Genomic DNA, 57,040 nt, shown 5'->3' on the forward strand with positions numbered 1-57,040 from the left:
TTGCCTTCGAAAAGGACACCGAACATGTCGAACACCTCGCGCTCGAGCCAGCCCGCATTCGGCCACAGCGTCGTGACGGTCGGAACCGGCGTCGCTTCGTCGGTCGAGCACTTGACCATGATACGGTGGTTCTTGGTCAAGCTCAGCAGCATGTAGACGACTTCGAACCGCTCGGGACGCGACGGGTAGTCGACGCCGGCGATCTCCATCAGCTGCTGGTATTCGTGTTCGTCACGCAGCAGGCGCAGCGCATCCTCGATGCTCTCGCGCTTCACGCGGAAGAGGATTTCGCCATGCTCTTCATGAGCGTCGACGAGCATACCGCCGAGCGCCTTGGAAAGAGCCTCACTTACGCCTTCGTTCGAAGCGATCTTCGGTGCGGAGTGAAGGACAGCCATCAGCGTTCGATCGTCCCTGCACGGCGGATTTTCCGCTGCAGCTGCATGACGCCGTAAAGCAGCGCCTCGGCAGTCGGCGGGCAACCCGGGATGTAGATGTCGACCGGCACGATGCGATCACAGCCGCGCACGACCGAATAGCTGTAGTGATAGTAGCCGCCGCCATTGGCGCAGCTGCCCATCGAAATGACGTATTTCGGGTCCGACATCTGGTCGTAGACCTTGCGCAGGGCCGGAGCCATCTTGTTGCACAGCGTGCCTGCGACGATCATCACGTCCGACTGGCGCGGCGAGGCGCGCGGGGCGACGCCGAAACGCTCCATGTCGTAGCGCGGCATGTTCACGTGGATCATCTCGACCGCGCAGCACGCAAGGCCGAAGGTCATCCACCAGAGCGAACCGGTACGCGCCCACTGGAACAGGTCCTCGGTCGAAGTGACGAGGAAGCCCTTGTCGTTCACCTCGGCCTGGAGGGCGTTGAAATAATCCTGGTCGGGCTGGCGGATTTCACCACCCTGCGCCGCCGGAGGAAGGGTTTCGTTCACTCCCATTCGAGAGCTCCCACTTTCCACGCGTAGGCAAAGCCCACGATCAATTCGGTAAGGAAGATCATCATCGTGAACCAAGCCGGCCAGCCCGTCACGTCGAGGCTCACAGCCCACGGGAAGAGGAATGCCGCTTCGAGGTCGAAGATGATGAAGAGGATCGCCACGAGATAGAAGCGCACGTCGAACTGGCTGCGGGGCTCTTCGAACGCGGGGAAGCCGCATTCATATTCGCTGAGCTTTTCCGCATCGGGATTGTGCGTTCCGGTCAGGCGGGAGACGCCCATTGGCAGGAACACGAATGCTGCCGAAAGACCTACCGCAACGAGCAGGAACAGCAGGATCGGGAGATATTGGCTGAGATCGACCACGCGTTAATCCATCAGGGCTCAAAACTGCGCCCGCCTCTAGGCCCCTCGGCTTGCGGGTGCAAGGGGACGAATCGTGTAATCCCTGCGCCGGATGTTGCGAAAGGCGGAACCTGCCCTTTTCAGTCGGTCGCCAGCTTGCGAATCTGCGTCGGAGCCAGCGTCTTGCCATCAGCCAGCTCGCCCTCGACGAAGCTGCCCCACTGGCCGTTCCCGACATAGTAGAGCGCACCGCGCCCCAGATACCCCGAAAGCGGTTCGATCCATTCGGGATTCGCCTGCTCGAGCACGCGATGTCCGACGATCGAGCGACCATCACTGCCGAGCGTCAGGCCGACTATGCGCATCGGATTGATGCCGTTCTGGACCGCGATGAGTTCATTGCCCTGCCGCCAGAGTCCGTCGATCCCGTCGAGCAAGATCGGAAGCTCGGTCGAGACGCGGCTCACTCGCCCGCTTTCGATGTCGATGGCGGCGAGGCCATAGCTGTAGTCGCTCACATAGAGCGTGCGTCCGTCCTCGCTGGTGACCAGTCCCTGCGGTGAGCGGAGAATCTTCGGGGGAACGAGCGTCCGCATCGCATCCGCGCCGATACGGTAGCTGTAGACCCCTCCGCCGATCGGGTCGCTTGCGTAGAGCACTCCGTCGCGGCGGTGGAGATCGGACAGGTTTGCCCCTTCCGGCGCGGCAATACGGATTTCAGCGCCGCCTGCCGCATCCAACCCGATCAGTCCGGTGAAGCGAGGCTCCGGGTCTTTCGCACCGTCGATCGCACCGGCAGCAACCCAGATGCGGCCCGAGCTAGGCTCGAAAACGATCCCGCTGAGATTTGCTACGCTTTCCGGCCTGATTTCCTGCCATGGGCCGCTTGCCGATCCGGCCCAGACGCTGCCCCCGGAAACGGACGTTGCCGCCATCCTGCCTGTATCGAGGTCGAGCAACACGCTCTCGACCAGCCCCGCCTCGGCAGGGATCGTCGCGACGACCTCGCTGGTCGCGATAACCTCGCTATCGGCGCGCAGGCGCTCGGCAATCCGGCCGGGGTCGACACCGGCGAGCATCTGCGAGATCGCGGCCTTTCCGCGATCGCTGAAGATGTATCCCCGATCGTACAGCCATTCGAGCGATGCCATTGCATCCTCGACCCGGTCCTCTTCGATCTCCGCTGCGAGCAAACGCCGGCGGACCGAACTGCTGTCGGGGAAGTCCCGCGCAAGCTCTTTCAGGCCGTCGTAGTCGCGAATGAGGCCAATGTTCGGATGGACAGGGCTCCATTCATGCCCCGGGGCAGCTTCCTCGCTCGCGACCGCTGTATCGACCGCTGGCGTGGCGGCGCAGGCCCACAGCAAGCCTGCGCCCACGACTGCGAGCGCTGCCTTCACTTCTTGAGCTGGGTGCTGATCGCCTTCTTCGTGCGGTCCCCATAGGGCGGCTTGAACCCGGCGATACCCGCGATGTCCTTCTTCGACTGGGTGTAGACCGAACGTGCGTGGCTGAACTCGCGGAAACCCTCCGGCCCGTGGTACGAACCGATGCCCGAAGGCCCGACGCCGCCGAAGGGCAGGTCGTCCATCGAGACGTGGAAGATCACGTCGTTGACCGTCACGCCGCCGGAAATCGTACGCTGAAGCACTTCCTCGCGCTCGCCCGCATCGTCGCCGAAGTAGTAGAGGCCGAGCGGACGGTCCTTCTCGTTCACGTAGTCGATCGCCTCGCCCACACTCTTGTAGGTCTTCACCGGCAGGACCGGGCCGAAGATTTCCTCCTGCATCGCCTGCATGTCGTCATTGACGTTGCGCAGGATCGTCAGCGGCATCTTGCGCGAGTTGGTGTTGGAGAAATCCTCGTCCGCCGGGTTGATCTCGATCACCTCGGCGCCCTTCTCGCGTGCATCTTCGACGAGCCCCTGCAGGCGGTCGAAGTGACGGTCGGTCACGACCGAGGCATAGTCGTCATTGTCGAGCAGCGAGGGGTACATGTTGCGCACGCCAAGCTCGACGGCCGCAATCGCGCCCTCCTCGCGCTCTTCGGGCACATACATGTAGTCCGGTGCGAGACAGATCTGGCCGGCATTCATCATCTTGCCCATCGCGATGCGCTCGCCCGCCTGCTCGAAATTGGCGCTACGGCCGAGCACGACCGGCGACTTGCCGCCCAGTTCCAGCGTGACGGGAACGAGGTTGTGCGAAGCGGCTTCCATCACCTTGCGCCCGGTCGCGGTCGACCCGGTGAAGACGAGATGGTCGAATGGCAGCGAGGAAAACGCGTGTGCGACTTCCGGACCGCCGGTCACGACTGCGACCTCGTCTTCGGAGAAATACTTCTCGACCAGTTCTTTGGTGAGGTCCGACGTCTTTTCGGTGAACTCGCTCGGCTTGATCATCGAGCGGTTGCCGGCGGCGAGTACCTGCATCAGCGGGCCGAAGGACAGGTTCACCGGGAAGTTCCACGGGCTGAGAATGCCGATCACGCCCTTCGGTTCATAACGCAGCTGCGCCTTCGCGCCGAGCAGGCCGAGCGGGAACTGCAGCTTGCGCTTCTCCGGCTTGGACCACTTGTCCATGTGCTTGAGGCAGTATTTGCCGAAATTGATGGTCCCGACGATGTCGGTCATCATGCTCTGCGACTGGCTGCGGCTGCCGAAGTCCTCGCTCATCGCTTCGCACAGCGGTTCCGCATGATCGACCAGCAGCGCGATGGCGCGCTTGATGCGGTCCTTGCGCACATCGAGCCCCTCGGGCCTCGCGGCGGTGAAAGCCTTGCGCTGCTTGTCGAGGATCGCCTGCAGGTCGGCGGAGTGGTCGGTAGCCATGGGTGCTCTCCCTTATCGGTTTTTCTTTGCCACGGTTGTCGAGCAAGCGCGCGCGAAACACAAGCGTCAAGCGAGGCTGCGGCAATGCAACCGAATGCGGTTTGCCTTTGCCGCAGTGCAGCACTACATCGCCTGACAACCAATCAACTCACGCAAGGGGCGAGCTCATGCCGCAGTTTTCCGAAGCCGATCCGATCGTCATTCTCTCCTATGCCCGTACCCCTATGGGCGGGATGCAGGGCGTACTCGCAGACGTTGCAGCGACCGACCTCGGTGCCACAGCAGTCAAGGCTTCGGTCGAGCGTGCCGGTGTGAGCGGCGACAAGATCGACCGCATCTACATGGGCTGCGTCCTTCCTGCCGGTCTCGGCCAGGCCCCTGCCCGCCAGGCGGCCCTAAAGGCGGGCCTGCCGAAGTCGGTCCAGGCGACGACCGTCAACAAGGTCTGCGGCAGCGGCATGCAGACCGTGATCATGGGCGCAGAAGCGCTCGCGTCGGGCACGGTCGACACCGTCATCGCCGGCGGGATGGAGAGCATGACCAATGCGCCCTACCTGCTCAAGAAGCACCGTTCGGGCGCGCGGATCGGCCATGACACGGCTTACGACCACATGTTCCTCGACGGGCTCGAAGATGCCTATGAGGAAGGCCGCGCCATGGGCACCTTTGCGCAGGAAACCGCCAACGAATACCAGATGACCCGCGAAGAGATGGACGACTACTCCATCGAATCGCTGCGCCGTGCGAATGCGGCGATCGAAAGCGGCGCATTCGCCGACGAGGTGGTCCCGGTAACCATCGCGACCCGCGCGGGCGAAGTCGTCGTCGATACGGACGAACAGCCGGGCCGTGGCCGTCCGGACAAGATCCCGACCCTGCGCCCTGCCTTCGCCAAGGACGGCACGATCACCGCCGCAACCTCCAGCTCGATCTCGGACGGTGCCGCAGCAGTCGTGCTCACCCGCGAAAGCGTCGCCAGGGAAAATGGCCATCAGCCGGTTGCGAAGATCGTCTCCATGGCTGCGCACGCCCAGGAGCCGGCCAAGTTCACGACCGCCCCTATCGGCGCGATCGAGAAGGTGCTCGAGCGCGCGGGCTGGTCGGTCGACGATGTGGACCTGTGGGAAGTGAACGAGGCCTTCGCCTGCGTCGCGATGTTCGCCATGCGCGACATCGGCATCGACCATGCCAAGATCAACGTGAATGGCGGCGGCACGGCGCTTGGCCACCCCATCGGGGCCAGCGGCACGCGGATCATCGTGACGCTGCTCAACGCGCTGAAAAAGCAGGGCAAGAAGCGCGGCGTCGCATCGCTCTGCATCGGCGGTGGCGAAGCGACGGCGGTGGCTGTCGAACTCGTCTGACCCCAGCCCCGATCATTCCGATTTCCTGTCGGCCCGGTTGCGTGATACACACGCGCCCGGGCCGCAGTTTCATTGGGGGAGATTGGTAATGAAAAAAGCGGTATTCTTGATAACGGTCGGTGCTCTGGCGGCTTGCCAGCAGGAACCGGCAGAAGCGCCTGCAACCGAAGAAACGGTCGCAGCCGAACCGGCGGAAATGACCGTGGCGAACGGTTCCCCGCCCGGAACCTATACCGTCACCATGGCCGATGGTTCGACCGGCACTTCGACGATCAACGGCGACGGCACCTATGTCGACACCGGCGCGGACGGTACTGCCGAAGAAGGCACCTGGCAGGTGATCGACGGCAAGACGTGCTTCAAGCTGAACGCCGAAGGTTCGACCCAGATGTGCTGGACGGAAAGCGCTCCGGGCGAAGACGGTTCGTTCACCGCGACTTCGGACGCTGGTGAAGTCGTGACCGTCACTCCGGCTGCTGCTGCCGAGGGCGAAGCCGCGGCCGAGTAAAGCCGTTTCGGCATTGAATGAGAGAGGGCGGCCCGCGGGTCGCCCTTTTTCGTATCAGGGCTCTCCGGCTCCCCACAGGCGCTCCGCCCGTACCCAGCCTTCGCGACCGGCAACGTCGAATTCGCACCAGCCAGCTTCGCAATCGCCCAGGCGGCCGACCACGCCCGGCTCGGCGTTCCACTTGAGCTTCGCATTGGCGGACGGAGCTTCGCGCATGGCGGCAAGCCCCTCGCCAACCACGATCGCCCCGCGCGTTGCGCTGAGCAGGTTGGAGTTCACCCAGCCTTCGGCGCCCTCGTGATCGCGCACGAGACGCCACCCATCTACGACACGGATCACCTTCAGCGGCAGCCCGTCGCGGCGGTAGACCCACTCGATCTTGTATTCCTGGCTCGGCCCGACGCGCATGTAGAGCTCTTCGGTGTCGATCGTCGCCCAATAGGGTACGTCGCGGTCCTGCCCGGCAAGCGGAGCAGAGAGCGTCGCGAATACGGCAACGACGAGCAAGGTGAATCGCTTGAACATCCCGCGAAAATAGCCCGCGCGGGCGATCCTCTTCAAGCACGTAAAGCTCGATGCTTGACCCTTACCCCCAAGCGCGCCTAGCGCCTGTTGCATGACCGTAGTCACCGACAGCGCGACCCGCCGGGTCGAGGGAAAGCCCAGGGTTATCGTCACGCGCCATTTGATGCCCTCGGTCGAGACGCGCATGGCCGAACTTTACGACGCCTCGCTCAACCCGTCCGACGAGCCTTTCACCCGCGAACAGCTTGCTCAGGCGATGCAGGATTGCGACGTGCTGGTGCCGACGGTGACCGACCGGATCGATGCGGAACTTATCGCAGGGGCCGGCGACCGGCTCGGCCTGATTGCCAATTTCGGCGCCGGGACCGACCACATCGATCTCAAGGCAGCGCGCGACAAGGGCATCATGGTGACCAATACGCCGGGCGTGTTCACCGATGACACGGCGGATATCGCCATGCTCGGCATCATCGGGGTTCCGCGCCGCATTCGCGAAGGCGTCGAGCTCGTTCGCAGCGGCAAGTGGACCGGCTGGGCCCCGTCCGGGATGCTCGGCCGCAAGATCGGCGGCAAGGTGCTCGGCATCGTTGGCATGGGCCGGATCGGTCAGGCCGTCGCCCACCGTGCCCGCGCCTTCGGGCTCGAGATCGCCTATCACAATCGCAAGCCGCTGCCCGAAGCTGTCGAGCGCATGCTTGCGGCTCGCTATGTCGAGAATCTCGACGACCTGCTCGCCGAAGCGGACATAGTCAGCCTGCATTGCCCGGCGACCAAGGATACGGTCGGTATGCTCGATGCGCGCCGCATCGGGCTGATGAAGAAGGGCGCGTGCCTCATCAACACGGCTCGCGGCGAACTCGTCGACCAGGAAGCGTTGATTGCCGCGCTGGAGAGCGGCCATCTCGCCGGGGCGGGTCTCGACGTCTATCCGCAGGAGCCGAAGGTCGATCCGCGCCTTATTCGCTCGCCCAATGTCATGACCCTGCCGCACATCGGCAGCGCTACCGCCGAAGGGCGCGAGGCATCGGGCGAGAAGGTGATCGCGAACATCCGTTTCTGGGCCGACGGTCACCGCCCGCCCGACCAGGTGCTCGACGCGCTGGTCTGAGGCCAAAGAAAAAGGGCGGAGCTTTACGCCCCGCCCTTCCCCAAATCAGTCTCCGGTCAGGATCCTGTCGACCAGTTCCTTCACCGTCGGGGTGAAGTTGTTCGAGTAGAACGGGTCCTGCTTGAAGCGGTATGCCGCATGCCCGGCAAACGCGAGGTTCTCGTCCGGATCGCCGCCATGCGCGATGTCCTGCAGGGTCTTCTGGATGCAGAAGCTGCGCGGATCGGCGAGACGGCCGGTGGTGTGATCGTCGTGGTCCTTCCAGCTCGAGAACTGGCAGTGCGACAGGCAGCCCATGCAGCCCTGCTGGTCGGCGCGGATCTGCTCCGCGCTTTCCGGAGTGACAAAGACGACCGTGTTGTCCGGCGTCTTGAGCGCTTCGGTAAAGCCTTCGTGCATCCAGCTCTGCGCCTTGCGCTGGTCGCCCGGGTGGACGAAGAAATACTTCGCCTTGCCGTGGTCGGACAGAGGGACGGTGCCCTCTTCCTCGTCGCGCTTGAAAATCGGGATCTGGCGCTCGCTGCGATGCATCAGGTCATAGAGGAACGGGGTCTTCACCGCGCTCGAATAGAACCCCGTCGGGCTGAACTTGTGCAGCAGCACATCGCCCGGCTCGACCGTGCGCAGCATGTCCTTCCAGACCTGCGGGATCGGGCTCTCGTGCGTGAGCAGCGGGCGCGTGCCGAACTGGAAAGCGATCTTGCCGAGCTCGGGATTGTCGATCCAGTCGTTCCATTCGCGCAGGAACCACACGCCGCCGGCCATGACGATTGCGGTATCTTCCGACACGCCCTCGGCGCGCATAGTGTCGCGCAGCGCCTTCACGCGGGGATAGGGATCCTCCGGCTTGCGGGGGTCTTCGGCATTGGACAGGCCGTTGTGCCCGCCGGCGAGCCACGGGTCCTCGTAAACGACCGCAGCCATCAGTTCCGGCACCTTGGAATAGCTGCGCTTCCACAGCGCGCGGAAGGCGCGGGCCGAGCTGATGATCGGCAGGTAATGGACGTTGAAGCGCTGGGCGATCTCGGCCAGCTTGTAGGGCATGCCCGCGCCGCAGGTGACGCCGGTGATCAGGCCCTTGCAGTTTTCCAGCACGCCTTCGAGGACCTGCTGCGCGCCGCCCATTTCCCACAGCACGTTGATGTTGATCGCGCCCTTGCCGTCGGCGATTTCGTAGGCGCGCTTCACCTGTTCGGTCGCACCGTCGATGCCGTAGCGCACGAGCTGTTCGAAACGCTCCTTGCGGGTCGCTTGCGGGTAGACCTGCGGGATCGGATTGCCGTCTTCGTCGTAGCTGTCGGCATTCACCGCGCTGACGGTGCCGATACCGCCGGCAGCTGCCCAGGCCCCCGAGCTCGCATGGTTGGTTGCCGAAACGCCCTTCCCGCCCTCGATCAGCGGCCAAACCTCTCGCCCGCCATACATAATCGGGCTCAATCCCTTGAAACTCATTATATTTCCATTCCTGTAATGCAGCTTATGGTGCTGCGTCCCCGGCCCCGCCGGACGACCCCTGGCAAGGCTCTATTTCAGATGGTTCGGGCCTCGTAGCGGCTCGTTTGAACTGTGCATAGTACCCCGCCAGTTCCGGCGCGTTCTTGAAGGCCATCAGCTCGAAGCCGACGCGTTCGAACTCGCATGAAAGGAGCAGCGGATCGATCCCGTGCTGGTCGGTCGGCCGATCGACATCGACCACGATCACCTGCCCGTCCTCGCGCACGGCAGGCCACAGGCGCCAGAGAAACGCGTAGGGCTCCTCCACCTCGTGGTACATGTGGACGAGGAAGATGCGATCGAAACTGTCGGTCGGCAGACGCGGATCGTCGGGCGCGCCGAGCTTGATCGAGACATTGTCGAACCGCTCGCGCTCGACACGCTGGCCGAGGCGCCCGATCGCTTCCCGGTCGATATCCTGCGCAAGAACGCGGCCCTCCGTGCCGACGCGTTCTGCGAGGCGCACCGTGTAATAGCCCTCGCCCGCGCCGATATCGGCTACGCTCATGCCCGGCGAGATGCCGGCGAGCGTCATGACCGTCTCAGCCTCGCCGCGGTTATCACGCGCCGTCTCGGTCGAGAACTCGGTCGCGCCGAGGCCCGAAATCGGCCTGTCGGGTTTGGGGAATTCGACCGCAGAGCCGGGCCGACCGGAATCGATCGCGTCGCAGCTACACAGGGTGCAGCTTGCCAGCAGGCCCAAGGCGAGAAGTCGGCTCATAGGTCCGCCTTAATCGCCGCAGGTGCGACGTTCAAACGGCAAAATGCAGCATTCACCGGAAAGGCGCGCTGCGTATCCACCTCGAAGCGGATCCCCGACCGGAACTATTGGCACTTGTTCAGCGAGCGTTTGCCGCGCGCTTACTCGACGTCTTCGACTTCGACCTGCTCGCCGGTCACGCGCTGCGCGAGCGCGGCGGAGATGAACTGGTCGAGCGCGCCGTCCAGCACCGCATCGGGCGAGCTGGAGGTCACGCCGGTGCGCAGGTCCTTCACCATCTGGTACGGCTGCAGGACGTAGGAACGGATCTGGTGGCCCCACCCGATCTCGCTCTTTTCCTGGTATTCGCCAGACGCCGCCGCCTCGCGTTCCGCCATCTCGCGTTCGAACAGGCGGGCCTTGAGCATGTTCATCGCGGTCGCGCGGTTCTTGTGCTGGCTGCGGTCGTTCTGGCTCGCCACGACGATCCCGGTCGGCTGGTGGGTGATGCGAATTGCGGAGTCCGTCGTATTGACGTGCTGTCCGCCCGCACCCGAAGCGCGGTAGGTGTCGACCTTGAGGTCCGCCGGGTTGATTTCGATGTCGATATCGTCGTCGATCACCGGATAGACCCAGACCGAGCTGAAGCTGGTGTGGCGTCGCGCCGAGCTGTCGTAGGGGCTGATGCGGACGAGGCGGTGGACGCCGCTCTCGGTCTTGGCATAGCCGTAGGCGTTCTCGCCCTTCAGCAGCAGCGTCGCGCTCTTGATCCCGGCCTGGTCGCCCGCCTGGTATTCGACCGTCTCGACCTTGAAGCCGCGCCGTTCGGCCCAGCGGGCATACATGCGGAAGAGCATCTCGGCCCAGTCCTGGCTCTCCGTACCACCGGCGCCAGCGTGGATTTCGATATAGGTATCGTTCCCGTCAGCCTCGCCCGACAGCAGTGCCTGGACCTTGTCGGCATCGGCACGCTCGGCGAGTTTCTCAAGGCTCGCAAGACCGTCGTTAACGATGTCCTCGTCGCCCTCGGCTTCGCCCATTTCGATGAACTCGACCGCGTCGGACATCTCGCTGGAGATTTCGTTGACCGTATTGACCGCGTTTTCGAGTTGTTTCTGCTCGCGGCTCACGGCCTGCGCTTCCTTGGGATCGTCCCACAGGGTCGGGTCCTGGACACGTGCATTGAGCTCGTCGAGACGGCGCAGGGCGCGCTCCCAGTCGAGCGACTGGCGCACGAGTTGCAGCGCGGCTTCGATACGGTCGATGTGGGCCTGCCCTTCGGCACGCATGGTAAGTCTCCGAAATTGTGGCGGTCCGCTTAGCGGACAGGCGAGGATTGTAAAGCCGCAGCCGTGGGACGCGAGGTTAGGACGACGTCAGTAAATGCCGCCCTGCTCCTCGACAAAGTCCTCGAGCGCCTGGCCATTGTCGCCCTCCCCGGATTCCGACCGTGCACCTTCCTGCCCGCGGCGGATCAGGGCGAGGATTTCCTTGCGCTTGGCCTCGATCTCGTCGCGGCGGGTCGAGCGCGGCGGTTCGGTATCGGGCTTGAAGGCTTCCCAGATGATCGCGGCGCGCGGATCGTCGGTCGGCCAGCCATCGAAGACCTGCTTGCCCGAGCGACGGTCGACGCGGACCATGCGCACACCGGCCGGAGCCACGAACGGCTCGGCACGCAGCTTCTTTTTCGTGTCGCGGAAAAAGGCCTTGATCATCGGCGCGGCGACCGTGCCGCCCTGCGCATAACCGCCGAGGTTACGCGGGTTGTCGTAGCCGAGGTAGACGCCGGCAACGACGTCCGACGTACCGCCGACGAACCACACGTCCTTCGGGCCCGTCGTCGTGCCGGTCTTGCCGAACATCGGCAGCTCGAGGTCGCGTAGCACAGTGCCGGTTCCGCGCTCGATAACTCCTTCGAGCATGTGAAGCACCTGGTAGGCGGTGCGCGGGTCCATCGCCTGCTCGCCGGTAAGGCCGAAGCGCGGCATGGGCTGGCCGTCCCACTCGGGCATGTTGCAGCCCTCGCACGGGCGGTTGTCGGCGCGCCAGATCACCTTGCCACGGCGATCCTGCACGTAATCGATCAGCGTCGGCTTGTTGAGCCGTCCGTGGTTGGCCAACGCCGAATAGGCATTGGTCATCTTCAGGACGGTGGTTTCGCCCGAACCCAGTGCAAATGCCGGATAGGGATCGTAACTGCCGATATCGAGCGCCTCGAACGTGTCGATGACCTTGGGCATGCCTGCCTGCATGGCGATCTGCACGGTCATGATGTTCTGCGACTGCTCGAGCCCGTAGCGCATCGGGAATTCGCCCGCACGGCCGCCACGGAAGCATTTCTCGCCAAGGTTTGAGCCCTGGTAGTAGCAGTAGGAACCGTTCTCGATCTGCGTTGACGGCGTCATGCCGTTGTCGAGCCCGGTGGCGTAGACGAAGGGCTTGATCGTCGAGCCCGGCTGGCGCTGTGCCTGCGTCGCGCGGTTGAACGAGCCGAGGCGGCTGTCGAATCCGCCCTGCATTGCAAGCACGCGGCCCGACTGCGGATCCTGCGCGACGAAGCCGCCCGAGGCGCCGGGAATGGTACGCACCAGATAGGTGCTGCCGCTGCGCTCTGCCGCGATCACGTCGCCCGGCTTGAGCGCATTGGGCAGGTTGCTGAGCGGGAAAGTCTCGCCGTCGGCAAAACCGATCCGCGCAGACGGGCCGTCGCGTTCGGTCACGACGCCGACACGCCAGCCCTTGTAGTTGATACCGAGCGGGGAGCTTGCAAGCTGCTGCGCCCAGTCGCCGTCATCGAAATCGATCGTCGCGATCGGACCGCCCCACCCGCGCCCGCCATGGTAGCGCAGCAGTCCTTCGCGCAGCGCATCGCGCGCCGCAGCCTGCATTTCCGGGTCGAGCGAAGTGCGGATCCACAGGCCGCCTGCATAGACGCTGTTCGGTCCGTCTTCGGCAGTTTCCCCGAAGTCCTCGAGCAGCTGGCGGCGAACCTCTTCCATGAAGTAGCCCGCATCGACCGTCGGCGGCTGGCGCTGACCGGTAATGATACCAAGCGGCTTGGCCTTCGCAGCCGACGCTTCTGCAGCGGTGACGAAATCATTCGCGGCCATCTGGTCGAGAATGAAGTTACGGCGTTCGAGCGCGAGACCGAAGTTCTTCTCGCGGCTGTAAGTCTCCGGCGCCTTGGGAAGCGTCGCCAGATAGGCGGCTTCATGCAGTTCGAGGTCTGCCGCATCCTTGTCGAAATAGGCCCGCGCGGCTGCCTGCACCCCGAAGCTGCGGCGACCGAGCGGTATCTCGTTGAGATAGAGTTCGAGGATTTCCTGCTTGGTCAGCACGCCTTCGATACGGCGAGCCAGCACCATCTCGCGCAGCTTGCGCACGACCGAGTATTCGCTCGACAGGAAGATGTTCTTCGCGACCTGCTGGGTAATGGTCGAACCGCCGACCGCCCGCTCGCCCGAGCCCATCTTGCTGACATAGTCGATCACCGCGCCGAACAGGCCGCCGGCATCGATACCGCCATGGCTGAAGAAGGTCTTGTCCTCGGCTGCGAGAAACGCCTCGATCAGCGTCTCGGAAAAGTCTGCATATTGCAGCTGGACGCGGCGATCGCGGGCGTAGGTATGCACGATCTCGCCATCGACACCGCGCACAACGGTCGGCAGCGGCGGTTCGTAGTCTCGCAGCGTCTCGACATCCGGCAGGTTACGCGTGAGAACGATGAACAGCACGATGAAAAGCAGCGTGAAAACCCCGCCGATCACCGAAGCGAAACGGAACCAGCGTTTCTCCTGCCACATCCGGCGGAACCAGGCCGCGATGCCGCTGGCTTCGCGCTTGATCCGGTAGCTTATCGATTGAAGCGTATTTTCTGCCATGATCGGGCGAGCCTTTAGCACGGGAATTCTGTCGCGGAACAGAACGTTTGTGCTTTTGCCCTGTCGCTGTCGATTACCAGTCCGGCGTCACTGGTTGGACTGGCGCGCGAAGAAGATGCGGATTGCCCGCCCCATGGTCTCGGCGAACTCCTCGCGACCTTCCTGCGAAACGAGCCGTTCGGCATCCTCGCGGTTGGTGATGAAGCCCGATTCGTAGAGTACCGCCGGCACGTCCGGAGCGCGCAGTACCGCCAGCGTCGCCGAACGGCGCGCCTGCGGGTGGAACCGCAGAGAGCCGCCGCCTTCCCTTGTGATCAGACCGGCGAACTCGTCCGAAGTTTCCTGCACGCGGCGCTGCGACAATTCGACGAGGATGTTGCTGACCTCCTCGCTCTGGCCGTTGAGGCGCACGCCGTTCAGCTGCGCATCGGCACTGTTCTCGCGCTCGGCGAAGCGGGCCGCCGCCTCGCTCGATGCCTTGCTCGACAATGTGTAGATGCTCGCCCCGCCGATCTCGCCTTTCTCGCCGGCGGAATCGGCGTGGATCGAGATGAACAGGTCGGCATCGAGCCGCCGCGCGATCTCCGGCCGCTCCTCGAGGACGAGGAAGGTGTCGTCGTCACGGGTCAGGGCCACCCGGATCCCGCCTTCTGCCAGCAATTCGTCACGCAAGGCCTTGGCGAGGCCGAGGACGACGTCTTTCTCGCGGTAACCGCCGCCCGAAGCGCCGGGGTCTTTCCCGCCGTGCCCCGGATCGATCACCACCAGCGGGCGCGAGCGGTCCGGCGGGCCGAGCACTTCGGGCAGGTCGACCGGCGAACCGGCATCGGGCAGCATGACCTTCAGGACGTAATCGCGACCGAGATGCGGGATGGGTATCGTCCAGCCAAGTCCGACCAACGCGCCCACGATCGCCACCGGGACGAGGAAAATCAGCCAGATTTGCAGGCGAACGGACATTTCACCCCTTGGTTACGGTGTTGCGAGCATATTGCGCAATATGGTTGCTACACGAAACCCACGGTGCTAGCGCTTTGCTACCGGATACCGGCCGACCCCGCCGCAGCGATATTTGCGGAATCAGGGAGTTGCGCGAGGTCCGAGACTGCTTCGCCAAGGCGAAGCCACGCAACAGGTTGATGCAGAGAATGAGAAGCCCCTCCCCGATCGAAACGATGCCGCCGCAGGGCCGCTTCGTCGCGATTTCGGGCATGGCCGCGCACGCAATGCGCGATCTCGTCTCGGCAGACACATCACTTCGCCCGGCAGGAATGAGACCGTCCGGGCGTTTCGATATTGCCGCCCAGCCCAGCACGGGAAGCGGCCTTCACACAGATAGACGCGCGCGAAACGCACCACTCAAAGCGATGAGCGGCGTCCGGAGAAATTTACATGGCAACGCGCATGCTTATCGATGCGCGCCACCCGGAAGAAACCCGGGTGGCGGTGCTCAAAGGGAACCGGATCGAGGAGTTTGACTTCGAATCTGCTGAACACAAGCAGATCAAGGGGAATATATATCTGGCCAAGGTGACGAGGGTCGAACCCTCGCTGCAGGCCGCCTTCGTCGACTTCGGTGGCAATCGCCACGGTTTCCTCGCTTTCAGCGAAATCCACCCCGACTACTACCAGATTCCCAAGGAAGACCGCGAAGCGCTCCTCGCCGAGGAAGCAGCTGCGGCCGAAGAAGAAGCCCGCCTGCGTGCCGAAGAAGAAGAGCGCGGCGAAATGCCCGGCGAGGAATACGACGCCGAGGACGAAGAATCGGGCGAAGCTCTCGCCGAAGACCTGGCCGAGGACGGCGTCGAAGAGATCGACACCTCCGAAAAGGACAAGGTCGCCACGATCGAGGAAGGCCAGCTCGACAGCGACGAAGACGACGAGGATGACGACGGCGACGACGAAGACGACGCCGAAGCTTCCGACGACGATGGCGACAAGTCCAAGTCCAAGCGTCGCGGCCGTGGCCGTCGCCGCCAGGGCAAGGGTGGTCGCAGCCGCGCGAAGGAAGTGGACGAAGTCCGCGCCCGTCGCCAGGCGCTGCGTCGCCGCTACAAGATCCAGGACGTCATCCAGCGCCGCCAGGTGCTGCTCGTCCAGGTCGTGAAGGAAGAGCGTGGCAATAAGGGCGCTGCCCTCACCACCTATCTCAGCCTCGCGGGCCGTTACACCGTGCTCATGCCGAACAGCTCGCACGGCGGCGGTATCAGCCGCAAGATTTCGAGCGCGAACGACCGCAAGCGCCTCAAACAGGTCGTCTCCGACCTCAAGCTGCCCCGGACAATGGGCCTGATCGTCCGCACCGCGGGCCTCAGCCGCACCAAGACCGAGATCAAGCGCGACTTCGACTATCTCGCCCGCCTGTGGGACGAGATCCGCGAGCGGACACTGTCATCGGCAGCCCCGTCACTGATCCATTCCGACAGCGACCTGATCAAGCGCGCGATCCGCGACATCTACAACCGTGACATCGAGGAAGTCGTCGTCGAGGGTGAGGAAGGCTACAAGTCGGCCAAGGCCTTCATGAAGCTCCTCATGCCGAGCCATGCGCGCCGCGTGAAAGCCTATTCCGACCCGGTGCCGCTGTTCCAGCGTTACGGCGCGGAAGACCAGCTGCGAGCGATGTACGACCCGGTAGTCCAGCTCAAGTCGGGCGGCTATCTCGTCATCAACCCGACCGAGGCGCTGGTCTCGATCGACATCAACTCGGGCCGTTCGACCAAGGAACACGGGATCGAGCAGACTGCGCTCGCGACCAACCTCGAAGCGGCCAAGGAGATCGCCCGCCAGCTGCGCCTGCGCGACATGGCCGGGCTCGTCGTGATCGACTTCATCGACATGGAGTACAACTCCAACATTCGTAAGGTCGAGCGCGCGATGAAGGACGCGCTCAAGAACGACCGCGCGCGTATCCAAGTCGGTCGCATTTCCGGCTTCGGCCTGATGGAAATGAGCCGCCAGCGCCTTCGCACCGGCGTCCTCGAAGCGACCACGCGCGACTGTCCGCATTGCGACGGCACCGGCCTCGTTCGCACCGCATCGAGCGCTGGCCTTTCGGCGCTGCGCCTGATCGAGGACGAAGCGGCCAAAGGCAAAGGCACGATCATCCGCCTCGCCGCAAGCACCGAAGCGGCGATCTACCTGCTCAACGCCAAGCGCGGCGACCTGCAGGAAATCGAGGACCGCTACAACGTCACGGTGGAAGTCGTGCCGGAAGGCGAGGACGAAGGCGCGAAGATGAGCGTCGGTTCCTCCGGCCCTCGACCGGCGGAAGCTCCGAAGTTCGATCCGATCGTCGACGATGAAGAGGATGACGACGACGTCACCGACTTCGATGAGGACGAGGACGACAAGCCGAAGAAGAAGCGCCGTCGTCGTCGTGGTGGCCGTGGCCGCAACAAGAACAAGGATGCCGACCGTGACGATTCGTCGGACGACACCGATGAGGACAGCTCGGACGAAACCGATCACGCATCGGATGACGATGGCGACGAGAAGCCGAAGAAGAAGCGTCGTCGCGGTGGTCGCGGACGTCGTGGTGGCCGCGGTCGCAAGAAGGACGATGCCGAGAACGTGACCGAGGGCGCGGAAGGGCTCGAAGAGGTCGCGGAGCAGGTCAAGGAAGACATGGCCGTCGTTGCCGGTCCCGACGATTCTCCCGAAACCGCCGAAGCGGTAGCCGAGGAAGAAAAGCCCAAGCGCAAGCCGCGCAAGCGCAAGGCCAAGGCTGAAGAAAAAGCTCCCGCAGAGCCGGAGGCCAAAGCCGAAGCCGAAGCCGACGCTGAGGAAAAGCCCAAGAAGCGCACCCGTCGCAAAAAGGCTGATGAAGCTCCCGCCGAGGAAGCGAAGGCCGAGCCTGAGGCCGAGGAACAGCCCAAGAAGCGCACTCGCCGCAAGAAGGCTGAGGAGCCCGCGGCAGCTGCCGAGGCCGTTGCCGAACAGGTCAAGGAAGATATGGCCGTCGTGGCCGGCCCGGACGATGCTCCGCAGACTGCCGAGGCAGCAGCGGATGCAGGCTCCGAAGACGACGACGGCAAACCGCGTCGCGGCTGGTGGCAGCGCACCTTCGGCGAATAAGCCCTAGGGCGCCCAAATCGAGAAAAGGCCCTCCGACTTCACCGTCGGGGGGCCTTTTTCATGGGCGCATCACGACCCGGCCTTGATGCCGACGCCCCACTCGTTCCATCCGATCGACTTCGGCGTCTTGGGCAGATAGCTCGCGCCCATCGGCTCGACTTCGAACCCGCCGGCGGTAACTGCCGTAGTGACCGGCCTTGTCAGGTGGCAACCGCCTGCGAAAGGCTTCCAGAAAGGTTCGAGCCGGTCCTGGAACCGCGCGACTTTGGTGTCCGGCGCGCGGCCGTGTTCGAGAAACAGCAGCTTGCCCCCTGGCTTCAGGATGCGGCGCATTTCCTTCACCACCTGCGCCTGGTCCTGAACCGAACACATGGTGTAGGTGCAGACCACCGTGTCGAAGCTGTTGTCCTCGAAGGGAATATCTTCGCCGATGCCGTCGCGGATGTCGGCCTTCCAGCCCTTCTTTTCCGCCTCCGCGCGGGCGTATTCCAGCAGCTTTCCGCCCGGGTCTATGCCCGCGTAGCGGGTGATCGCGTCAGCTCGGTAGAACTGCTGGTTGATCCCGCCGCCGCAGCCGAGTTCGAACACTTCGCCTTGCGCGAGCGGTACGACCTTGGACCGCAATTTCATGATTGCAGGCATTCCGCAGGCGAATTTGATCACGCGCGGCACCCCGTGGGCGTCCCACCAGCTTGCTAGGCCCATGGCTTTTTCCCCTTCCCTTTCGCGACCTTCGCGGCATGATAGGCCGCGGAGAGGGGACTGACCATGGGCAAGGTACATCGCACGCCAGACGAGCGGTTCGCCGATATCCCGGATTATCCGTTCGACCCGCGCTACCACATCCTCGAGGGTGGGCTGCGCCTCCATTACGTCGACGAAGGGCCGCGCGATGCGACGCCGGTTCTGATGATGCACGGCGAGCCGAGCTGGAGCTTCCTCTATCGCAAGATGATCGGCCCCGTGGTCGAGGCGGGCTACCGCGTGCTAGCGCCCGACCTCATCGGGTTCGGCAAGTCGGACAAGCCTACCGCCAAAAGCGACTACACCTATGCCCTCCACGTCGCATGGATGCGCGAATGGTTCGAAGCGATGGGCCTGCGCAATGTCGTTCTCGCCTGCCAGGACTGGGGTTCACTCGTCGGCTTGCGCCTCGTCGCGGCGATGCCCGACCGCTTTGCCGGTGTCGTCCTGTCGAACGGAGGGCTCCCCGCCGGGCAGGACCCGCCCCCGGCCTTTGCGAAATGGCGCAGCTTTTCGAAATACAGCCCGGTCTTCCCGATCGGCGGGATCATCCAGCGCGCGACGACGACCAAGCTGAGCGACGCCGAAGTCGCCGCCTACGATGCTCCCTACGACACCCGTGCGAGCAAGGCGGGTGCGCGCATTTTCCCCTCGCTCGTCCCCTTGGGCGACAATGTTGCGGTTCCCGACCAGCTCGAAGCATGGAAGGTGCTCGAGAAATTCGAGGGTCCCTTCACCTGCTGCTTCAGCGACAAGGACCCGATCACGCGGGGCGGTGAAGCGGCCTTCGTCGACCGGGTCGCCGGCGCGAAGGACAATCCGCTGCATCGCAAGCTGTCCGGCGGGCACTTCATCCAGGAAGACGATCCGGCGGGGTTCGTCTCGGCAATCCTCGACACGGCGAAGCGCGCGGGCGTCTAGACGCAAGCTTTTCACTTTTCGCAGCGCAGCATTGGCACTATTGGCATCGGTTCAATTCCAGAACCGGGACCGACTATGACTACTGCCATCGAACCGCTGCGCATTCCTGACGAAGCCAAGGAGCGGGTCCGCCTGCTGTTCATGGCCAAGCACGTGCTGTGGGGCGGCGGTATGCACCCGGAAGACGGCAACCACGCCATCTACCACCACGAGGTCCGCACGACGCTGGAGAACCTCGGCCTGAACCTCGAACTCGCGAACACCTACAAGGTATTGTTCGAGCGTCCCGATGTCGATTTCGTTTTCCCGCTGCTCAACCGCGGCGGCTTCGTGAACAGCGAGATGCTGATCCCGATCCTGTGCAACATGCACCGCATCCCTTACCTCGGCGCAATGCCGTTCCTGCGCGGACTGGGCGACGACAAGTCGGTGTCCAAGCTGGTCTGCACCCATGCCGGCGTCCCGACGGCCCCGTGGTTCTGCTACCGCAAGGGCGCTCCGGTGCTCGAGAAGGACCTGCCGCCCTCGCCCGATGGTCGCTGGGTCATCAAGCCGAATGCATCCTCGGCAAGCTGGGGCATCTCCGACGCCTTCGACTGGAACGGCGTGACCAACGCGATCGCCGACATCCATGGCCAAGGCCACGATGCCATCGTCGAGCCCTATCTCGACGGTTACGACGTGCAGTGCGCCTTCATCACCATCAAGGACGAGCCGATCGCCCTGCCGATGCTGTGGTACGAGCGCGAGGACACGCAGAAGCTGTGGACCTATTACGAAAAGCGCGATCTCGTGCAGAACACCGAAAAGGCCGCGCTCAAGACCTTCGAACACCCTGAATTCGCGCCGAAAATCACCGAGATGGCGAAGAAGGTCGCACAGGAATTCGTGCCCTTCGACTATGGCCGGATCGAGTTCCGCGTCGACCTGAAGACCGGTGACATCAACTTCATCGAGATCAACCTCAACTGCAACCTGTGGTCCGAAAAGGTCATGGCGAAGGCGGCAAGCTATGCCGGGTTCAGCCATGCCGATCTGCTCGAAACGCTGCTCGCCGAGAGCTGGCGCCGGAACGCGCTGATCTCCTAATCGGGGATCCGCTCGCCCTTCCAGTCGAAAACCTTGCCGCTGTCATCGGGGCCTAGGGCGTCGATGACGGCGAGCAGGTTCGACGCGGCATCCTCCGGCGTGGTCAGCTGGCCTTCGGGCAGGCCGGACTGGAAGGGTTCGCTCAACGCCGTGTCGACCGTGCCCGGGTGCAGGCCCACGACGATGCCTTCGTCATGCGTGCGGCCGAGCTCGATTGCGAAGTTCATGAGCAGCATGTTGAGCGCAGCCTTGCTCGCCCGGTAGGAATGCCAGCCACCAAGACCGTTGTCGCCGATCGACCCGACGCGGGCCGATAGCGCCGCGAACACGCAGCGACGGTCACGTGGCAGCAGCGGGAGCATGTGCTTGGCGACCAGCGCAGGGCCGATGGTATTGATGCGCAAGACCTCCGCCATGGTAGCCGCATCGAGCCGCTTGTAGCTTCTTTCCGGCCCCGTGCCGTCATCCAGCGTAAGCACGCCGGTCGCGACAATAACCAGTTGAGGGGAAACGTCTTTCAGCTTCGCCGCAATGTCCGAGAGTGTCTGCTCATCAGAGAAATCGAAGCGGAAAGTGCGACCTTCGGGGTCGTCCCTCAACGAGCGTCCGCCGCGCCATACGTTGCAGCCACGCGCTTCGAGGGCATCACCCAGTGCACGCCCGATGCCGCCGCTAGCCCCGAAGACGACAGCCGTTTCCGGCCAGATCCCGCGTTCATCATTCATGGCAACAAGACGCTGCACGCCACACACAAGTTCCGGACGGCTCGCACGCCGCTTGGTGATGAAATCGCGGCAATCGCAATGGCAAATCTCTCAACATCCGCCGCCTTGCCCTATGCGCCCGAGGCGCTAGATAGGTGGCAACCAGCAACAGGACTCGATTGATCATGGCGACCTTCACCCTTCCCAAGAACTCGAAGATCACCGGCAAGGGCCGAACCCACAAAGCCGATGGCGCGGGGAAGGTGAAGAAATTCAAGATCTACCGCTACGATCCCGACAGCGGCGAGAACCCGCGTTACGACACGTTCGAGATCGATCTCGACGATTGCGGCCCGATGGTCCTCGACGCGCTTTTCAAGATCAAGAACGAAGTCGACCCGACGCTGACCTTCCGCCGCTCCTGCCGCGAAGGGATTTGCGGTTCGTGCTCGATGAACATGAACGGCAAGAACGGCCTCGCCTGCACCACCGCTATCGAGGACCTCAAGGGCGAAGTGCGCATCACGCCGCTACCGCACATGGAAGTGATCAAGGACCTTGTCCCGGATTTCACGCATTTCTACGCGCAATATGCCTCGATCCGTCCATGGCTGCAGGCCGTCACCCCGACGCCGAGCGGCAAGGAACGCCTCCAGTCGCCCGAACAGCGCGAGAAGCTCGACGGCCTTTACGAGTGCATCCTATGCGCTTGCTGCTCAACCTCTTGCCCGAGCTACTGGTGGAACTCCGACAAGTTCCTCGGCCCGGCCATCCTGCTGCAGGCCTATCGTTGGCTGGCCGACAGCCGCGACGAGATGACCGGTGAGCGCCTCGACCAGCTGGAAGACCCCTTCCGCCTCTATCGTTGCCACACCATCATGAACTGCGCGAATGTCTGCCCCAAGGGCCTTTCGCCGGCGAAGGCTATCGCCGAAACCAAGAAGATGATGGCCGAGCGCGAAATCTAAGTGGCTCTTTCCGAAGAGGTTTTCGACCACTCTCCCGATCCGGATTATCCGGGTTGGCGCAACTGGAATCTCAAGGACCCGACGCTCTTCAACGGCGCGGTGATGGGTAAGCTCATCACCCGCGTCGAAGGCGACAAGTGCCGCCTGCGCATGTTCCCGGAGCGCAAGCACGAGAACCTGCAGGGTATCATCCACGGCGCGGTGACGCTCTCGCTCATCGACATCTCGATGTTCACGACGATGCACACGCTCGGCAGCGGCAATGCCGGCCCGTCCGTGACGCTCGAGCTTTCCACCCAGTTCACCGGGGGCGGCGATCCCACCAAGCCGCTCGACGCGGTGACCGAGATCATGCGCGAGACGGGCAAGCTGGTGTTCGTGCGCGGCACGGTCGAGCAGGACGATAATGTCGTCGCGGCCTATTCCGGCATAGTGCGCAAGTTCCTGCCGCGATGAGCGGCGTCCTCGAACGCTACCGCGAACTCGTCGCGAACGGCGAATTGAGGCCCGATCGCGAACAGGAAGCTGCCGCAACGCGTCTCGAACAGCTCCAAGGCGAACTCGAATCCGTGCCGAAGCGCGGGAGCATCCTTTGGCGGGCGCTCAAGGGCAGACCGGATGCGCCGAAGGGTATCTACATGTGGGGCGGCGTCGGGCGTGGGAAATCCATGCTGATGGACCTGTTTCACGACACGCTGCAGATAGACCGCAAGCGGCGCGTCCATTTCCACGCGTTCATGCAAGAGGTCCACGGCATCCTGCGCGAAGAGCGCAAGTCGGAATCCGGCGACCCGATCCCGCCCACTGCGGACAGGCTGGCGCAGGACATTCGCTGCCTCGCTTTCGACGAGATGGTGGTGAACAACAGCGCGGACGCAATGATCATGAGCCGTCTGTTCCGTGCGCTGATCGTCGACAAGGGCGTGACCGTCGTGACCACTTCGAACCGCCCGCCGCAGGACCTCTACAAGGACGGCCTCAACCGCGAGCATTTCCTGCCCTTCATCGACCTGATCGAGGAAAAGACCGACGTCCTGCCGCTCAATGGGCCTGTCGATTATCGCCTCGAACGCCTGGCCGGCATCGAGAGCTGGCACACCCCGCTTGGCGACGAGGCGACTGCGGCAGTGCGCGAGGCCTTCTTTCGCCTGACCGATTTCGAACCGGAAGACGCCGCCCACGTTCCATCGGCGGAACTGGATGTCGGCGGGAGCAGGACGATCCACGTGCCGAAATCGCTCAAGGGCGTCGCTGTCTTCAGCTTCAAGCGTCTATGCAGCGAAGCGCGCGGCGCGAGCGATTATCTCGCGATTGCAAGGAATTACCACACGGTCATTCTCGTCGGCATCCCGCAGATGGGACCGGAAGACCGCAACGAGGCCGCACGTTTCGTCACGCTGATCGACGCGCTCTACGAGCATCGCGTGAAGCTGTTCGCGACTGCCGCAGCAGAGCCTGAACAGCTATACCAGGCAGGCGACGGCAGCTTCGAGTTCGAACGGACGGTCAGCCGCCTGATGGAAATGCAGAGCGACGATTACATGGCACTCGGCCACGGGACCGAAAGCTAGGCGGCGTTCGCGAGGCGCTGCTGCGCGCTGGTCAGCCGGTTCATGATCTTCAGGTCCTGCTCGCGCAGCTGGAGCGCAGCATCGGCCCAGATTTCGGTGATGCGGGTGAGCTCCTCAAGCTCGAGATCCCACGACACCTTCATCGCCTTGCGCGCATTGACGAGGCCGGTGTGGCGACGCTCCGACTTCTTGATGAAATCGCGGCACGCCTCGATGCCCTCACCATCTTCGGCCAGGCAGTGCACCAGCCCCAGCTCGTGAAGCTGCTCGGCAGTGTAAGTCTCGTTAGAAACGATGATCCGGTCGGCCGCGGCGCTGCCCAGCTTGCGCGAGAGAAGCGCATGGGCGCCCATCCCGGGGAAGAGGCCGAACATGATTTCCGGGAGGCCGAAAGTCGCGCTCCGTTCGGCCACGATGTAGTCGAACGACAGCAGTGCCTCGAAACCGCCGCCGAGGGCTGCACCCTGCACGAGGCCGATCGTCAGCATCGGGATGTCGAGCGTGTTGATGTTCCGGTGCAGAATTTCACAGCAGCGATGGCCGTAATGCACCAGTCCTTCGCGGTTGCGCTCGCGGATCAGCTTCTGGAACAGCGCGAGGTCCCCGCCGAAGCAGAACACGCCCGGAGCGCGGCTTCCGAGGATGAGATAGCGCAGCGGCACCTTGCCCGGGCCGAAGTGCGAGCCGATCAGGCTCTGCCAGTTTTCGAAGTCCGACAGCATCGGCGGCGTGAAGCTCGGCCGGCCTTCCGGACGCATGAAGGTCCAGAGAGCCTGCTGCTCCTCTTGGTAGAGGACATCGAGTTCGGAGAGTTCGAATAGCGGTTGGGGAAGCCCTTCCGGCAGCGCGCGATCGACGACGAGGCCTTCGCTCTCGTCACCCAGCGGCATTACCGGTTCGTCACCGCCCAGTTCGGCAGCGCCCCGTTCTTCCAGCCCTGACCCCACTCGATCCATAGACGACCCCTCTGGCGAATGCTTTTCTTTGAGAATCTACAAGAGGACTGACTCTGTTGGCAAACTTTTATTTTTCCGAGCGGATTCTCTTCGCTGACCCAAACTAGGTCAGTCGATAATTTTTTGAGTCATTTCCGTGGGCTTAGGCGGCGATCTTGAGATTTTCGAGCGCCCGGTCGAGCATCGTCAGCTGCCACAGGATGCGGCCATTGTCGGACCGTCCGGATAGGTGGTTTTGCGTAAGTGTGCGGATATTGTCACGCTCGAGCCAACCCATCCGCACGGCCAGCGAATTATCGGCCAGCGCCTTAGCCTGCGCCGCCAGCGGACCCCGGAACCACTCGCTGATCGGGGTGACGAAGCCCTGTTTCTGGCGATAGAGGATGTCGTCGGGTAGGTAGCGCTCCATTGTGTTCTTGAGCAGCCATTTGCCCTGCGAGCCGCGAATGCGCGCCCGCTCGGGCACTTTCGCGCAGAATTCGACGAGCCTGTGATCGAGCAGCGGCTCCCGCGCCTCGAGACCGACCGACATGCTCGTTCGGTCGACTTTCGTGAGAATATCGCCCGGCAGCCAGAACTTGAGATCGGCATATTGCGCCCGGTCGAGGCCTGTTCGTGCCGGCGCGCTACGCATGCAATCGACCAGCGGCTGCTCGCCCCGGTAGCCATCGAGCGACTTCGCGAAGTCGTCGGTATAGAAGGCCTTGCGTTGCTGCGGCGTAGTGACAGCGAGCGCAGCCGCATATCCCTCGCATCCGTCACGGGCGAGCGACAGGAGAGTGCTCTTGGCCCTCAGCGGGCGCGGTGCCCAGTCAGCCTTGGGCCAGACACGTCCGAGCGAGCCGAACAGCCCTTCCCTCACCCTGCCCGGTACGACCGAGCGAAACTGCTCTTCACGGTAATGGAAAACCTGCCGGCGATAACCCGCCAGCGCTTCGTCCGCACCGTCGCCGGAAAGCGCGACGGTCACGTTCTCGCGCGCCAGTTCGCACACGCGCAGGGTCGGTAAAGCGGAGGCATCGGCAAAGGGTTCGTCGAACATCGCTGCAATGCGATCGACAAGGCCGAAGTCGTCGGGATCGACAATCCGCTCGCGGTGATCGGTCGCAAACAGCTGCGAAACCTTCCGCGCATGGGAGGTTTCATCCAGTCCCTCGACGTCGAAGCCGATCGAGCAGGTCGAAACCGGCCGGTTCGACGCCTCCGACATGAGAGCCACGACCGAGGAGGAATCCACCCCGCCCGACAAGAACGCGCCGAGCGGAACGTCGGCGACCATGCGCGAGGTTACCGCTTCGCGCAGGTGGAAGAGAAGTTCGGCCGAAAGGTCCTCGGTCTTCGCCTTCGAGCGTTCCTCGAAACTGACGTCCCACCATTTCGTCGGGGAGGTCATCCCCTGCCCGCTCTTCAGCAACAGGAAGTGCCCGGCAGGCAGCTTTGTCACGCCTTTGAGGATGCTGCGATGGTCGGGCACGTAGCCCCAGGTGAGGTAATCCTCGACAGCCCGGACATCGACTTCCCGCCGCAGCAGCGGATGGGCGAGAAGCCCCTTCAGTTCCGAGGCAAAAGCAAGACTTCCATCGCTCAGTTCGGCGAGGAACAGTGGCTTCACGCCGAGCCGGTCGCGGGCGAGAAACAGCGTTCTTTCCGACAGGTCGTAGATCGCGAAAGCGAACATCCCGTGCAGGCGGCTCAGGCAGTCCGGCCCCCATGCCTGCCAAGCAGCAAGGATCGTCTCGCTATCGCCGTCGGTGCGGAAGCTCGCGCCCTTCTTTTCGAGCTCGCGCCGAAGTTCGCGGAAATTGTAGATTTCGCCGTTGAAGACGAGAACCGCACGCCCATCGGCCGAGAGCATCGGCTGCGGCGAGCCTTCGAGGTCGATGATCGAGAGCCTGCGGTGGCCGAGCCCCACGCCGTGTTCGGTCCATACGCCCGAGCCGTCAGGCCCGCGGTGGGCGATCGCGTCGCACATGCGCCCGACCCGCGCCGGATCGACCGGCTTGGGTGTACCGAGATGAAATAGACCCGCGATCCCGCACATGCGTCCGGCCTATCGCAGGCCTGCCGTGCGGTCCATCCATTCCGCGCGCCCGCCAACAGAGGCGACGAAATCCTCGATGACCTGTGCGGCGGTGTCGTCGTCCTGTCCCTCTGCCGAGATGATCATGACGACGGTCGGCTCGGCCGAGACGGCAAGGCGCGATTGCAGTGTCGCAAGCTTCAGACGCGCCGTACTGCCGGTGATGGTGTCGCCGATCCGGTAGCTCGTCAGCACATGGCGCTTCAGGAAACCGCTTGCCTGCAGGATTTCGCCGGACGCCTCGGGCGAGGATTGCCACGGTGCGAGCCAGCGCCATGGCGTTTCGGGCACGAGCGCGCCTTCGCCAAAGGCACCCGGCTCGCCCGCGCTTTCGTCACCGGAATAGATACCGATCACCACGTCGACTTCGCGCCCGGAGGCGTCACGATAGCGTGTGACGAATTTGCGCGCTGCGCCCGTCATGCGCGGCTCCCAAGCGATCCCCGGCTCGTATGCGACCCGCGTCCAACCGGCGACCGGCAGCGCCTCGATACGAGGCGGGATGCTTGCCTGCGCCGACATGGCGGCACTTGCCCATCCAAGCGTCGCGAGAAGGCCGAGCAGCATCGCGGCAAGCGTCAACTTCGCATTGCCGGTGTAACGTGCAACGCGCGTCACTACGTCCGACCCGACCAAGGCCGGGAAATCGATGCCGAGGTCTTCGGGATCGCGATCGAACCAGCGCCAGAAGATGGCGAGCAGTGCGAACACGACGAGCGCGAAGAATATCCATCCGTAGAAAACGTGGTCGAAGCCTTCGGCGAATTCGATGCCCTGCGACTGCGCAATGTAGATCGTGCCCCACGCCCGAACGCCATTGGCGACGATCGGCAAGGCCATTGCGGTAACGAGAAAGACGATGCGCCGCTTCCACGACTTGAAACAGGCGTAGGCGACCAGCGCCGCCAGGGCCGCCATGGCGACGAGGAACTGCACGCCTGAGCAGGCTTCGGCGACCTCGAACAAGCCGGCCGGCGTGTCGATGAAGACCCCGTCGATGACCGCAGGGATGCCGCTCCATTCGGTCAGCGCGATCACAAGGTAGGCAGTGATCATCTGGAGGCTCGGGACAAGTTCTTCCCCGATGGGCACGAGGAACGAGAGGTAGGCGAGCGGGAATACGCAGGCGAGCGAGACCCGCGGTCCGAGGAACAGCAGCACGCAGCTGATCAGCGCACCCAAAGTGCCGAGCTGGCTGACGGTATTGACGCTCGCCAGGGTGCCGAGCAGCCATACGAACAGCGAGCCCAGCAGCGGGACGAAACCCGGCAGCCAGCTCGTCGGCTCGATTTTCGCCAGCTCCGACCGGCGTGAGTAAACCAGCCAACCGACGATCAGCGGGACGAACAGCACGTGGTTGAACGTCGAAACGTTCCACCACTGGTCGGCCATGTTCGCCCAGTCGCGGAAGTGCGCGACGAACAGCGCGAGCGCTGCGATCGCGAGATGCGCCAGCGGCGCACGACAGACCTGCGGAATGGCTTGCGACCACGTTGCGCGGCTCGGGAGCGCGAAATTCAGGCCGCGCGCCATGTCGCGTGGTCCTGCGGCTTTTCGCCAGCCTCGAGCATGTCGCCGAGCGGGCGTAGCATCGCCTCCCAGCCCTGATGGTCCGTCACGAACGCGTGGGCCGATGCTGCCATCGCGTCCGCCTTCTCCGGCGAGGCGAACAGTGCGAGGAGATGCTCGACAAGTTCGCTGTCGGAACGCCCGATGGCGAAATCGCGCCCGTCCAGCGCATCGATACCCGTCGCGGCCTCCTGCGAGAGCACGACCGGCTTCGCCATCGCCATGGCTTCGAGAACCTTGTTCTGCACCCCTCGCGCGATGGTGAGCGGCGCGAGAACGGCATCGCTGTGTGCGAGAAACGGGCGCACGTCGGGTACTTCGCCCCAGACCTTGACCCCCGGTTGCTGGCCGAGTGCCTCGACAGCAGAAGTCGGGGCGCGGCCCACGATGTGGTACTGCGCGGACGGATGGATGTCGCGCAGGCGGGGGATAAGCCGCAAGGCCGCACGCTCGACCGCGAGCACGTTGGGCTGATAATCCATCTGGCCGGTGAACACGACATGCGGCCCTTCATTCTGTGCGAAGGGAGAGCGGCTGTCCGAACCGGAGGGCGCGAAGAACTCGGTGTCGATACCGTTGCACAGGGCACGGACCTTCCTGGCAGCCTCAGGCCCGAGCCGCGAGCGTAGCAAGTCTGCTTCGTTTTCACTCACAAGGAATACTGCATCCGCGCGCTCGACAAGGCGGTCTTCCTCCTTGGCGAGCAAGCGCGCTTCGCGACGGTCGATGATCGCACGCGGCGTCTTGCCCTGCTGGCCATAGGCTTCGAACTTCGCGGAATCGACGTCGCACAGATCGATCAGCACCCGGCCCGCAAAGTCGTCCGGGACATACTGACCCATCTGGCCGGAGAACACGAAGATCGCATCGATGTTCCGGGTCGCAATTGTCTCTGCGACCCAGCGCTTGAGGTCGTCGCTGCCGAATGCCGTCAGGCTGACCGGCTTGCCCGTCGCAAGCGCTTCGATGCCTGCCATTTGGAGGGACTTCTTGCGCGGGACAAGGCAATGCGTTTGCGCGACCTTCGCAAGCTCCGTCTTGGCTGCGAAATCGGCCTCGGTCTCACCGAAACAGCCGACATGCACCCTCGCATGTTGCGCCAGCTTGGCGAGCAGGTGGTGCGAGCGGATCTTGTCGCCCCGATCCGGCGGGAACGGGATGCGGTGCGCGAGGAAAAGGATGTCGCCCATCAGGCGAGGCCCTTGGCAATCGGCGGTCCGAGACGATTGGCGACAGCAGGCGGCAGGCGCTTCCAAAGCTCGGAAAGCCGCGAATTCGTGTCACTGGTCGGGTCGGTATTGCGCGCCGGTGCGCCGGGCGCAGCCCAGCGCGAATAGGTGAGCGGCTGCGGCTCGAAGCCCCAGTTCTTCTTGTAGCTGTGAGGCCCGCTGCCGGTCTTCGAACGCCCGAAATCGAAGCGGGTGCAACCCTTGCGCCGGGCATGCAGCATGAGCTCGTAATACATCCGCTCGTTCGCACGCAGGCCGCGCGCGGCGAAGATGCCCCCACCCCAGAACGGCATGACTGTGCCGGCGTGGTAGAGCGAAAGAACGCTCGCAACCGCGTCGCCGCCATGGCGGACGGTCAGTATGTCGGCATTGTCTCCGAAAGCATCGAGCATCGCGTCGAACAGGCTGCGCGGAAAAACGGGCGTACCGAGATTGTGCACGCTCGCCGCATAGACCGCGTAGTGCGCCGCGCGGTCATCCTCGCCGTTCCCGACCACGATTTCGAGATCGTTCTTGAGGCTCTTGCGAACCTCGGCACGCTGCTTGCGCGGGATGGCGAGAAGTTCTGCTTCATCGTAGTCCGACAGGTCACGCGCGAAGTTGCAGTGCTTGTCGGACCAGCGATGCCAGCTTGCCGGTGTATCGCCGGAGCGGACTTCGACTTCGGCGCAGGACTGGCGCACGGCCAGCTCGCTTGCCGCCTCGCACAGCGCGAAACGCGTCTGCTTCGAGGTCGCGAGCGGGCCGCCCCCTACCCCGAAACCGCTCGATACGAGCGCACGCCCGAACACCGGTGAATGCGCGAGCGTGAGCGGGAGCCAGCCAGTGACCATTCCCGCCTTTTCCGCGACGAGCCCCAAGGCCCGCTGCCCGGTGCCAGCCTCGACCGCCTTCAGCCAAGCCGGCCTGTGAAAGACGCTGCCCTCCATATCGCGCACGAAGGCTTCGAGCCGTGCGACTTCCCCCGGATCGGCAAGATCGGCGAGCGCAATCGCCTCGCTCGAAAGGGGGAACGGCGCGTTCACGCAGGCAGCTCCACGGCGAGCTCCGCCTCGCGGTGGGCCAGCATATCCATCCGGCCCCAGGCGAAGTCCTTCACCAGTTCGCGCAGCTTGGGCGCCATCTGGTCGAGCTTGGTGTAGTGGCGAAAGCGCGACTTGAGCGGCGCATTCGGCACGCGAGGCTGCTGCGGGTCGATTTCCCACGGGTGGAAATAGAAGATTGCCGGGCGCTGGTCCTTGCCGTTCACCTGCCGGATCGCCCAGCGCGAGAATGCATATGGCAGGACGCGAAAAAAGCCCCCTCCCCCAGCGGCGAGACGCTTGCCGCCGAACATGGCGGTGGTCACCGGGATCTCGACGAGGTCCGACCACGGCAGCGGCTTGAAAGCGAAGCGTGGTGCCTCGCGCCAACCGTAATGGTCGTGCGCGACCGGCGCGACGCTGGAGGAGTAGGTGTAACCCTGCTCGGCCAGTTCCATGTAGGCCCAGGGCGTGCGCTGGTCGATCGAGAAGCTCGGTGCGCGGTAACCGATCACGCGCGCTCCCGATGCATCCTCGAGGATCTTGCGCGCCTTGACTATATCGGCAGCGAATTCCTTGCGATCGAAGGTGAAGACGCGCGCATGGTCGTAGCCGTGGCTCGCCAGTTCATGGCCCGCCTCGACAATCCGGCGCATCAGCGCGGTGTTGCGCTTCGCCACCCAGCCAAGCGTGAAGAATGTCGCCTTGACGTCCGCTTCATCGAACAGGTCGAGAATGCGCGCGACATTGTCCTCGACGCGCAGCGACAGGCTGTCCCAGTCGTCACGCGAGATGACGTTTTCGAAAGCGCCGACCTGGAACCAGTCCTCGACATCGACCGACAGGCCGTTGACGATGGGCTTCTGGTCGATCGGGGCACGCTCGATCGGCGAATGTTTCACCGGCTTGCTCCCCTCAGGCTACCTTGCGGGGAGGCTGGCCGCTTTCCATCCACTCGATCATCATCGTCAGGACGTTGCGAACCATGCGCTCCTGCTCTTCGAGGCGGGTTTCCAGCTTGGTCACCCGCTCGACGAGGTCCTGCGGGACATCGCCTGCGCCGTTCTCGACACTTTCCGAGAGTTCGACGATCGCCTGCTGCAATTCCGAAATCTGCGCATCGCGTTCGGCGAAGAGTTCGTCCAGCTTCGGCTTGGGAACCGGCGGTGCGTAGGTCGAATGCTTGACCGGCCCCGGAGCGGGCGCGGGCGCGAGCTTTTGCATCGGCTGCGGCGCGGCTTCGGGGAAGGCGTTGTCGTTGCGCAGTTCGGCAAGGACCGAGCCGAGCATCGCGTTGTCGATCCGCGTGCGCTGCTCGACCGCGCCAAGCAGCAGAAGCCGGGTCGCGACCTGGTTGACCTTGCGCGGGATACCGCCGGTCGCCTCGTAGAGTTCCTTGAACACGCGCTGGTCGAAATCGGGATTGCCGTTCCATCCAACGCAGGTGAGGCGGTGCTTGATATACGGCTCGATCTCACCCGGCTCCATCGCCTCGAGGTGATGGGCGGCGATCACGCGCTGCCGCAGCTGTTCGAGCTCCTCGTGCTCGGCGAGAACCTGCTTGAACTCGGGCTGGCCGAGCAGCAGCAGCTGCAGCAACGGGTGCGAGCCAAGCTGGAAGTTCGACAGCATGCGCAGCTCTTCGAGCGCTTCGACCGAAAGGTTCTGCGATTCGTCCACGACGAGCAGGCAGCGGCGGCCTTCGCGCGCTTCCTCGTGCAAGAAGTTCTCGATTTCGCCAAGCGCGGCGGCCTTGTCATGCCCTTCGACATCCAGGCCGAAGCTTTGCGCGGCAACATGCACCAGTTCCTCGCCATCGAGGTTGCTGGTGACGATCTGGCCGACGGTCAGCTGGTCCTTGTCGATCTTCTGCATGAGATGCGCGACCAGCGTCGACTTGCCCGCACCCACCTCGCCGGTGATGACGATGAAGCCTTCGGCCTGCGCCATGCCATAGCCGAGATAGGACAGCGCCTTGCGGTGCGTCGCGCTCTCGAAATAGAAATTCGGGTCGGGAGTGAGCTGGAACGGTCGCCCTGTCAGCCCGTAAAAATCGTCGAACATTGTCAGTCCCCCAACATCAGAAACCGTAGCGCAGGCCGACGAGGCCCGACGCGGCGGTCAGGTCTTCGAGGGCATCTTCGCTATCGATGTGATCGAGTGCGATCGCGGCGCGTACCGCCAGGCGATCGGTGAGCGAGCGGCTGTAAGCGGCGGAAGCACCGACCGCGAGCACTTCGCCCGCATTGTCGAAGCCGCTGTCCAGCAGCGTCATGTAGGCATTGGTCGTGAACCCGGCGCGGCTGCCGAGATCGCCCGACAGGAACCAGCTCATGTAATAGGCCTCGTCGGTCACGCCGTTGGCCGCATCGAGCACCGTGCCTTCGGGCGCGATGAACTTGCGATTGTCGTAGCCGATGCCGAGACCGGTCGAGAGACGGCCGACCTGCGTCGTGTAGTTCGCAGCGATCCCGCGCGAGCGGAAGACCGACGAACGCACCGAGCCGAGAGCGCCGGTGAGGCACTGGCTGCCTTCCGATCCGGCCACGCAGCCGCCGAGGTCGCCGGTCAGCGCATTGCGCGTTGCGGAGAATTCGGTCGGCAGGTTGGCGAGCGAGTTCGTCAGCAGCCCGCCGAAGCCGGAAATCGTGTCGTAGACCGAGACGTTCAGGGCCGAGCGCTGGTTGGGCGCCCAGGCGAAGCTGCCGTAGTAGGTATCGCTGTCATAGCGGCGCCCATAATGCGCCTCGAACGCGGTGCGCGAACTCGGACGCCAGACGACGCCGACATCCCAGATGAGGCCATCGGTTTCGAAGGCGATGCGGCGCGGCTGGCTCTTGTCGGTGACCAGGCGTCCGTCATCGCCGATGACCGGGTTGCCATTGGTATCGAGCACCGCGTCGCGGGCCGACACCTCGACATCCTCGTATCCAACGCCCGCGACCAGCGCCACATTGGGCGAAACCGGCAGGGTCACATCGCCGCGCACATAAACGTCGCGCACGCGCTGATCGAGGTTGGAGACATCCTCCTGCGCCCAGCCAGCGCCAACGCCGACACCGACCGGAAGCGGTTCGCCAGGACGCGTCGCGAGATTGATCGAGGCGCGCTGGCTCACGCTGTCGTCGAACACGTCGAGCGGATCGGCGCCCGGCGCGGTGACGATGGCGTCGGGCGTTTCGACCCGCGTGTAGCCGATGCGATACTGCGCCGCGACTGCGACATCGCCCGCATGGGTCGACAGGGTCGGACCGGCATAGGCGGAGTAGATGCGGCTCTCGGTATCCTCGCCATTGAGGGCATTGAGCGTCGCGCCACCATTGCCATCGACGCGGGTGCGTGCGGCAAGAGCGCCCGCTTCCACCGTCAGCACCTGCGGCACGATCGAGGTATAACCGCGCGCAACGCCGCTCAGCGTGTCGCTGGTCAGCGCGTCGTCGCCATAGCCGATGTTGTATTCGTAGCGGACCGAAACCGAGCCGCCCGAATTGCGGCCATTGACCGAAGCATCCACGCCGGTCGCGATCTGCGTATAGGTCACCACGTCGTCGCCCGGAGAAAGCTCGGCGACGAAGATCTGGCTGACCTCGATATAGGGTTCGACATTGACGCGGCCATTGCCGGCCGAGCGGCGCTCCTCGCGCTCGCTATCCTGCGCCAGCGCCGGGCTTGCGCCTGCCGCTGCAAGGGCGATTGCCGCCGTCGAAAGGATGAGGTTCCGCATGGCCCCTACTCCTCGTATCCGTAATAGGACCCGAAATTCCGCCCGCTCGGGCTGAACTGGGTCGCGTTGAGCAGGAGCTTCACGTCCGGGCAGGCAGAGAGGAGCTGGTAGGCATCCTCCAGCGCATTCTGTCCCGTCTGGTCGGCACGTGCGACGAGCACGCCCTGCCCGACATGCTTAGCAAGCTCCGCAGCCGAAGAAGCTGCGAGCGCCGGCGGCGTGTCGAAAATGACGATGCGATTGGGCGAGCCTGCAGTCAGGCGGTCGAGGACTTCCGCAGTGCGTTCGCTTGCGAGATACTCGCTGTCCGCGCTGCTCTGGTTGCCGGCGGGCATGACCCACAAGCCGCCGATATCGGTCCCCATGACGAGGTCTTCCGGCTTCACGTCCGGATTGGCGAGCGCATCCATGAAGCCGGGTCCCTTCGGCAGGCCGAAGGTCGAGAGGATCGACGGTTTCGCGAAGTCCGCATCGATCAGCAGCACTTCGAGATCGCGCTCGCTCGACAGGGCGATCGCGAGGTTCGAGGCGCAGAAGGTCTTGCCGTCGCCGGGGTGCGGCGAGGTGATGAGGATTCGGCGCGAGGCAGCATTCCCGCGATCGCGCGCGGCGGCGAGAAGCTGGCGTTTGACGATGCGGAATTCCTCGCGCAGCGCGCTCGTCGCCGATTCCGGGACGATCAGCCCCTGCTCGCGCATATACGCGCGGTCGATTTCGTATTTCGGCCCGTTAAGCGAGACGGCAGGCTTGACCTGCTCGACGATCACTTCGGCAGGCGGCACATGGACCGGGAGCTTTGCCTCCTCCTTCGAAGGTTCAGCTTGCGCGGGCGCAGGTGCCGGTGCGGCAGGCTGTTCGTCTTTCACGCGGACCTTGGCGCGCTTCATCTCGCGCTCGGGCAGCTTGCCCTTGATCGGAGCCGACTTGAACGGGTCGAGGCCGAATGCGCCGCTGGCACGCTCGAACAGCGAGCTTTCGTCGCTGGCTTCGCCCTTACCTTCGCCGGGAAGCGGGATTTTCTTGTGTTCCGTCATCGTCCGCTCCTCACGCCACCATGCCGCGCTGCACGAATTCGATCGCGAGCAGCAGGACGCACAGTCCCGCCAGCGCACCGGTTGCGCCGAAGAATTGCTTGAGCCGCTTGCGCTCCAGTTCGCGCGCAGCGTCGGTCAGCGTGTGCGAGATCGCACCGAGGACCGGCAGATCCATCACACGCTCGAGCTTGGCAGTCGTCGCGAAGGTCGAGCGAAGCTGGCCCATCGCGAAAGCCGCGCCGATACCGGCTGCGATGCCGGCGAAAAGCACGCCGAGGAGCAGCAGCGGACGGTTCGGAGCCGACGGCGAACGGGGCGTCGTCGGCGGGTCGATTACCTCGAACTTGAACGAACTGCGCTCGTTCTCGACCTGGCCACGCAGGCGCATTTCCTCGCGGTCCTTGAGCAGCTCGTCATACTTGTCCTTGAGCACCTGGTAATCGCGGCTGATGCGGTTGGCTTCGGCTGCGACGGCCGGTTCGTTCGCCTGGCTGGCGATCAGGGCCGACAGGTCGGCCTGGAGCGCTGCCTTGCGCGCCGTCAGAGCCTGTACATTGGCCTGGCGTTCGGAGCGGATGGAAACGAGCGCGGTGTAGGCCGGGTTCGGGCTGCCACCGGCATTCGGATTCTCGCCTGCCGCCTGCTTGCGCAGCAATTCAACCTGCTTCTTGATCGCGATCACGTCAGGATGGCTGTCCGTCAGGCCGCGCGCCTGCAAAGAGGCAAGCTGCGACTGCGCCTGCATCAGCGCGCCGCGGGCGCTGCCGGTGTCGTTCGAACCACCGATGATGGTGCGCGGCGTTCCGGCGATCTGACCGTTGATGGCAGCAAGAGCGCTTTGCGCGGCTGCAAGGTCGGCGTCGACATCCCGCGATTCCGCACGCAGCGACTGCAGGCGCATCGAGACGCCGTCCGCACCGCCGATCAGGTCGGGGTTCTCGGCTTCGAAAGTCAGGCGGCGCTGTTCGGCCGCTTCGAGTTCCTTCTTCCGCTCTTCCAGTTGCTGGTCGAGGAAGACGATCGTCTCGGCGACTTCGCCGCGATTGCCCGCGATGTTTTCTTCGCGGAAGATGTCGATCAGCTTCTGCACGACGTCATGCGCCAGTGCCGCGTTCTCCGCATCGGACAGGTCGCTGCGACCGATTTCGGCGCTGAGCTCGAAGAGGTTGTCCTCCTGGCTCTTCACAGCGACCGATTCCGTCAGGTTCTCGATTGCCGCTTCCATGTCGCGCTGGGTGGCGATTTCCTCGCCGAGCCGCGTCGAGCGGATGACTTTCTCGAGATTGACCGAGCTGGTCAGCGTCTGGCGTACGCGCGTGATGTCGCGCTCCGCACCGCCGGCGATCTTGAGCTGCTCGGCAAGCACGTCGTCGAGCTGCACATAGATGCGCGCGTTCGATTCATAGGCGTTGGGGATCATGGCAACGACCAGCCAGCCCAGGATGCACGCACCCCAGGCCACGCCGAGCGCCAGCCAGCGCCGTCGCCAGACCGAAAAGACTGCTGCGCGCAGATCTTCGAAGACTTCGTTCATTGCGTGCGCCCGCCCCTCAGAACATGCTTTCCGGGATGATGATCACATCGCCCGGCTGGAGGAGGACGTTCGCGCGGCTGTCGCCCTTCTTGAGAAGGTCGCCGAGGCGCAGCGCGTATTCTTCCTGACGCCCGCTTTCGCGGTTCTTGCGGATAAGCTTGGCGCGGTTGCCTGCGGCAAATTCACTGAGGCCGCCGACCGCGATCATCGCGTCGAGCACGGTCATGTTCGCGCGGTAAGGCAGCGAGGCCGGCTTTTCGGTCGCACCTACGACGCGGATCTGCTGGCTGAAAGTGCCTTCGAACTTGTTGACGATGACCGAAACCAGCGGCTCTTCGATGTACTGCGAAAGCTGCAGGCGGATATCCTGTGCGAGCATGGTTGGCGTTTTGCCGACGGCCGGCATGTCGGTGACCAGCGGAGTGGTGATACGACCGTCCGGACGGACCTGGATGTTTTCGGCGCCCAGCTCGGGATTGCGCCACACGTGGATGGTCAGCTCGTCGAGCGGGCCGATGACATATTCCTCGCCCGGCCCTTCCTGGCTCGCCACGAAAGACGCAGGCGGAAGCTCGCTGCCGCCGGTCGTCGCGCAGCCCGCGAGCGAAAGCGCGGCCATTGCGGTGCCCGCAAGAAGGGTGGTGAAACGTGTACTCGGCATCGATGCGCATCCTTGCCTTTTGAGCGGGCTGATATGCGCAAGGCAGGAGCGACCTGGCCTTCCGCACCCGCGGACAGGCGGTCTTCCTCGCCAAAAAGGGTGAACATCCGGTTAGCCAATTTGCGTTTCCGGGTGTTTATCAAGGCGCAGTCCCAGTTCGGGACGGTGCTGCAGGGAAGGTTAAACCAGCATTTCCTCGGCCGGACCCTGCCCCAGGAATGCGGACGGGGACGCGCTCGCGCCATAGGCTCCGGCGCAGAAGACGGCGACGAAATCGCCGACATCGGCCCTCGGCAAGTGCGCGCCGTCGGCCAGGCGGTCGAGCGGGGTGCACAGGCAGCCGACCACATAGACCTCTTCCTCCGGTTGCGCATCGAAGCGGTTCGCGATGGCAACCGGGTAATTGCGCCGCACGACCGTCCCGAAGTTGCCCGAGGCGGCCAGCTGGTGATGAAGGCCGCCGTCGGTCACGAGATAGGTCGTGCCGTGGCTTTCCTTCCGGTCGACGATGCGAGTGAGGTAAACCCCTGCCTCGCCAACGAGATAGCGCCCGAGTTCGAGGCACAATTCGGTCTCCGCGAGGCTATCCGGCAGCGAGGCGACCTTCTGCGTCATTGCCGCGCCAACTGCGGCAAGGTCGAGCGGTTCGTCGCCGTGGAAATAAGGGATGCCGAACCCGCCGCCCATGTTGAGCTTGGGTAAAGGCGCGCCGATTTCGCCTGCCAGGCGGTCGGCAAGCGCGAGGACGTTGCCCTGCGTCTCGATGATCGCATCGGCCGAAAGCGCCTGGCTGCCGGTGAAAATGTGCAGCCCGCGCCATTCGGCACCGCTTTCGATCACCTTCCTCGCAATTGCAGGAACCTGTTCTTCGTCGATGCCGAAGGGCTTGGCACCCCCGCCCATTTTCATGCCGGAGCCGCGTAGCTCGAAACTCGGGTTCACCCGCAGCGCTATTCGCGGCGTCATGCCGAGCCATTCGGCAAGGCCCAGTGCGCGGTCGACCTCGCCAGCGGATTCCGAATTCAGCGTCACGCCCGCACGGATCGCGGCCATCAATTCCTCGTCGCGCTTGCCGGGACCGGCAAAGCTGACTTTCGCCATGTCGAGTCCCACCGACTGCGCCAGTTCGAGCTCTCCGCCCGAAGCGATATCGAAGCCATCGACCAACTTCGCCATGTGCTCGACGACCGGGGCGAAGGGGTTCGCCTTGATCGCGTAATTGATCCCGATCCGTTCGGGCAAAGCCGCTCGCAATTCGGCGATGCGCGCATCGAGCCTGTCGCGCGAATAGACGAACAGCGGCGTGCGCCCCGCCTCTTCGACGAGGCTGCTGGCCGAGCGACCGCCGATCGAGAGTTCACCGTCGAGCGTCTCGAAACCGGCGGGAATGGGTCCGAGCGGCTTCATGCGGCAAGCTCCCGCTTGAGCGCGGTCCGGTCGATCTTGCCGTTGGGATTGAGCGGCATGGCTTCACGCCAGTGGATCACCTGCGGCTGCATGAAATTCGGCAGTTCACGTGCGAGATATTTGGGCAATTCGCTCTCCGCATCCTCGGCGCCGCGCTCGGCACGTGCGATCAGGTGGACGGCATGGCCGAGCCGCTCGTCGGGTACGCCCAGCGCGACCGCTTCTGCGACCAGACCGCTTGCAAGTGCGGCCTCTTCGACCTCCTGCGGGCTGATGCGGTTGCCTGCGCTCTTGATCATCGCGTCGCGGCGACCGACGAAATAGAGCAGGCCGTTCGCTTCCCGCTTCACGCGGTCGCCCGACCATACTGCCATCCCGCCGAATTTCGAGACTTGCGGAGCCGGCTTGAAGCGCTCTGCAGTTCGCTCGGCATCCTGCCAGTATCCTTGCGCCACCAGCGGCCCGCAATGGACCAGTTCGCCCTCCTCGCCCGGGTCGGCAATGTTGCCGCCATCGTCGATCACGAGGATTTCGGCGAAGGGGATGGCAGTACCCATCGAAGTCGGATGCTCGTCGACCAGCGACGGGTCGAGATAGGTCGAACGGAATGCCTCGGTCAGCCCGTACATCGGGAACAACCGCGCATCGGGGAAGATCGAACGCAGGTCGCGCACGAGATCGATGGTCAGCGCGCCGCCGCTGTTCGTCATGCGCCGCATCGGGGCGACCGCGTCCTCGCTCCATTCGATCTCGGTAAGCTGCACCCACAGGGGCGGAACAGCCGCGAGCGTGGTGACGCCGTGCTTCGCGCAGGCCTTCACGACGTCGCGAGCGAAGAGATAGTCGAACGGGACGACAGAGCCGCCCGCGAACCAAGTGCTCAGCAGCTGGTTCTGTCCGTAATCGAACGAGAGCGGCAGCACGCCGAGCGTCACGTCGTCCGCCGCCATGCCGAGGTAATCCGCAACGCTGACAGCGCCGAGCCACAGGTTTGCATGGCTCAGCATCACGCCCTTGGGACGGCCGGTCGAACCACTGGTGTAGAGGATCGCGCAAAGCTCTTCCGGATCGTTGTCGGACGGTCCGAGCCCGCTTTCGAGGACAATCGCCTGCGACAGCGCCTCCGTCTCCTCGATCACTGCGCAGCCGTGTGGCACATCGCCTTCCTGCAGCGAGGCGATACGGCCCTTGTTGCCGATCAGCATGCTCGCCCCGCAATCGTGCAGGATGTGCTTCGCCTGCGCGTGCTTGAGCAGCGGGTTGATCGGAACATGGACCAGCCCCGCGCGAGCGGCGGCCAGCGGCATCAGGCAGGTCAATTCGCCTTTCGAGGACCAGCTGGCGACGCGCGAGCCCTTTTCCGGCACGTGATCGATTAACCATTGGCTAAGGCGGGAAACACGGGTCCTTAATGCCTCGTAGCTAAGCGTCTCGCCCTTGAGCACGAGCGCGGGATCGCCAGCCTTGCCGCATTCGGCAAGATGGTCGAGAGGCTTGGCTTGAGGGAGGGACGGAAGGGACATTGCTCTCCGGCAAGGTAACGAGGAACGTGACGAGGGTCAGCTATCACGACACGGTTAATGTCTTGCAAGCGATGAATTTCGCTGGCGAGGGACCGTTTGCGCGGCCCGAGTGGTTCGCGCTGCTGGCAGAGCGCAAGGAGGATGTGCTGCTTGCCGTTGCCGAGGACGGGGACAAACGCGTCGCCCTGCCCCTGATGCGCAAGGGCCGGATGTTTGAGCCGCTGCGGAACTGGTACAGCTTCAGCTGGCGCCCTCTCGGGCAGGATGCCGCCGTTCTGGAAACACTCGCCCGCGACCTGAAGTCGCAAGCTTCGCACATCGTCCTATCGCCCCTCCCCGACGAGGACCGCAGCGCATGCGACCTGCAATGCGCTTTCAATGGCGCGGGATGGTTCACCGTTCTGGAAAGATGCGACACGAACCATGTGCTTCGCGTGGCCGGTCGCAGCTTCGCCGAATATTGGGCGGGTCGCCCCGGCAAGATGCGCACGACCCTGAAGCGCAAGGCCAGGAAGGTCGACGTGCGCATACTCGAATGTTTCGACGAGCAGGCATGGGCCGACTACCAGGCGATCTACGCGGACAGCTGGAAGCCGACCGAGGGCGATCCCGACTTGCTCGAAGCGTTCGCGCGCCAGGAAGGCGCAGCGGGCCGCATTCGCCTCGGTATCGCAGTTGCCGATGGACAGCCCGTCGCGGCGCAGTTCTGGACGGTGGAGGACGGCACGGCCTACATCCACAAGCTCGCTCACATCGAGGCGGCCAAGCCGCTGTCTGCCGGAACGACCCTGTCGGCCGCGCTGTTCGAGCATGTGATCGATCGCGACCATGTCGAGCTGGTCGACTTCGGAACCGGCGACGATCCCTACAAGCGCGACTGGATGGACGGCGAACGCCCCCGCTACCGCCTCGAATGCCTCGACCCGTCAAATCCTCGTCTTTGGCCGCGGATACTAAGGCTTGCCCTGCGCAAACTTGCGAAGCGCACAGGGCGGAGCTAAGGGCGACGCCTCGAAAACAGGGGATTACGGCAATGGCCGGCGAAACCGAAACCAGCATCGAGAAGAAAGGCCTCGCGCCGAGCCGTCAGCAGATCGACGACACCTTGCGTTCGATCCTCGCCGACGTGCTGGGCCTCGACGCCGACCGGGTCGAGGAATTCGACGCCGATACCGGCCTGTTCGGCCACCTTCCGGAACTGGATTCGATGGCGGTCGCCGGACTGCTGACCGAGATCGAGGATCGCTTGCACATCATCATCGAAGACGAAGATGTCGATGCGGAAATGATCGAGACCTACGGCGGCCTCCTCGCCTTTGCCGAAATGAAGGTCGTCGCGGCCTGATCATGCGCACTGTCACCAGCTGGCAGGCGCCCATCGGCGACGGCAAGACGCGCGAGGAGATCGCGCTCCAGTTCAGGCAGGATCGCCCTACCCGGCTGCTCGTCCTCCCGCCGCTGTTCGACGAAGGAAACAAGCTGCGCCACCAGCTGGTGGAGGTCATGCGCAGGCTCGACCTGTCGGGCATCGATAGCGTCCTGCCCGACCTTCCCGGGCAGAATGAAAGCCTGCTCACTCCCGAGAAACTGACGCTCGCGATGCTCGAAAATGCTGCGGCCGATGCTGCGCAGCATTTCGGCGCAACGCACTGTCTGTCGGTGCGCAATTCAGCCTGTTTCGCGCCGGTCGAATTGCCGGGCTGGAGCTATGCCCCGGTGTCCGGCTCATCCGCGATCCGCTCGCTCATGCGTGCGCGCAGCATCGCCGCGAAAGAGGCGGGGCGCGAGGAGGCTCTTTCCAATATCGAGGCACAGGCGCGGGATGGCGGCACCGAACTCGCCGGCTGGAAGCTCAGCGCACAATTCTTCGCCGAGATGATGGATGCGCAGCCGCGCGCGGCAGAAGCGCATACCGAGATCCGTCAGGAAGAAATCGGCGGAAAACCGCTCTGGCTGCGCGCGGAGCCGGACGACGATCCTGATCAGGCCGATGCACTTGCCGCCATCATCGCTGTCGGGATGCTAGAGACATGAGCCGTATCCCCCTCACCTTCGAATGCCAGGGCGTGAAGTGCGTCGGAACGCTCGATACCGCTCCCGGCCTCACCGGCCTGCTGATCGTCAATGGCGGCAATGAAATCCGCTCGGGCGCTTTTCAGGGCCAGTCCCGTCTCGCAGCCCGGATCGCCAAGGCTGGCTTTCCGGTCTTCCGCTTCGACCGCCGCGGAACCGGAGACAGCGATGGCGAGAACCGCGGCTTCCGCAAGAGCCGCAAGGACATCCTCGCTGCTATCGAGGCCTTCCAGGCCACTACCCCGCAGATGACCCGCATCGTCGCCTTCGGCAACTGCGATGCTGCGAGCGCGTTGATGCTCGCCTCGGGCGCCGGGTGCGATCGCCTTATCCTCGCAAACCCGTGGACCTTCGAGGACGGTGCGGTCGAGCAAACTCCCGATGCGGTGCGCACGCGCTACCTGGCGAAACTCGCCAAGCGCGGTGAATGGAAGCGTCTGCTGACCGGCGGCGTGAACCTTCGCAAGCTGGCAAAGGGGCTCGTGGCAGCGGCCAAGCCGGCTGCTCCTCCCTCGGCACTGACCGACGAGATGCGAGCGGGCCTCGCCGAGTTCGGCGGAAGCTACAAGTTCCTGATTGCGGGGCGCGACCGTACGGGTCTCGCTTTCGAGAAAAGCTGGCGTGGCGATGAGCAGCGCATTGCCCGATGCGAAGGCGCCACCCATGGCTTCGTCGAAGCTGAAGCGGCGCAGTGGCTCGAAAAGAAGCTGCTCGGCACGCTGCGCAAGACCGACTAGCGCTCGAACAGGCTGGTCAGTTCGACATGGGTCGACCAGCGGAACTGGCCGACGGGTCGCAGTTTCGTGAGGCGATAGCCTGCATCGACCAACGTTCTCGCATCGCGCGCCCAGCTCGATGGATTGCAGCTGACATAGGCGATCCTGCCGACGCTCGAACCGGCAAGCTGCGCGACCTGCTCGCGTGCACCGGCACGCGGCGGGTCGAGCACGACGGCATCGAAGCGGCTGCATTCCTCGCTCGTGAGCGGGTTGCGGAAGAGGTCCCGGTGAAGGCCTGCAACCTCGAGCCCGCTGGATCGTGCGGCGGTTAGGCAAGCGGCATGCGCGTCCCTCGCCCCCTCGACTGCGAGCAGCTTGCGTCCTTCCATCAGGCCGAAGGTGAATGTCCCGAGACCCGCAAACAGGTCGGCGATCGTCCCGGCACCGCTCAGGAAGCTGGCGACGTCCGTGACAAGCTGCGCCTCTCCATCCAGCGTCGGTTGCAGGAAGGCCTTGTGCGGCATCCGCACCGCAACGCCATTGAAGCTGACGGTGACCGGTTCGGGCTCCCAATGCAGTTCCGGACCGAAACCCTGGTCGACCGAGAGGCGCGCAAGGCCATGCTCGCGCGCGAAATCCTGCAGCCGCTCGATCGCCTGCAAGCCCTCGACTTCGAGTTTGGCGAATTCGCAGACGATACCCTGGTCCGCGACGGCAAGATGGCAGTCTATGCTCCCGCGCTGGCGGAATGCGCTGAGCAGCTTGCGAAGCGGGCCGACTAGCGCTGCCAATTGCGGCAGGAGGACCGGGCATTCGCGCAGGTCGACGATCTTGTGCGATTTCTCCTCGCGGAAACCGAGTGCAGCGCCCTTGCCCGGCACGCCATGCAGCGTCGCGCGTCGCCGAGTACCGGGCGGCGAGCAGTAGGTTTCGAGCACTTCCCCGGGTGAAATGTCTTGCCCATCTGCCGCATCGAGCACCCGGCGCGTGACGAACTCGCGCCACGCTGTCTCATCGGCATGCTGCAACTGGCACCCGCCGCATTTCCCGAAATGGCGGCACGGCGGATCGGCGTGGTGCGGTCCGAACTGGAGCGAGCCATCGGGAAGCAGCACGTCACCGGGCACTCCGCCCGCGACGTGCTTGCCGCCAGCGGTCAGTCCGTCACCGCGCGCAGCGATGCGGACGATCGGATCGCCTTCGCTCACAGGCAGGCGGCGAGCGCTAGCGGGACGGCGTCAGCAAGCTCGTCGGCCGTGAAAGCCGGGCCGCACTGGCGCGCAGCTTCGCCATGGAGCCAGACGGCACGACATGCTGCATCGAACGGATCGTCGCCCGTCGCCAAGCGGCTGGCGACTATGCCTGCAAGCACGTCACCGCTGCCGGCAACCGAGAGCCAGCTGGATGCAGGTTCGAACGCGCCAAGGAGGATGGTTTCGCCATCCTCGTCGCCTTCGCCATGGACGGTCGTGTCCGGACCCTTGGCGATGACCGTCATCCCGGTTGCCCCCTGCAGGCCCGCGGCCTTGTGACGCTTGGTTTCACCCTCGACGCCGAATGCCTTGCACAGCGTGTTGAGCTCGCCCTCGTGCGGCGTCGCCACGATCGATTCCGGATCGGCATCCTGCAGCATCGAGTAATCGAGAATCTGCAGCGCATCGGCGTCGAGGACAGTCGGCAATTGCAGGTCTAGCGCGAGGCGCAGCCGCTCGCGCGCAACGTCGCCGATGCCGAGGCCAGGACCGATCAGCAACGCATCGAGCCGCGGGTCCTCGAGCGACACGTCGAGCGCCTGCGTGTCGACGACGAGGCTGTGCGGAACGTGGTCGGGCTTTTCCGGCGTGAAGAGCTTCACATAGCCAGCACCCGCATGCATCGCGGCCTTTGCCGACAGCATGGGTGCACCGGGCATCTCGCCGCCGATCACCGCGAGCAATCCGCGCGTGTATTTGTGTGCGCCCGCCCAAGGGCCCCGAATGGCGGGTCGCCGCATCAGATAGGCGCCCGACTTGCATCCCTCCACCCCGATGTCGACGAGGTGCAACCGCCCCATCTGCGTCGCCGCAAGGCCGCAGAAATGCGCGTATTTCCACGCGCCGAGCGCGACGGTGCAGTCATAGCCGTAAGACCGGTCGAAATAGTCGCCGCTATCGGCCTCGATCCCGCTCGGCAGGTCGATCGCCACCGAGAGGTCGTGGCCGAGGAATGCTTTCTCGATTTCGCCCAACAGTTCGGGCGAGAGGCCGCGCGTCAGGCCGCTGCCAAACAGGCAGTCGACGAAGACGTGGCCTGTGGTTTTCCCGATGGAGGCTTGCACGTTCCCGGCAAAGAGCGAACGGGCGGTGCGTGCCGCGTCGGTCTTGGGTTCCATCGGCGCCACGACGGTCACCGGTACGCTGCGCTCGTGCAGCGCCTGTGCGATCACATAGCCGTCGCCGCCATTGTTTCCCGGTCCGCAAAGGATTGTGACAGGCCGCCCCGCCCCTATCCGCCAGACGATCTCGGCCGCACCGCGCCCGGCGCGCTGCATCAGCTCGTCGACGCTGGTTCCGGCATCCATCAGTGCCTTTTCCGCCGCCTGCATCTGCGCGACGGAGAGGATCTGGTCAGCTTTGCGGTTCGTCATTGCCATCGAGCCGAACCGGTAGGCGATAACGGTCGGTTCCGACAACCACTTCGAGCCGCTGCGGATCGCCGCCGAGCGAATTGGTCGCAACATCCGCACCGTCGAGAGCTTCGAGGCCGGACAAGTCGGACTGCACGCGGAAGCGCCGGAAGCCGCCGTCAGGGTGACGGATCACGACCTGCGTTGCGCCCTCGACCTCGGCAAATTCGATGAAGCAATCAGGGCCGAACTCACTCCCTTCGCCGAGCGCGCATTCGACGACCTGCGCGCCTTCATCGGCCACGGGCTGGGTCTCGCCCGAGCCTCCGCAACCTGCGAGCAGGAAAGCTGAAAAGGCGGCGCTAAATATCCGCAAAGACGTGTTTTTCCTTGGCTGCGCCCGGATGAGTGACTGCGCCCTTGCTGGCCGGACCGACATTCTGTGCATAGCGCCACAGCGCGCCCGATTGGTAGTCGTTCTCGCGCGGCTGCCACGCCTTGCGACGCGCCTTGAGAGTTGCTTCGTCCACCTCGAGCTCGATCGTTCCTGTGACGGCATCGATCGAAATGGTGTCGCCATCCTCGACCAGCGCGATCGGGCCGCCCTCTGCCGCCTCGGGGCCGACATGCCCGATACAGAACCCGCGGGTCGCGCCAGAGAACCGCCCGTCGGTGATGAGCGCGACCTTCTCGCCCATGCCCTGACCGTAGAGCGCGGCCGTGGTCGCCAGCATTTCGCGCATGCCCGGGCCGCCCTTGGGGCCTTCGTAGCGAATGACGATCACGCTGCCTTCGGCGATATCGCGCTTCTCGACCGCTTCGAAAGCATCTTCCTCGCATTCGAAGACCCGTGCCGGGCCCGAAAACTGGAGGCGTTCCATCCCCGCGACTTTCACGATCGCGCCATCGGGGGCGAGCGAGCCCTTGAGGCCGACGACACCGCCGGTCGGCGTGATCGGGTTCTTCACGTCGTAGAAGACCTTCTGGTCCGGGTTCCAGGTGATCTCCTCGATGTTCTCGCCCAGCGTCTTGCCGGTCACGGTCATCGGTTCGGGGTCGATGAAGCCGCCGTCGAGCAGCGTCTTCATGGCCATGTACACACCACCGGCCTCGTGCAAGTCCTTGGCGACATATTGCCCGCCGGGCTTGAGGTCCGCGATATAAGGCGTTGATTTGAATATCTCGGCGACGTCGAAGAGGTCGAATTCGATGCCGCATTCGCTGGCCATGGCAGGCAGGTGCAGCGCTGCGTTGGTCGAACCGCCTGTTGCAGCGACCACGCGCGCTGCATTCTCGAAAGCCGCCTTGGTGCAGATGTCACGCGGGCGCAGGTTCTTCTCCAGCAGCGTCATCACCTGGCGACCTGCAGCGACCGCGATCTCCTCGCGAGACTTATAAGGAGCAGGCGCCATATTGCTGTTCGGCAAGGATAATCCGATAGCCTCGCCGACACATGCCATGGTGTTGGCGGTGAACTGGCCGCCGCAGGCGCCGTGTCCCGGACAGGCAACCTTTTCGAGCGCAGTCAGCTCCTTGAGCGGGCAATTGCCCGCTGCATGCTGGCCCACCGCCTCGAACACGTCGACCACCGTCACGTCCTTGTCGTGGAACCGACCCGGCAGGATCGAGCCGCCGTATACGAAGATGCTCGGCACGTTGAGGCGCAGCATCGACATCATCATGCCGGGCAGGCTCTTGTCGCACCCAGCGAAGCCGACGATCGCGTCGTAGCAGTGTCCGCGCACGGAAAGCTCGACCGAATCCGCGATGACCTCGCGGCTGACGAGCGAGCTCTTCATGCCTTGGTGGCCCATCGCGATGCCGTCGGTCACGGTGATGGTATTGAAGCGGCGCGGCGTGCCCCCGCCCTCTTCCACCCCGCGGCGGCAGACATCGGCCTGCGCATCGAGCGTGGTGTTGCAAGGCGCGCTGTCGTTGCCGGCGGAGACTACGGCCACGAAAGGCTGGGCGATCTCCTGCTCGGTCATCCCCATTGCGTAGTAATAAGATCGGTGCGGCGCCCGCTCCGGACCAACGGAGACATGGCGGCTGGGCAGCTTGGACTTGTCGAATTTGGCGGTCACGCGATTTCCTCCCGTCACGCTGCTTTCGCCGCAGCGCGCCGCCATTTCAAGCACAAGCGATGTTTAGCGCCCCCTAGGCTCCCTTGAGAGCAAGCGCGGTACGGTTCGCCACATCGGTGATGAGAGCGGCCCAGCGCGCCTGGTCGGCCTCGGTCGAGATGAGGTCCTGGCGGATCTCGACGGTCAGGTAGTGGCGGCCATGCGCTTCGGCGTGGCGGTCCATCGTCGCGTTGAGGTCCTTGCCCGAATAGGGCTCGTTGTCGCCGACATGCAGCCCTTCCTCGCGGAAGAGGCGGATCGCGTGGACGGCGGCGCTGTTATCCTCGTTGTAGAGCAGCGCCACTTCCCACGGGCGTTCTTCCATCGGCTTGCTTTCGAGCTTCGGGGTGAAGCTGTGCAGCGCGACGATCAGCTCCGGCTTCGCTGCTTCCAGCCATTTGCCGAGCGCGTCGTGATAGGGCCGGTGGAAACGCTCGATCCGCTTTTCGATATCCGCGCCGATATTGCCGGGCACGAGATGGCCGTCGCTGCTGGTCGGGACGACACCGTCGGCGTCCTCCGTGCGGTGGAAGTCGCAGACCAGGCGGCTCACGGTCGCGATATGCGCGGGGATGGCATGGCGGCGCGCCATGCGATCGGCCACGCCCTCGGTCCCGATATCGAGCGCGATATGCGTGTCGAGAAGCTCGCGCGGTACGCCGAGTTCGATATCCTCGGGCACAAAGTTGGATGCGTGATCGGCCACGCACACGATCCGGCCGGGAATGGGTTCGCCCACCTGGCGATAGGGCAATCCGTCGATCATCGAAGTCTTCCTTGCATCAGCCACCACTGAGGATGGGCCCGGGCAATCTGCACGCGCGCCGCATCAGCGGTATCTGCTGTGTCATATAGTGCGAAACATGTGGCCCCTGAACCGGACATACGGACAAGAAACGCGTCCGTTCCACGCAGGGACACCAATACATCGGCGATTTCGGGACAAAGTCCGACTGCCGGCTGTTCGAGATCGTTACGCCCGGCAAGTGCGATTTCGCGGACGCTGCCCTCGGGCAAGGCTCCACGATCCTCGCCGTCCCACGCCTTGAATACCGGGCCGGTGGCAAGCGGGACGCGCGGATTGACGAGCAGGACATGCGTACCGGTCAGATCGCTTTCAATAGGCTCCAATTCGGTCCCGGTGCCGCGGCCGACGCAGGTCGTGCTCTCGACACAGGCCGGAACGTCCGCACCGAGCCGGGCCGCACGCGCCTGCCAGTCGTCGGGGAGGCCCGACATCTGCTCGACCATGCGGAACACCGCCCCCGCATCCGCCGAACCGCCGCCAAGACCGGCAGCGACCGGCAGGTTCTTCTCCAGCGTGATCGAAAGACCGTCGGCGCGCGGCAGTGCAGCTAACGCGCGCGAAACGAGATTGTCGAACGGATCGTCGATCCCGCCCGGGAATTCGCCAACGGTGCGAACCTCGTCCATAACCGCGCGCTTGGCGGTCAGTACATCGCCCTGGTCGACGAATGCAAAGACCGTCTCAAGCTCATGATAGCCATCCTCGCGCCGCTTGCGGACATGCAGCGCGAGGTTGATCTTGGCATATGCGGTTTCGGTCAGACCCAAACGGGCAGCCTTACATGTTCGGATAGTTCGGACCGCCGCCGCCTTCCGGCGTGACCCAGTTGATGTTCTGGTTCGGGTCCTTGATGTCGCAGGTCTTGCAGTGGACGCAGTTCTGCGCGTTGATCACGAACTTCGGATCGCCTTCCTCTAGGCCGGTCCACTCGTAGACGCCAGCCGGGCAATAGCGCGTCGAGGGGCCTGCATAGACACCCAGTTCGCTGATTTCCTGGAGCTCGGGATCCTTGAGCTGCAGGTGGCAGGGCTGGTCTTCCTCGTGGTTGGTGAAGCTGAAGGACACCGAGGTTAGGCGGTCGAAGCTGATCTCGCCATCCGGCTTCGGATAGTCGATCGGCTTGTGCAGGTCGGCACGCTGCAGCTCGGTGTAATCCGGCTCGTGATGCATGGCATAGGGCAGCCCGATCTTGAGCGTGCGCATCCACATGTCGATACCGGCGAGCACAGTGCCGAGATCGCCGCCGAACTTGGCGACGAGCGGCTGCGCGTTCTGCACCTTCTTGAGCTCGGTCGCGATCCAGCTGTCTCGGAGCGAGGCATCGTAATCCATCAGCTCGGTCTTCTCGGCGCCGCCCGCGATCGCTGCAGCGACGCTTTCGGCAGCGAGCATGCCGCTCTTCATCGCGGTGTGGCTGCCCTTGATGCGCGGCACGTTCACGAAGCCGGCTGCGCAACCGATCAGTGCACCGCCCGGGAATGCGAGCTTGGGTACGCTCTGCCAGCCGCCCTCGTTAATCGCGCGTGCGCCGTAGGCAACGCGGGTGCCGCCTTCGAGATATTCGCGGATCGCCGGGTGCTGTTTCCAGCGCTGGAATTCCTGGAACGGCGAGACGTAGGGGTTCTTGTAATCGAGCGCGGTGACGAAACCGAGCGCGACCTGGCCGTTCGCCTGATGGTAGAGGAAGCCCCCGCCCCAGGTATCGCTTTCCGACAGCGGCCAACCCTGCGTGTGGATGACGCGGCCCGGCACATGCTTGTCGGCCGGAATGTCCCACAGCTCCTTGATGCCGAGGCCGTAGACCTGCGGCTGGCAATCCGCCTCGAGGTCGAACTTGGCCTTCATCTGCTTGGTGAGATTGCCGCGCGCGCCCTCTGCAAACAGGGTGTACTTGGCGTGGATTTCCATCCCCGGCTGGTAATCGCCCTTCTGCGAGCCATCGGCGGCAATGCCCATGTCCTGCGTAATCACGCCCGATACCGCGCCATTGTCGTCGAACATGACCTCGGCAGCGGGGAAGCCCGGGAATACCATGACACCGAGGCCCTCGGCCTGTTCGGCCAGCCAGCGGGTCAGGTTGCCGAGCGAGCCGGTGTAGCAGCCATCGTTCGACATGAAGGGCGGCATGGCGATGTGCGGCACCGAGTAGTGCTTGCCCTTGCTCAGGATCCAGTGCCAGTTGTCGGTCACCGGCGTTTGCGCCATCGGGCAGTCCATCTCGCGCCATTCGGGCAGCAGCTCGTCGAGCGACTTGGGATCGACGACCGCGCCGGAAAGGATGTGCGCGCCGATTTCGGACCCTTTTTCAAGGACGACGACTTCCAGTTCCTCGTTGATCTGCTTGAGGCGGATCGCTGCGGCGAGGCCGGCGACACCGCCGCCGACGATCACCACGTCGCAAGGCATGGATTCGCGTTCGCTCATCTCGGGTCAGTCCTTTGTTCGAAACGGTTCAGAATGTGCCGGAATGCCTTGAATACTGCGGCCCGACAGGTCAAGACCTGCGCTTGACGATGACCGCTGCAAACCCTCCCGATCTGGCGCAGGAATTCGAAGCCGCGCTCGCCTGGTGGCGCGACGCGGGGGTCGACCTCGACTACCATGATGACGCTACGGAGTGGCTGGCGGAAGAAGCGCCGCCCGTTCCGCAAGCGGTCGCTGCCGCGCCGAAGGAAAAGAGCGCGCAGCCAGCCGAGAAAAAGGCCAGGCCCCCGCTGGAAAAAATCGGCGGCCCCAAGGACCGGTGGCCCCTGCAACTGGCGGAATTCCAGCAATGGTGGCGTGAATCGCCCGTGCTCGACGCGCTGGGTGCTGCGCCCCGCGTGCCGCCGAGAGGCAATGCAGAAGCGCCGCTGATGGTAATCGTTCCGGAGCCGGAGGAGGCGGACCGCGATACGCTGCTGTCGGGACAGCGCGGCGAACTGCTGGCGAGCTTCCTCAAGGCCGCACAGGTGGATGCAGAGGCGATCTATGTCGCATCGGCCCTGCCCCGCCATACCCCCATGCCCGATTGGGAAGCCATGCACGGCGCGGGCCTCGGCGATCTATTGTGCCACCATGTCAAACTGGCCGCGCCGAAAAGGGTTTTGGTCTTCGGACGCAACATCCTGCCGCTTCTCGGACACGATATGGCGCAAGGCTCTGCCGTTTTGCGGGATTTTAACCATGACGGTTTCAGCGTGCCCCTGATGGGTGCTGCGTCGCTGGGCGAACTCGTAAGAGCCCCCGCCCGGCGCAAGCGCTTCTGGCACAATTGGCTTGAATGGACAGGCAACTGACGTGAATTCGCGTTTACTTATCAAGCTCGGCATCGCAGCCCTCGGCGGCGCGGTTGCCGCAGCATCGCCCGCAGCCGCCCAGCAATCGACGGCGGACTATTTCCTCCAGAAGGCCGTTTCGCCCAATATCCCGCAGGTACTCACGCCGAGCGAGCGCGAGTTCTACCAGCAGGTCTTCCGCGCGATCGACCGCGAGAACTGGACCGAAGTCCAGCAATTGCTCGACAGCCGCCCCAGCGGACCGCTGCACCAGGTCGCTCAGGCGGAATTCTACCTTCATGCGAACAGCCCGCGGGTAGAGGCCGAGCAGATCCGCAACTGGATGTCTGCCGGCACCTACCTTCCGCAGACCGAACAGCTAGTCTCGCTCGGCGCAAAACGCGGTCTCGAAGCGCGCTACGACGTGCCGTCTGCGCAGTCCTTCGTCAGCCAGGGCTACGCTTCCAAGCGTATCCTGCCGCGGACCATCGACGATGGATCGATGCCGTCTTCGATCCGCTCCTCGATCCTCGAGCACATTCGCAACGACGATCCCGACGGCGCGCGCCTGCTGCTCGACGGTATCGATGCGCAGCTCAGCTCCGAAGCGCGCGCCGAATGGCGGCAGCGCGTAGCGTGGAGCTACTACATCGAGAACAACGATTCCGCCGCGCTCGCCATGGCGATGACGGTTGCGCAGGGGTCGGGGGCCTGGGTCGCGGAAGGCGACTGGGTCGCAGGACTCGCCGCGTGGCGCATGGGCGACTGCGAAACGGCGGCGAACTATTTCCAGCAGTCGGCGCGCGGTGCGACCAATGTCGAACTCACGGCTGCCGCGCATTACTGGGCGAGCCGCGCGCTGGTGCGCTGCCGCGAGCCGGAAAAAGCCGCCGAGCAATTGCGCGGCGCGGCCCGTCTCGACGAGACGCTTTACGGCATGCTCGCGCTCGAACAGCTTGGTCGCTCGGTGGTCGATCCCGATCGCTCGCCCGATTTCAGCGAGAACGACTGGCGCAAGCTGCAGAACGAACCGAACGTGCGAACGGCCATCGGCCTCGCTCAGATCGGCCGCGACGGGCTTGCCGACGAGGTGCTGCGGCACCAGGCGCGGATCGGCGATGCCTCGCAATATGACGAGCTTTCGCGGCTAGCGCGCGAACTCGGCCTTCCCTCCACGCAGCTGTGGATGGCGCACAACGCGCCGCGCGGTGCGCGTTCGGTGCGCGAGCTGCGCTACCCGACGCCGCGCTGGACGCCGGTGACAGGTTGGAAGGTCGACCCGGCCCTCGCCTATGCCCACACGTTGCAGGAATCGAACTTCCGTGCCGCAGTGGTCAGCCCGGCGGGCGCACGCGGCCTGATGCAGATCATGCCCGCCGCAGCGCGCGATCACGCGCGCAAGATCGGCGTTTCGGGAAGCGCGAGCGACCTCTCGCAGCCGGAAATCAATCTTGCCTTCGGGCAGGAACATCTCGCCATGCTGCGCGACAGCTATGCGACCGATGGCAAGCTGCCCAAGATCATGGCCGCCTACAACGCCGGCCTTACCCCGGTAACGCGGTGGAACACCGAGGTTCGCGACCAGGGCGATGCGCTACTCTACATGGAGAGCATCCCCTATTGGGAAACGCGCGGCTATGTCGCGATCGTCATGCGCAATTACTGGATGTACGAGCGACAGGCCGGTGCGCAGTCGCCGACGCGTCGCGCGCTGGCAGAAGGCAAGTGGCCGGGCTTTCCGGAAATGAGTGGACGCGGGGTTCGCCTCGTCCAGAAGGACTGATGCCAGTCGATTCGGCGCTCCCCTTCCAGCCGGTCAATATCGCGCTGCTGACGGTTTCGGACACGCGCACGCCCGCCGACGATACCTCGGGCGACATCCTTGCAGAGCGTATCGCGAACTCCGGGCACAAGCTTGCCGCCCGCGCGATCGAGCGCGACGATGCGGAAACGCTCGCGGCCCGGCTCAACAACTGGATCGACGATAGCGGCATCGACGCGATCGTCACGACCGGCGGAACGGGCCTGACCGGACGCGATGTCACGCCCGAAGCGCTCGACCGGGTGAAGGACAAGGACATTCCCGGCTTCGGCGAACTGTTCCGCATGATCAGCTATCGCACCATCGGGACGAGCACGGTGCAGAGCAGGGCCTGCGCGGTACTCGCGCGCGGCACCTACATCTTTGCGCTCCCCGGATCGAACGGCGCGGTGAAGGACGGGTGGGACGGCATCCTCGCCGAGCAGCTCGACAGCCGGAACCGCCCGTGCAATTTCGTCCAGCTCATGCCCCGCCTGCGTGAAAGCTGACGAGGAATAGCGCCGTACGCTAGATTTTTCGCACCCCGGCGTGGAGCAGTCCGCCGACCGCTACAGGCTCTCCATCTGCGAGCACCCGGCGCGGGACCGACATCACGAAGTCGTCGGTCAGGAAAAGTAGCAGGTGCTCACCGCTCATCGACCAGCGATGGAATTCGCGCCACTCGTAACTCGAACTGCCGCGCTCGACGTCGAACCTGATGGACGTTTCATCCCAGGTGACGTTGACCGATTTCTGCAAGTGTGCTGCCTGCTGATAATGCCTTCGCCCCGCAGCCGGCGCCATCACCAGGGCGGTCAGTGCCAGCGTAATGGCAAGGCCGCCGACGACCGCGACAAGCATGATCCAGAGCGGAATTTGCCGGTCGAGAAAGACATTCAGCATTACGACCAGCAAGCCGAACAACACGAGGAAGCCGATGATCGAGGACGGCTTCGTCATGTAGCGCCACCATACGGCCTTGGTCGCCGCTACAGCATCCTGTTCGGTCGGCTCGTAATGCCGCGAGAATCCCTGCTCCATGCGCTTGCGATAGCAGGAAAATGCAACTTCTCACAATTCATGTTCTATCTTTGTTCTTGCCGAGGTGATATGAGCCGGGGATGGCTCAACCCGGTCCGAAAGAATCCGTCCATGGACGCGGCGCGCAGTCGGGCGCTGTCTCGACGCGCTTCGGGCTGGCCACGCATGAGGCCGACGGGGACTGGCGCGATGCGATGGAGGCGCTTGACGGGCCTCCGGTGAAGCTGCGGACCACCGTGACCGAAGAACATCCCAAGACGATCCTCAGCTTCAACCAGTCGCCCGACATCGCCTTCGACCGCTCGATCAACGCCTATCGAGGGTGCGAGCATGGCTGCGTCTATTGCTTCGCGCGCCCGACGCACGCCTATCATGACCTGTCGCCCGGCCTCGATTTCGAGACCAGGCTGTTTGCCAAGCCCAATGCGGCCGAATTGCTGCGCGAGACGCTGGCGAAGCGCAAATACCGCCCTCGCCCGATTGCGATGGGGACCAATACCGACCCCTACCAGCCAATCGAGCGCGATTACCGCATAACGCGGCAGGTGCTCGAGGTATGCCTCGACACGCGTCATCCGGTGACCATCACGACCAAGTCCGACCGCGTGCTCGACGATATCGACCTGCTCGCCGAGATGGCGAAGCTGCGTCTTGTCGCGGTAGCCATATCGGTCACCAGCCTCGACCCACGCCTGTCAGGCAAGCTCGAACCGCGCGCGGCCGCGCCTGCCAAGCGGCTCGCGGCATTGGGCAGGCTGGTTGAGGCGGGCATCCCGTCCCATTGCTCGGTCGCGCCGGTCATTCCGGCGATTACCGATGAATTCATGGAAGAGATCGTCCAGCGCGCAGCCGCTCTCGGGGTCGACAGCGTAGGCTGGATACCGCTGCGTCTACCGCACGAGGTCTCCCCCCTGTTCCGCGAATGGCTTGACGTCCACTATCCCGAACGGGCGAGCAAGGTGATGAGCATCGTGCGCTCGATCAGGTCGGGCAAGGACAACGATCCCAACTTCTTCTCCCGCCTCAAGCCGACGGGCGTCTGGGCCGAGCTGTTCCGCGCCCGCTTCCGCCTGGCATGCAAGCGCGCCGGGATCGGCAAGGCGAAGTTCGAGCTGGATTGCACGAAGTTCAGGCCGCCTGCGGTCAGCGGGCAATTGCGGCTGCTTTAGGCGAGGTCGCTCAGTCCTGCCCGAGGTTGCGGAGCAATTCGGTGAACCAGTCGGCCGAAACGTCGAAGGCCTTGCCGCCCTTGATGCGGTCGAATTCGATCACGCGCATTTCGCCGCCATGGTCCTCGTCCTGGCCGACGACACCCGACTGGCCGCCGAGCGCCGCATCCACCGCGTGGACCGTGCTCTGCCTGATGAGTTCGAGATCGGCGGCATTCGCCGGGGCCGAACGCGAGAAGTAGCCGCTCTTCTGGACGAGCACTTTCTCCGCACCGAGCTCCTCGGCGAAGCGGTCGGCGAACCATGCGCCGGGGTTGATCTTGTCGAGCTTCACATGGCCGAAGGCATCGCGTGGCACTTCCTCGCCCGCCGCCTCCATCGCGGTGACGATCTCGCGCGAGCCCGCGCCTTCGGAGATGAACAGGTTCACCCCGCCCTGTTCGTCCATGATCGCACGCAGGCGACGCGCTTCAGCGGCGAGGTCGAAAGGCCGCTCGGGCACGAACACGCCATGCACGTCCCACCGGGCCGCGGCATTGTCGACCCATTCGGCGAAGGGCGCGGTCCTGACCCAGCGGTGATGTGCATGCGCCGTCGCTGCTGTGAGCCAGCCGCAATTGCGCCCCATCACCTCGTGAACGATCAGCATGCGCGGATTGGCGGAATGTTCGGCGATAATGTTGCGGGCGAAGATCGCGCCCTGCTCCGCTGCAGTCCAGGCGCCGAGCGACTGGCGGATCGGGACGACATCGTTGTCGATCGTCTTCGGCAGGCCGACGACCGTCAGCGGATAGCCGTTATCCTCGAGATAGGCGGCAAGGTCGGCAGCGGCGGTATTCGTATCGTCGCCCCCGATGGTATGCAGGATATCGACCCCGTCGCGGGTCAATTGCTCGGCTGCGACATGCAGCGGGTCCTGCCCCGGCTC

52 protein-coding genes (2 of these 52 only partly in view) are annotated in these 57,040 nt (G+C 64.2%); 17 read left to right on the forward strand and 35 right to left on the reverse strand.

Annotated features, from left to right (window positions below; all coding sequences use genetic code 11):
• The 5 genes from EO245_RS09600 to EO245_RS09620 all read right to left on the reverse strand — a co-directional run.
• A protein-coding gene (locus tag EO245_RS09600; RefSeq protein WP_128892716.1) for an NADH-quinone oxidoreductase subunit C crosses the window boundary here: on the reverse strand, window positions 1–398 show its beginning. Its footprint begins 457 nt before the window's first position; 398 of the gene's 855 nt are visible here — the first part of the coding sequence; its start codon is at window positions 396–398; its stop codon lies beyond the left edge, outside the window.
• Window positions 398–949, reverse strand: a complete 552-nt coding sequence (locus EO245_RS09605) for an NADH-quinone oxidoreductase subunit B family protein (protein ID WP_128892717.1) — start codon at window positions 947–949, stop codon at window positions 398–400. Before EO245_RS09605 ends, EO245_RS09600 begins: the two co-directional genes overlap by 1 nt.
• A complete protein-coding gene (ndhC, locus tag EO245_RS09610) occupies window positions 940–1,314 on the reverse strand; it encodes an NADH-quinone oxidoreductase subunit A (RefSeq protein ID WP_128892718.1) in 375 nt (124 codons plus the stop codon). The genes EO245_RS09605 and ndhC overlap by 10 nt, the downstream gene beginning before the upstream one ends.
• 119 nt (window positions 1,315–1,433) lie before the next feature.
• Complete coding sequence (locus tag EO245_RS09615) at window positions 1,434–2,693, reverse strand: hypothetical protein (RefSeq protein WP_128892719.1); 1,260 nt, start codon at window positions 2,691–2,693, stop codon at window positions 1,434–1,436.
• The gene (locus EO245_RS09620) at window positions 2,690–4,123 is read right to left on the reverse strand and encodes a coniferyl aldehyde dehydrogenase (RefSeq protein WP_128892720.1); all 1,434 of its coding nucleotides are present in this window, start codon (window positions 4,121–4,123) and stop codon (window positions 2,690–2,692) included. The genes EO245_RS09615 and EO245_RS09620 overlap by 4 nt, the downstream gene beginning before the upstream one ends.
• A gap of 167 nt (window positions 4,124–4,290) precedes the next feature.
• Between EO245_RS09620 and EO245_RS09625 the strand changes: the two genes are divergently transcribed.
• Both EO245_RS09625 and EO245_RS09630 read left to right on the forward strand, forming a co-directional pair.
• Window positions 4,291–5,487 (forward strand): acetyl-CoA C-acyltransferase, encoded by a 1,197-nt coding sequence (locus tag EO245_RS09625; RefSeq protein WP_128892721.1) that lies wholly within the window; start codon window positions 4,291–4,293, stop codon window positions 5,485–5,487.
• Window positions 5,488–5,575: 88 nt separating this feature from the next.
• Window positions 5,576–5,995 carry a hypothetical protein gene (locus EO245_RS09630; protein WP_128892722.1) on the forward strand — a complete coding sequence of 140 codons (420 nt, stop codon included), beginning with the start codon at window positions 5,576–5,578 and terminating at the stop codon, window positions 5,993–5,995.
• Between the two features lie 54 nt (window positions 5,996–6,049).
• On the opposite strand, the gene EO245_RS09635 is transcribed toward EO245_RS09630, so the two are convergent.
• Entirely contained in the window at window positions 6,050–6,520 is a 471-nt protein-coding gene (locus tag EO245_RS09635; RefSeq protein WP_128892723.1) for an SH3 domain-containing protein, read from the reverse strand.
• A gap of 91 nt (window positions 6,521–6,611) precedes the next feature.
• On the opposite strand from EO245_RS09635, the gene EO245_RS09640 reads away from it, so the two are divergent.
• Window positions 6,612–7,628, forward strand: a complete 1,017-nt coding sequence (locus EO245_RS09640; protein WP_128892724.1) for a D-glycerate dehydrogenase — start codon at window positions 6,612–6,614, stop codon at window positions 7,626–7,628.
• Between the two features lie 45 nt (window positions 7,629–7,673).
• Here EO245_RS09640 and EO245_RS09645 read toward each other — a convergent pair whose 3' ends face one another.
• From EO245_RS09645 to EO245_RS09665, 5 genes are all read right to left on the reverse strand, one after another.
• Window positions 7,674–9,080 (reverse strand): nitronate monooxygenase family protein, encoded by a 1,407-nt coding sequence (locus EO245_RS09645; protein ID WP_128892725.1) that lies wholly within the window; start codon window positions 9,078–9,080, stop codon window positions 7,674–7,676.
• 25 nt (window positions 9,081–9,105) lie between these two features.
• Window positions 9,106–9,843 carry a class I SAM-dependent methyltransferase gene (locus EO245_RS09650; RefSeq protein WP_128892726.1) on the reverse strand — a complete coding sequence of 246 codons (738 nt, stop codon included), beginning with the start codon at window positions 9,841–9,843 and terminating at the stop codon, window positions 9,106–9,108.
• 140 nt (window positions 9,844–9,983) lie between these two features.
• Window positions 9,984–11,111 carry a peptide chain release factor 2 gene (gene prfB, locus EO245_RS09655; protein WP_128892727.1) on the reverse strand — a complete coding sequence of 376 codons (1,128 nt, stop codon included), beginning with the start codon at window positions 11,109–11,111 and terminating at the stop codon, window positions 9,984–9,986.
• 87 nt (window positions 11,112–11,198) lie between these two features.
• The gene (locus EO245_RS09660) at window positions 11,199–13,703 is read right to left on the reverse strand and encodes a penicillin-binding protein 1A (protein WP_128892728.1); all 2,505 of its coding nucleotides are present in this window, start codon (window positions 13,701–13,703) and stop codon (window positions 11,199–11,201) included.
• An 87-nt stretch (window positions 13,704–13,790) separates the two neighbouring features.
• Window positions 13,791–14,663, reverse strand: coding sequence for an N-acetylmuramoyl-L-alanine amidase (locus EO245_RS09665; protein WP_128892729.1), 873 nt, complete (start codon window positions 14,661–14,663; stop codon window positions 13,791–13,793).
• Window positions 14,664–15,095: 432 nt separating this feature from the next.
• Between EO245_RS09665 and EO245_RS09670 the strand changes: the two genes are divergently transcribed.
• Entirely contained in the window at window positions 15,096–17,780 is a 2,685-nt protein-coding gene (locus EO245_RS09670; protein ID WP_128892730.1) for a ribonuclease E/G, read from the forward strand.
• 69 nt (window positions 17,781–17,849) lie between these two features.
• Here EO245_RS09670 and EO245_RS09675 read toward each other — a convergent pair whose 3' ends face one another.
• Window positions 17,850–18,485, reverse strand: coding sequence for a class I SAM-dependent methyltransferase (locus tag EO245_RS09675; RefSeq protein ID WP_128892731.1), 636 nt, complete (start codon window positions 18,483–18,485; stop codon window positions 17,850–17,852).
• A 63-nt stretch (window positions 18,486–18,548) separates the two neighbouring features.
• On the opposite strand from EO245_RS09675, the gene EO245_RS09680 reads away from it, so the two are divergent.
• Both EO245_RS09680 and EO245_RS09685 read left to right on the forward strand, forming a co-directional pair.
• Window positions 18,549–19,445: a haloalkane dehalogenase gene (locus EO245_RS09680; protein WP_128892732.1), complete on the forward strand. Its 897-nt coding sequence runs from the start codon at window positions 18,549–18,551 to the stop codon at window positions 19,443–19,445.
• Between the two features lie 75 nt (window positions 19,446–19,520).
• The gene (locus EO245_RS09685) at window positions 19,521–20,534 is read left to right on the forward strand and encodes a phosphoribosylglycinamide synthetase (RefSeq protein WP_128892733.1); all 1,014 of its coding nucleotides are present in this window, start codon (window positions 19,521–19,523) and stop codon (window positions 20,532–20,534) included.
• Here the strand turns inward: EO245_RS09685 and EO245_RS09690 are convergent.
• Complete coding sequence (locus EO245_RS09690; protein ID WP_128892734.1) at window positions 20,531–21,259, reverse strand: SDR family NAD(P)-dependent oxidoreductase; 729 nt, start codon at window positions 21,257–21,259, stop codon at window positions 20,531–20,533. The genes EO245_RS09685 and EO245_RS09690 overlap by 4 nt on opposite strands.
• A gap of 164 nt (window positions 21,260–21,423) precedes the next feature.
• Here EO245_RS09690 and EO245_RS09695 point away from each other — a divergent pair, with 164 nt between their 5' ends.
• Genes EO245_RS09695 through zapE form a run of 3 tightly spaced genes read left to right on the forward strand, consistent with a single transcriptional unit; the run spans window position 21,424 to window position 23,777 of the window.
• A complete protein-coding gene (locus EO245_RS09695; RefSeq protein WP_128892735.1) occupies window positions 21,424–22,206 on the forward strand; it encodes a succinate dehydrogenase iron-sulfur subunit in 783 nt (260 codons plus the stop codon).
• On the forward strand, window positions 22,207–22,662 hold the full coding sequence (locus EO245_RS09700; protein WP_128892736.1) for a PaaI family thioesterase: 456 nt from the start codon (window positions 22,207–22,209) through the stop codon (window positions 22,660–22,662).
• A complete protein-coding gene (zapE, locus tag EO245_RS09705) occupies window positions 22,659–23,777 on the forward strand; it encodes a cell division protein ZapE (protein WP_128892737.1) in 1,119 nt (372 codons plus the stop codon). Before EO245_RS09700 ends, zapE begins: the two co-directional genes overlap by 4 nt.
• Here zapE and EO245_RS09710 read toward each other — a convergent pair.
• The 13 genes from EO245_RS09710 to EO245_RS09770 form a co-directional block, all read right to left on the reverse strand.
• The gene (locus EO245_RS09710) at window positions 23,774–24,733 is read right to left on the reverse strand and encodes a crotonase/enoyl-CoA hydratase family protein (RefSeq protein ID WP_234026869.1); all 960 of its coding nucleotides are present in this window, start codon (window positions 24,731–24,733) and stop codon (window positions 23,774–23,776) included. The genes zapE and EO245_RS09710 overlap by 4 nt on opposite strands.
• A gap of 142 nt (window positions 24,734–24,875) precedes the next feature.
• Window positions 24,876–26,774 (reverse strand): XrtA/PEP-CTERM system amidotransferase, encoded by a 1,899-nt coding sequence (locus tag EO245_RS09715; RefSeq protein WP_128892738.1) that lies wholly within the window; start codon window positions 26,772–26,774, stop codon window positions 24,876–24,878.
• Between the two features lie 9 nt (window positions 26,775–26,783).
• Complete coding sequence (xrtA, locus tag EO245_RS09720; protein WP_128892739.1) at window positions 26,784–28,346, reverse strand: exosortase A; 1,563 nt, start codon at window positions 28,344–28,346, stop codon at window positions 26,784–26,786.
• Window positions 28,331–29,572 (reverse strand): TIGR03087 family PEP-CTERM/XrtA system glycosyltransferase, encoded by a 1,242-nt coding sequence (locus EO245_RS09725; RefSeq protein WP_128892740.1) that lies wholly within the window; start codon window positions 29,570–29,572, stop codon window positions 28,331–28,333. The genes xrtA and EO245_RS09725 overlap by 16 nt, the downstream gene beginning before the upstream one ends.
• Entirely contained in the window at window positions 29,572–30,636 is a 1,065-nt protein-coding gene (locus EO245_RS09730) for a FemAB family XrtA/PEP-CTERM system-associated protein (RefSeq protein ID WP_128892741.1), read from the reverse strand. The genes EO245_RS09725 and EO245_RS09730 overlap by 1 nt, the downstream gene beginning before the upstream one ends.
• A complete protein-coding gene (locus EO245_RS09735; RefSeq protein WP_128893531.1) occupies window positions 30,633–31,490 on the reverse strand; it encodes an XrtA system polysaccharide deacetylase in 858 nt (285 codons plus the stop codon). Before EO245_RS09735 ends, EO245_RS09730 begins: the two co-directional genes overlap by 4 nt.
• Window positions 31,491–31,548: 58 nt before the next feature.
• Window positions 31,549–32,697: an XrtA/PEP-CTERM system-associated ATPase gene (locus tag EO245_RS09740; RefSeq protein WP_128892742.1), complete on the reverse strand. Its 1,149-nt coding sequence runs from the start codon at window positions 32,695–32,697 to the stop codon at window positions 31,549–31,551.
• A 16-nt stretch (window positions 32,698–32,713) separates the two neighbouring features.
• Window positions 32,714–34,357: a preprotein translocase subunit YajC gene (locus tag EO245_RS09745; protein ID WP_128892743.1), complete on the reverse strand. Its 1,644-nt coding sequence runs from the start codon at window positions 34,355–34,357 to the stop codon at window positions 32,714–32,716.
• 5 nt (window positions 34,358–34,362) lie between these two features.
• A complete protein-coding gene (locus tag EO245_RS09750) occupies window positions 34,363–35,391 on the reverse strand; it encodes a capsular biosynthesis protein (protein WP_128892744.1) in 1,029 nt (342 codons plus the stop codon).
• A gap of 10 nt (window positions 35,392–35,401) precedes the next feature.
• Window positions 35,402–36,925 carry an XrtA system polysaccharide chain length determinant gene (locus tag EO245_RS09755; protein ID WP_128892745.1) on the reverse strand — a complete coding sequence of 508 codons (1,524 nt, stop codon included), beginning with the start codon at window positions 36,923–36,925 and terminating at the stop codon, window positions 35,402–35,404.
• Window positions 36,926–36,941: 16 nt separating this feature from the next.
• The gene (locus EO245_RS09760) at window positions 36,942–37,586 is read right to left on the reverse strand and encodes an XrtA/PEP-CTERM system exopolysaccharide export protein (protein ID WP_128892746.1); all 645 of its coding nucleotides are present in this window, start codon (window positions 37,584–37,586) and stop codon (window positions 36,942–36,944) included.
• A 180-nt stretch (window positions 37,587–37,766) separates the two neighbouring features.
• Entirely contained in the window at window positions 37,767–38,993 is a 1,227-nt protein-coding gene (locus EO245_RS09765) for a pyridoxal-dependent decarboxylase, exosortase A system-associated (protein ID WP_128892747.1), read from the reverse strand.
• The gene (locus EO245_RS09770) at window positions 38,990–40,516 is read right to left on the reverse strand and encodes an acyl-CoA ligase (AMP-forming), exosortase A system-associated (RefSeq protein WP_128892748.1); all 1,527 of its coding nucleotides are present in this window, start codon (window positions 40,514–40,516) and stop codon (window positions 38,990–38,992) included. Before EO245_RS09770 ends, EO245_RS09765 begins: the two co-directional genes overlap by 4 nt.
• Window positions 40,517–40,542: 26 nt before the next feature.
• On the opposite strand from EO245_RS09770, the gene EO245_RS09775 reads away from it, so the two are divergent.
• Genes EO245_RS09775 through EO245_RS09790 form a run of 4 tightly spaced genes read left to right on the forward strand, consistent with a single transcriptional unit; the run spans window position 40,543 to window position 43,326 of the window.
• Window positions 40,543–41,517 carry a GNAT family N-acetyltransferase gene (locus tag EO245_RS09775; protein WP_234026870.1) on the forward strand — a complete coding sequence of 325 codons (975 nt, stop codon included), beginning with the start codon at window positions 40,543–40,545 and terminating at the stop codon, window positions 41,515–41,517.
• A gap of 32 nt (window positions 41,518–41,549) precedes the next feature.
• Window positions 41,550–41,861, forward strand: coding sequence for an acyl carrier protein (locus EO245_RS09780; protein WP_128892749.1), 312 nt, complete (start codon window positions 41,550–41,552; stop codon window positions 41,859–41,861).
• Window positions 41,862–41,863: 2 nt separating this feature from the next.
• Window positions 41,864–42,550 carry a hypothetical protein gene (locus EO245_RS09785; RefSeq protein WP_128892750.1) on the forward strand — a complete coding sequence of 229 codons (687 nt, stop codon included), beginning with the start codon at window positions 41,864–41,866 and terminating at the stop codon, window positions 42,548–42,550.
• Window positions 42,547–43,326 carry a hydrolase 1, exosortase A system-associated gene (locus EO245_RS09790; RefSeq protein ID WP_128892751.1) on the forward strand — a complete coding sequence of 260 codons (780 nt, stop codon included), beginning with the start codon at window positions 42,547–42,549 and terminating at the stop codon, window positions 43,324–43,326. Before EO245_RS09785 ends, EO245_RS09790 begins: the two co-directional genes overlap by 4 nt.
• On the opposite strand, the gene EO245_RS09795 is transcribed toward EO245_RS09790, so the two are convergent.
• The 7 genes from EO245_RS09795 to EO245_RS09825 form a co-directional block, all read right to left on the reverse strand.
• Window positions 43,323–44,516, reverse strand: coding sequence for a class I SAM-dependent RNA methyltransferase (locus EO245_RS09795; RefSeq protein ID WP_128892752.1), 1,194 nt, complete (start codon window positions 44,514–44,516; stop codon window positions 43,323–43,325). The genes EO245_RS09790 and EO245_RS09795 overlap by 4 nt on opposite strands.
• Window positions 44,513–45,934 carry an NAD(P)H-hydrate dehydratase gene (locus tag EO245_RS09800; RefSeq protein ID WP_128892753.1) on the reverse strand — a complete coding sequence of 474 codons (1,422 nt, stop codon included), beginning with the start codon at window positions 45,932–45,934 and terminating at the stop codon, window positions 44,513–44,515. Before EO245_RS09800 ends, EO245_RS09795 begins: the two co-directional genes overlap by 4 nt.
• The gene (locus EO245_RS09805; RefSeq protein WP_128892754.1) at window positions 45,915–46,217 is read right to left on the reverse strand and encodes a hypothetical protein; all 303 of its coding nucleotides are present in this window, start codon (window positions 46,215–46,217) and stop codon (window positions 45,915–45,917) included. The genes EO245_RS09800 and EO245_RS09805 overlap by 20 nt, the downstream gene beginning before the upstream one ends.
• A gap of 58 nt (window positions 46,218–46,275) precedes the next feature.
• The gene (gene ilvD / locus EO245_RS09810; RefSeq protein ID WP_128892755.1) at window positions 46,276–47,997 is read right to left on the reverse strand and encodes a dihydroxy-acid dehydratase; all 1,722 of its coding nucleotides are present in this window, start codon (window positions 47,995–47,997) and stop codon (window positions 46,276–46,278) included.
• 73 nt (window positions 47,998–48,070) lie between these two features.
• A complete protein-coding gene (locus EO245_RS09815) occupies window positions 48,071–48,802 on the reverse strand; it encodes an N-formylglutamate amidohydrolase (protein ID WP_128892756.1) in 732 nt (243 codons plus the stop codon).
• On the reverse strand, window positions 48,799–49,611 hold the full coding sequence (locus EO245_RS09820; protein WP_128892757.1) for a 4-(cytidine 5'-diphospho)-2-C-methyl-D-erythritol kinase: 813 nt from the start codon (window positions 49,609–49,611) through the stop codon (window positions 48,799–48,801). The genes EO245_RS09815 and EO245_RS09820 overlap by 4 nt, the downstream gene beginning before the upstream one ends.
• A gap of 10 nt (window positions 49,612–49,621) precedes the next feature.
• Entirely contained in the window at window positions 49,622–51,268 is a 1,647-nt protein-coding gene (locus EO245_RS09825; RefSeq protein WP_128892758.1) for an electron transfer flavoprotein-ubiquinone oxidoreductase, read from the reverse strand.
• Between the two features lie 83 nt (window positions 51,269–51,351).
• On the opposite strand from EO245_RS09825, the gene EO245_RS09830 reads away from it, so the two are divergent.
• From EO245_RS09830 to moaB, 3 genes are read left to right on the forward strand one after another with little or no spacing between them, the layout of a single operon-like run.
• Window positions 51,352–52,122, forward strand: coding sequence for a hypothetical protein (locus EO245_RS09830; protein ID WP_128892759.1), 771 nt, complete (start codon window positions 51,352–51,354; stop codon window positions 52,120–52,122).
• Window position 52,123: 1 nt separating this feature from the next.
• Complete coding sequence (locus tag EO245_RS09835) at window positions 52,124–53,884, forward strand: transglycosylase SLT domain-containing protein (protein ID WP_199798645.1); 1,761 nt, start codon at window positions 52,124–52,126, stop codon at window positions 53,882–53,884.
• The gene (moaB, locus tag EO245_RS09840; RefSeq protein WP_128892761.1) at window positions 53,884–54,411 is read left to right on the forward strand and encodes a molybdenum cofactor biosynthesis protein B; all 528 of its coding nucleotides are present in this window, start codon (window positions 53,884–53,886) and stop codon (window positions 54,409–54,411) included. Before EO245_RS09835 ends, moaB begins: the two co-directional genes overlap by 1 nt.
• 19 nt (window positions 54,412–54,430) lie before the next feature.
• On the opposite strand, the gene EO245_RS09845 is transcribed toward moaB, so the two are convergent.
• Complete coding sequence (locus tag EO245_RS09845) at window positions 54,431–54,943, reverse strand: YcxB family protein (RefSeq protein ID WP_128892762.1); 513 nt, start codon at window positions 54,941–54,943, stop codon at window positions 54,431–54,433.
• An 80-nt stretch (window positions 54,944–55,023) separates the two neighbouring features.
• Here EO245_RS09845 and EO245_RS09850 point away from each other — a divergent pair, with 80 nt between their 5' ends.
• Complete coding sequence (locus tag EO245_RS09850) at window positions 55,024–56,112, forward strand: PA0069 family radical SAM protein (RefSeq protein ID WP_128892763.1); 1,089 nt, start codon at window positions 55,024–55,026, stop codon at window positions 56,110–56,112.
• Between the two features lie 10 nt (window positions 56,113–56,122).
• Here EO245_RS09850 and EO245_RS09855 read toward each other — a convergent pair whose 3' ends face one another.
• Window positions 56,123–57,040, reverse strand: partial view of a pyrophosphate--fructose-6-phosphate 1-phosphotransferase gene (locus tag EO245_RS09855; RefSeq protein ID WP_128892764.1) — the 3' portion only. 282 nt of this gene lie beyond the right edge of the window; only the last 918 of its 1,200 coding nucleotides appear in the window; the start codon falls outside the window, past its right edge; its stop codon occupies window positions 56,123–56,125.

This window comes from Erythrobacter sp. HKB08 (genome assembly GCF_004114695.1).
Taxonomy (GTDB): domain Bacteria; phylum Pseudomonadota; class Alphaproteobacteria; order Sphingomonadales; family Sphingomonadaceae; genus Parerythrobacter_A.

Excerpts from the sequence above, each read along its gene's own strand:
- EO245_RS09725 (WP_128892740.1), bottom strand. The coding sequence starts at position 29,572 with ATGGGCGACATCCTTTTCCTCGCGCACCGCATCCCGTTCCCGCCGGAT.
- EO245_RS09760 (WP_128892746.1), bottom strand. The coding sequence starts at position 37,586 with ATGCCGAGTACACGTTTCACCACCCTTCTTGCGGGCACCGCAATGGCC.
- EO245_RS09745 (WP_128892743.1), bottom strand. The coding sequence starts at position 34,357 with ATGCGGAACCTCATCCTTTCGACGGCGGCAATCGCCCTTGCAGCGGCA.
- EO245_RS09790 (WP_128892751.1), top strand. The coding sequence starts at position 42,547 with ATGAGCCGTATCCCCCTCACCTTCGAATGCCAGGGCGTGAAGTGCGTC.
- EO245_RS09630 (WP_128892722.1), top strand. The coding sequence starts at position 5,576 with ATGAAAAAAGCGGTATTCTTGATAACGGTCGGTGCTCTGGCGGCTTGC.
- moaB (WP_128892761.1), top strand. The coding sequence starts at position 53,884 with ATGCCAGTCGATTCGGCGCTCCCCTTCCAGCCGGTCAATATCGCGCTG.
- EO245_RS09765 (WP_128892747.1), bottom strand. The coding sequence starts at position 38,993 with ATGAAGCCGCTCGGACCCATTCCCGCCGGTTTCGAGACGCTCGACGGT.
- EO245_RS09740 (WP_128892742.1), bottom strand. The coding sequence starts at position 32,697 with ATGTTCGACGATTTTTACGGGCTGACAGGGCGACCGTTCCAGCTCACT.
- EO245_RS09660 (WP_128892728.1), bottom strand. The coding sequence starts at position 13,703 with ATGGCAGAAAATACGCTTCAATCGATAAGCTACCGGATCAAGCGCGAA.
- EO245_RS09825 (WP_128892758.1), bottom strand. The coding sequence starts at position 51,268 with ATGAGCGAACGCGAATCCATGCCTTGCGACGTGGTGATCGTCGGCGGC.
- xrtA (WP_128892739.1), bottom strand. The coding sequence starts at position 28,346 with ATGGCGCGCGGCCTGAATTTCGCGCTCCCGAGCCGCGCAACGTGGTCG.
- EO245_RS09665 (WP_128892729.1), bottom strand. The coding sequence starts at position 14,663 with ATGTCCGTTCGCCTGCAAATCTGGCTGATTTTCCTCGTCCCGGTGGCG.
- EO245_RS09605 (WP_128892717.1), bottom strand. The coding sequence starts at position 949 with ATGGGAGTGAACGAAACCCTTCCTCCGGCGGCGCAGGGTGGTGAAATC.
- EO245_RS09845 (WP_128892762.1), bottom strand. The coding sequence starts at position 54,943 with ATGGAGCAGGGATTCTCGCGGCATTACGAGCCGACCGAACAGGATGCT.
- EO245_RS09680 (WP_128892732.1), top strand. The coding sequence starts at position 18,549 with ATGGGCAAGGTACATCGCACGCCAGACGAGCGGTTCGCCGATATCCCG.
- EO245_RS09645 (WP_128892725.1), bottom strand. The coding sequence starts at position 9,080 with ATGAGTTTCAAGGGATTGAGCCCGATTATGTATGGCGGGCGAGAGGTT.
- EO245_RS09785 (WP_128892750.1), top strand. The coding sequence starts at position 41,864 with ATGCGCACTGTCACCAGCTGGCAGGCGCCCATCGGCGACGGCAAGACG.
- EO245_RS09780 (WP_128892749.1), top strand. The coding sequence starts at position 41,550 with ATGGCCGGCGAAACCGAAACCAGCATCGAGAAGAAAGGCCTCGCGCCG.
- EO245_RS09620 (WP_128892720.1), bottom strand. The coding sequence starts at position 4,123 with ATGGCTACCGACCACTCCGCCGACCTGCAGGCGATCCTCGACAAGCAG.
- prfB (WP_128892727.1), bottom strand. The coding sequence starts at position 11,111 with ATGCGTGCCGAAGGGCAGGCCCACATCGACCGTATCGAAGCCGCGCTG.
- EO245_RS09800 (WP_128892753.1), bottom strand. The coding sequence starts at position 45,934 with ATGACGAACCGCAAAGCTGACCAGATCCTCTCCGTCGCGCAGATGCAG.
- EO245_RS09750 (WP_128892744.1), bottom strand. The coding sequence starts at position 35,391 with ATGACGGAACACAAGAAAATCCCGCTTCCCGGCGAAGGTAAGGGCGAA.
- EO245_RS09710 (WP_234026869.1), bottom strand. The coding sequence starts at position 24,733 with ATGGATCGAGTGGGGTCAGGGCTGGAAGAACGGGGCGCTGCCGAACTG.
- EO245_RS09815 (WP_128892756.1), bottom strand. The coding sequence starts at position 48,802 with ATGATCGACGGATTGCCCTATCGCCAGGTGGGCGAACCCATTCCCGGC.
- EO245_RS09755 (WP_128892745.1), bottom strand. The coding sequence starts at position 36,925 with ATGAACGAAGTCTTCGAAGATCTGCGCGCAGCAGTCTTTTCGGTCTGG.
- EO245_RS09850 (WP_128892763.1), top strand. The coding sequence starts at position 55,024 with ATGGCTCAACCCGGTCCGAAAGAATCCGTCCATGGACGCGGCGCGCAG.
- EO245_RS09650 (WP_128892726.1), bottom strand. The coding sequence starts at position 9,843 with ATGAGCCGACTTCTCGCCTTGGGCCTGCTGGCAAGCTGCACCCTGTGT.
- EO245_RS09675 (WP_128892731.1), bottom strand. The coding sequence starts at position 18,485 with ATGGGCCTAGCAAGCTGGTGGGACGCCCACGGGGTGCCGCGCGTGATC.
- EO245_RS09625 (WP_128892721.1), top strand. The coding sequence starts at position 4,291 with ATGCCGCAGTTTTCCGAAGCCGATCCGATCGTCATTCTCTCCTATGCC.
- EO245_RS09695 (WP_128892735.1), top strand. The coding sequence starts at position 21,424 with ATGGCGACCTTCACCCTTCCCAAGAACTCGAAGATCACCGGCAAGGGC.
- zapE (WP_128892737.1), top strand. The coding sequence starts at position 22,659 with ATGAGCGGCGTCCTCGAACGCTACCGCGAACTCGTCGCGAACGGCGAA.
- EO245_RS09670 (WP_128892730.1), top strand. The coding sequence starts at position 15,096 with ATGGCAACGCGCATGCTTATCGATGCGCGCCACCCGGAAGAAACCCGG.
- EO245_RS09685 (WP_128892733.1), top strand. The coding sequence starts at position 19,521 with ATGACTACTGCCATCGAACCGCTGCGCATTCCTGACGAAGCCAAGGAG.
- EO245_RS09770 (WP_128892748.1), bottom strand. The coding sequence starts at position 40,516 with ATGTCCCTTCCGTCCCTCCCTCAAGCCAAGCCTCTCGACCATCTTGCC.
- EO245_RS09640 (WP_128892724.1), top strand. The coding sequence starts at position 6,612 with ATGACCGTAGTCACCGACAGCGCGACCCGCCGGGTCGAGGGAAAGCCC.
- EO245_RS09635 (WP_128892723.1), bottom strand. The coding sequence starts at position 6,520 with ATGTTCAAGCGATTCACCTTGCTCGTCGTTGCCGTATTCGCGACGCTC.
- EO245_RS09715 (WP_128892738.1), bottom strand. The coding sequence starts at position 26,774 with ATGTGCGGGATCGCGGGTCTATTTCATCTCGGTACACCCAAGCCGGTC.
- EO245_RS09690 (WP_128892734.1), bottom strand. The coding sequence starts at position 21,259 with ATGAATGATGAACGCGGGATCTGGCCGGAAACGGCTGTCGTCTTCGGG.